The sequence below is a fragment of the Nocardia sp. NPDC058658 genome (assembly GCF_042716665.1).
In the GTDB taxonomy this organism is placed as follows: Bacteria; Actinomycetota; Actinomycetes; order Mycobacteriales; family Mycobacteriaceae; genus Nocardia.
This window is the reverse complement of the sequence record NZ_JBHXRR010000010.1, coordinates 168729-220000: the sequence shown is the minus strand read 5'-3', so window position 1 is coordinate 220000 and position 51272 is coordinate 168729. Positions and strand designations below refer to the sequence as shown.

Annotated in this window: 51 protein-coding genes, 1 rRNA gene and 2 pseudogenes (2 of these 54 cut by a window edge); 22 read left to right on the top strand and 32 right to left on the bottom strand. The window is 67.3% G+C overall.

The annotated features are described in order from the left end of the window. The 7 genes from ACFWUP_RS17545 to ACFWUP_RS17515 form a co-directional block, all read right to left on the bottom strand. Window positions 1–199 (bottom strand): 16S ribosomal RNA (locus tag ACFWUP_RS17545) (it extends 1320 nt beyond the left edge of the window). Between the two features lie 485 nt (window positions 200–684). Beyond that, window positions 685–1971 (bottom strand): tyrosine--tRNA ligase, encoded by a 1287-nt coding sequence (gene tyrS / locus ACFWUP_RS17540; protein WP_379235405.1) that lies wholly within the window; start codon window positions 1969–1971, stop codon window positions 685–687. A gap of 28 nt (window positions 1972–1999) precedes the next feature. Next, on the bottom strand, window positions 2000–2848 hold the full coding sequence (locus tag ACFWUP_RS17535; RefSeq protein ID WP_379235403.1) for an alpha/beta hydrolase: 849 nt from the start codon (window positions 2846–2848) through the stop codon (window positions 2000–2002). Window positions 2849–3039: 191 nt separating this feature from the next. After that, window positions 3040–3465: a DoxX family protein gene (locus tag ACFWUP_RS17530; RefSeq protein WP_379235401.1), complete on the bottom strand. Its 426-nt coding sequence runs from the start codon at window positions 3463–3465 to the stop codon at window positions 3040–3042. Window positions 3466–3576: 111 nt separating this feature from the next. Next, complete coding sequence (locus ACFWUP_RS17525; protein WP_379235399.1) at window positions 3577–4191, bottom strand: DNA-3-methyladenine glycosylase; 615 nt, start codon at window positions 4189–4191, stop codon at window positions 3577–3579. A 108-nt stretch (window positions 4192–4299) separates the two neighbouring features. Then, window positions 4300–5190, bottom strand: a complete 891-nt coding sequence (locus ACFWUP_RS17520) for an RNA polymerase sigma-70 factor (protein ID WP_379235397.1) — start codon at window positions 5188–5190, stop codon at window positions 4300–4302. A 77-nt stretch (window positions 5191–5267) separates the two neighbouring features. Next, window positions 5268–6446: an NAD(P)/FAD-dependent oxidoreductase gene (locus ACFWUP_RS17515; RefSeq protein WP_379235395.1), complete on the bottom strand. Its 1179-nt coding sequence runs from the start codon at window positions 6444–6446 to the stop codon at window positions 5268–5270. 187 nt (window positions 6447–6633) lie between these two features. Here ACFWUP_RS17515 and ACFWUP_RS17510 point away from each other — a divergent pair, with 187 nt between their 5' ends. From ACFWUP_RS17510 to ACFWUP_RS17495, 4 genes are all read left to right on the top strand, one after another. Then, the gene (locus ACFWUP_RS17510) at window positions 6634–8148 is read left to right on the top strand and encodes a multicopper oxidase family protein (protein ID WP_379235393.1); all 1515 of its coding nucleotides are present in this window, start codon (window positions 6634–6636) and stop codon (window positions 8146–8148) included. 72 nt (window positions 8149–8220) lie between these two features. Further along, window positions 8221–8952, top strand: coding sequence for an ABC transporter ATP-binding protein (locus ACFWUP_RS17505; protein WP_379235391.1), 732 nt, complete (start codon window positions 8221–8223; stop codon window positions 8950–8952). Beyond that, complete coding sequence (locus tag ACFWUP_RS17500) at window positions 8949–9710, top strand: ABC transporter permease (protein WP_379235389.1); 762 nt, start codon at window positions 8949–8951, stop codon at window positions 9708–9710. Before ACFWUP_RS17505 ends, ACFWUP_RS17500 begins: the two co-directional genes overlap by 4 nt. Before the next feature lie 27 nt (window positions 9711–9737). Next, entirely contained in the window at window positions 9738–10373 is a 636-nt protein-coding gene (locus tag ACFWUP_RS17495) for a TetR family transcriptional regulator (protein ID WP_379235387.1), read from the top strand. Window positions 10374–10404: 31 nt separating this feature from the next. On the opposite strand, the gene ACFWUP_RS17490 is transcribed toward ACFWUP_RS17495, so the two are convergent. From ACFWUP_RS17490 to ACFWUP_RS17480, 3 genes are read right to left on the bottom strand one after another with little or no spacing between them, the layout of a single operon-like run. After that, window positions 10405–10629, bottom strand: coding sequence for a Trm112 family protein (locus ACFWUP_RS17490; RefSeq protein ID WP_056824282.1), 225 nt, complete (start codon window positions 10627–10629; stop codon window positions 10405–10407). Window positions 10630–10638: 9 nt separating this feature from the next. Beyond that, window positions 10639–11076, bottom strand: a complete 438-nt coding sequence (locus tag ACFWUP_RS17485) for a GtrA family protein (protein ID WP_379235385.1) — start codon at window positions 11074–11076, stop codon at window positions 10639–10641. After that, entirely contained in the window at window positions 11073–13379 is a 2307-nt protein-coding gene (locus ACFWUP_RS17480) for a hypothetical protein (protein ID WP_379235383.1), read from the bottom strand. Before ACFWUP_RS17480 ends, ACFWUP_RS17485 begins: the two co-directional genes overlap by 4 nt. 220 nt (window positions 13380–13599) lie before the next feature. On the opposite strand from ACFWUP_RS17480, the gene ACFWUP_RS17475 reads away from it, so the two are divergent. Continuing rightward, window positions 13600–14640 carry a glycosyltransferase gene (locus tag ACFWUP_RS17475; RefSeq protein WP_379235431.1) on the top strand — a complete coding sequence of 347 codons (1041 nt, stop codon included), beginning with the start codon at window positions 13600–13602 and terminating at the stop codon, window positions 14638–14640. After that, the gene (gene rffA / locus ACFWUP_RS17470) at window positions 14637–15773 is read left to right on the top strand and encodes a dTDP-4-amino-4,6-dideoxygalactose transaminase (protein ID WP_379235381.1); all 1137 of its coding nucleotides are present in this window, start codon (window positions 14637–14639) and stop codon (window positions 15771–15773) included. The genes ACFWUP_RS17475 and rffA overlap by 4 nt, the downstream gene beginning before the upstream one ends. A gap of 157 nt (window positions 15774–15930) precedes the next feature. On the opposite strand, the gene ACFWUP_RS17465 is transcribed toward rffA, so the two are convergent. Continuing rightward, complete coding sequence (locus ACFWUP_RS17465; protein WP_379235379.1) at window positions 15931–18888, bottom strand: AMP-binding protein; 2958 nt, start codon at window positions 18886–18888, stop codon at window positions 15931–15933. Window positions 18889–19100: 212 nt separating this feature from the next. Here ACFWUP_RS17465 and idi point away from each other — a divergent pair, with 212 nt between their 5' ends. After that, window positions 19101–19649 (top strand): isopentenyl-diphosphate Delta-isomerase, encoded by a 549-nt coding sequence (idi, locus tag ACFWUP_RS17460; protein ID WP_379235377.1) that lies wholly within the window; start codon window positions 19101–19103, stop codon window positions 19647–19649. A 184-nt stretch (window positions 19650–19833) separates the two neighbouring features. After that, window positions 19834–20187, top strand: coding sequence for a hypothetical protein (locus ACFWUP_RS17455; protein ID WP_379235375.1), 354 nt, complete (start codon window positions 19834–19836; stop codon window positions 20185–20187). A gap of 7 nt (window positions 20188–20194) precedes the next feature. Here ACFWUP_RS17455 and ACFWUP_RS17450 read toward each other — a convergent pair whose 3' ends face one another. From ACFWUP_RS17450 to ACFWUP_RS17440, 3 genes are all read right to left on the bottom strand, one after another. Next, window positions 20195–20923: an aspartate/glutamate racemase family protein gene (locus tag ACFWUP_RS17450; RefSeq protein ID WP_379235373.1), complete on the bottom strand. Its 729-nt coding sequence runs from the start codon at window positions 20921–20923 to the stop codon at window positions 20195–20197. Then, on the bottom strand, window positions 20923–22413 hold the full coding sequence (locus tag ACFWUP_RS17445; protein ID WP_379235371.1) for an NCS1 family nucleobase:cation symporter-1: 1491 nt from the start codon (window positions 22411–22413) through the stop codon (window positions 20923–20925). The genes ACFWUP_RS17450 and ACFWUP_RS17445 overlap by 1 nt, the downstream gene beginning before the upstream one ends. Before the next feature lie 84 nt (window positions 22414–22497). Beyond that, on the bottom strand, window positions 22498–23220 hold the full coding sequence (locus tag ACFWUP_RS17440; RefSeq protein WP_379235369.1) for a GntR family transcriptional regulator: 723 nt from the start codon (window positions 23218–23220) through the stop codon (window positions 22498–22500). Window positions 23221–23323: 103 nt separating this feature from the next. On the opposite strand from ACFWUP_RS17440, the gene ACFWUP_RS17435 reads away from it, so the two are divergent. Both ACFWUP_RS17435 and ilvA read left to right on the top strand, forming a co-directional pair. Continuing rightward, the gene (locus ACFWUP_RS17435) at window positions 23324–24493 is read left to right on the top strand and encodes a serine hydrolase domain-containing protein (RefSeq protein WP_379235367.1); all 1170 of its coding nucleotides are present in this window, start codon (window positions 23324–23326) and stop codon (window positions 24491–24493) included. A 161-nt stretch (window positions 24494–24654) separates the two neighbouring features. After that, window positions 24655–25878 carry a threonine ammonia-lyase gene (gene ilvA, locus ACFWUP_RS17430; RefSeq protein ID WP_379235366.1) on the top strand — a complete coding sequence of 408 codons (1224 nt, stop codon included), beginning with the start codon at window positions 24655–24657 and terminating at the stop codon, window positions 25876–25878. Here the strand turns inward: ilvA and ACFWUP_RS17425 are convergent. The 3 genes from ACFWUP_RS17425 to ACFWUP_RS17415 all read right to left on the bottom strand — a co-directional run bounded on the left by ACFWUP_RS17425 (window position 25875) and on the right by ACFWUP_RS17415 (window position 29244). Next, a complete protein-coding gene (locus tag ACFWUP_RS17425) occupies window positions 25875–26381 on the bottom strand; it encodes a hypothetical protein (RefSeq protein ID WP_379235364.1) in 507 nt (168 codons plus the stop codon). The two genes, ilvA and ACFWUP_RS17425, sit on opposite strands and share 4 nt — an antisense overlap. A gap of 103 nt (window positions 26382–26484) precedes the next feature. After that, window positions 26485–27903: an argininosuccinate lyase gene (argH, locus tag ACFWUP_RS17420; protein WP_379235362.1), complete on the bottom strand. Its 1419-nt coding sequence runs from the start codon at window positions 27901–27903 to the stop codon at window positions 26485–26487. Window positions 27904–28047: 144 nt separating this feature from the next. Then, on the bottom strand, window positions 28048–29244 hold the full coding sequence (locus ACFWUP_RS17415; protein WP_379235360.1) for an argininosuccinate synthase: 1197 nt from the start codon (window positions 29242–29244) through the stop codon (window positions 28048–28050). Window positions 29245–29473: 229 nt separating this feature from the next. Between ACFWUP_RS17415 and ACFWUP_RS17410 the strand changes: the two genes are divergently transcribed. From ACFWUP_RS17410 to ACFWUP_RS17390, 5 genes and pseudogenes are all read left to right on the top strand, one after another. Then, window positions 29474–29614 carry a hypothetical protein gene (locus ACFWUP_RS17410; protein WP_379235358.1) on the top strand — a complete coding sequence of 47 codons (141 nt, stop codon included), beginning with the start codon at window positions 29474–29476 and terminating at the stop codon, window positions 29612–29614. A gap of 28 nt (window positions 29615–29642) precedes the next feature. Next, the gene (locus ACFWUP_RS17405; RefSeq protein ID WP_379235356.1) at window positions 29643–29774 is read left to right on the top strand and encodes a hypothetical protein; all 132 of its coding nucleotides are present in this window, start codon (window positions 29643–29645) and stop codon (window positions 29772–29774) included. A gap of 62 nt (window positions 29775–29836) precedes the next feature. After that, window positions 29837–29989, top strand: coding sequence for a hypothetical protein (locus ACFWUP_RS17400; protein ID WP_379235354.1), 153 nt, complete (start codon window positions 29837–29839; stop codon window positions 29987–29989). A gap of 63 nt (window positions 29990–30052) precedes the next feature. Continuing rightward, window positions 30053–30856 carry an aldose 1-epimerase gene (locus ACFWUP_RS17395; protein WP_379235352.1) on the top strand — a complete coding sequence of 268 codons (804 nt, stop codon included), beginning with the start codon at window positions 30053–30055 and terminating at the stop codon, window positions 30854–30856. 33 nt (window positions 30857–30889) lie between these two features. Next, window positions 30890–31753, top strand: a pseudogene (locus ACFWUP_RS17390) (DUF4184 family protein). 39 nt (window positions 31754–31792) lie between these two features. Here ACFWUP_RS17390 and ACFWUP_RS17385 read toward each other — a convergent pair. The 9 genes and pseudogenes from ACFWUP_RS17385 to ACFWUP_RS17345 form a co-directional block, all read right to left on the bottom strand. Then, on the bottom strand, window positions 31793–32296 hold the full coding sequence (locus tag ACFWUP_RS17385; RefSeq protein WP_379235350.1) for an arginine repressor: 504 nt from the start codon (window positions 32294–32296) through the stop codon (window positions 31793–31795). Window positions 32297–32330: 34 nt separating this feature from the next. Next, entirely contained in the window at window positions 32331–33263 is a 933-nt protein-coding gene (gene argF, locus ACFWUP_RS17380) for an ornithine carbamoyltransferase (RefSeq protein ID WP_379235348.1), read from the bottom strand. Continuing rightward, a complete protein-coding gene (locus ACFWUP_RS17375; RefSeq protein ID WP_379235346.1) occupies window positions 33260–34462 on the bottom strand; it encodes an acetylornithine transaminase in 1203 nt (400 codons plus the stop codon). Before ACFWUP_RS17375 ends, argF begins: the two co-directional genes overlap by 4 nt. After that, window positions 34459–35367, bottom strand: a complete 909-nt coding sequence (gene argB / locus ACFWUP_RS17370) for an acetylglutamate kinase (RefSeq protein WP_379235345.1) — start codon at window positions 35365–35367, stop codon at window positions 34459–34461. The genes ACFWUP_RS17375 and argB overlap by 4 nt, the downstream gene beginning before the upstream one ends. Beyond that, window positions 35364–36590 carry a bifunctional glutamate N-acetyltransferase/amino-acid acetyltransferase ArgJ gene (gene argJ / locus ACFWUP_RS17365; protein ID WP_379235343.1) on the bottom strand — a complete coding sequence of 409 codons (1227 nt, stop codon included), beginning with the start codon at window positions 36588–36590 and terminating at the stop codon, window positions 35364–35366. The genes argB and argJ overlap by 4 nt, the downstream gene beginning before the upstream one ends. Continuing rightward, window positions 36587–37645, bottom strand: a complete 1059-nt coding sequence (gene argC / locus ACFWUP_RS17360) for an N-acetyl-gamma-glutamyl-phosphate reductase (RefSeq protein WP_379235341.1) — start codon at window positions 37643–37645, stop codon at window positions 36587–36589. The genes argJ and argC overlap by 4 nt, the downstream gene beginning before the upstream one ends. Before the next feature lie 27 nt (window positions 37646–37672). After that, a pseudogene (locus ACFWUP_RS17355) lies at window positions 37673–38894 on the bottom strand (cation:proton antiporter). Between the two features lie 54 nt (window positions 38895–38948). After that, window positions 38949–39485 carry a hypothetical protein gene (locus ACFWUP_RS17350; RefSeq protein WP_379235339.1) on the bottom strand — a complete coding sequence of 179 codons (537 nt, stop codon included), beginning with the start codon at window positions 39483–39485 and terminating at the stop codon, window positions 38949–38951. Beyond that, on the bottom strand, window positions 39482–40051 hold the full coding sequence (locus tag ACFWUP_RS17345) for a TetR/AcrR family transcriptional regulator (RefSeq protein ID WP_379235337.1): 570 nt from the start codon (window positions 40049–40051) through the stop codon (window positions 39482–39484). Before ACFWUP_RS17345 ends, ACFWUP_RS17350 begins: the two co-directional genes overlap by 4 nt. 162 nt (window positions 40052–40213) lie before the next feature. Between ACFWUP_RS17345 and ACFWUP_RS17340 the strand changes: the two genes are divergently transcribed. Beyond that, on the top strand, window positions 40214–40870 hold the full coding sequence (locus tag ACFWUP_RS17340) for a hypothetical protein (RefSeq protein ID WP_379235335.1): 657 nt from the start codon (window positions 40214–40216) through the stop codon (window positions 40868–40870). A 45-nt stretch (window positions 40871–40915) separates the two neighbouring features. Here ACFWUP_RS17340 and ACFWUP_RS17335 read toward each other — a convergent pair whose 3' ends face one another. Further along, window positions 40916–41407 carry a pyridoxamine 5'-phosphate oxidase family protein gene (locus ACFWUP_RS17335; protein WP_379235334.1) on the bottom strand — a complete coding sequence of 164 codons (492 nt, stop codon included), beginning with the start codon at window positions 41405–41407 and terminating at the stop codon, window positions 40916–40918. Window positions 41408–41470: 63 nt separating this feature from the next. Here ACFWUP_RS17335 and ACFWUP_RS17330 point away from each other — a divergent pair, with 63 nt between their 5' ends. Beyond that, a complete protein-coding gene (locus ACFWUP_RS17330; RefSeq protein ID WP_379235332.1) occupies window positions 41471–42451 on the top strand; it encodes a helix-turn-helix transcriptional regulator in 981 nt (326 codons plus the stop codon). Between the two features lie 19 nt (window positions 42452–42470). Here ACFWUP_RS17330 and ACFWUP_RS17325 read toward each other — a convergent pair whose 3' ends face one another. Then, window positions 42471–42866 carry a MerR family transcriptional regulator gene (locus ACFWUP_RS17325; RefSeq protein ID WP_379235330.1) on the bottom strand — a complete coding sequence of 132 codons (396 nt, stop codon included), beginning with the start codon at window positions 42864–42866 and terminating at the stop codon, window positions 42471–42473. A gap of 47 nt (window positions 42867–42913) precedes the next feature. Between ACFWUP_RS17325 and ACFWUP_RS17320 the strand changes: the two genes are divergently transcribed. Further along, window positions 42914–43900, top strand: coding sequence for an MBL fold metallo-hydrolase (locus tag ACFWUP_RS17320; RefSeq protein ID WP_379235328.1), 987 nt, complete (start codon window positions 42914–42916; stop codon window positions 43898–43900). A gap of 152 nt (window positions 43901–44052) precedes the next feature. Here the strand turns inward: ACFWUP_RS17320 and ACFWUP_RS17315 are convergent, their stop codons facing one another. Then, entirely contained in the window at window positions 44053–45150 is a 1098-nt protein-coding gene (locus ACFWUP_RS17315; RefSeq protein ID WP_379235326.1) for an FAD-dependent monooxygenase, read from the bottom strand. A 100-nt stretch (window positions 45151–45250) separates the two neighbouring features. Between ACFWUP_RS17315 and ACFWUP_RS17310 the strand changes: the two genes are divergently transcribed. The 4 genes from ACFWUP_RS17310 (at window position 45251) to ACFWUP_RS17295 (ending at window position 49130) form a co-directional block, all read left to right on the top strand. Continuing rightward, the gene (locus ACFWUP_RS17310; RefSeq protein WP_379235324.1) at window positions 45251–45799 is read left to right on the top strand and encodes a TetR/AcrR family transcriptional regulator; all 549 of its coding nucleotides are present in this window, start codon (window positions 45251–45253) and stop codon (window positions 45797–45799) included. Between the two features lie 135 nt (window positions 45800–45934). Further along, on the top strand, window positions 45935–47341 hold the full coding sequence (locus tag ACFWUP_RS17305) for a serine hydrolase domain-containing protein (protein ID WP_379235322.1): 1407 nt from the start codon (window positions 45935–45937) through the stop codon (window positions 47339–47341). After that, window positions 47338–48471, top strand: coding sequence for a sensor histidine kinase (locus ACFWUP_RS17300; protein WP_379235320.1), 1134 nt, complete (start codon window positions 47338–47340; stop codon window positions 48469–48471). The genes ACFWUP_RS17305 and ACFWUP_RS17300 overlap by 4 nt, the downstream gene beginning before the upstream one ends. Further along, the gene (locus ACFWUP_RS17295) at window positions 48468–49130 is read left to right on the top strand and encodes a response regulator (RefSeq protein ID WP_379235318.1); all 663 of its coding nucleotides are present in this window, start codon (window positions 48468–48470) and stop codon (window positions 49128–49130) included. Before ACFWUP_RS17300 ends, ACFWUP_RS17295 begins: the two co-directional genes overlap by 4 nt. A 10-nt stretch (window positions 49131–49140) precedes the next feature. On the opposite strand, the gene ACFWUP_RS17290 is transcribed toward ACFWUP_RS17295, so the two are convergent. The 3 genes in view from ACFWUP_RS17290 to ACFWUP_RS17280 are tightly spaced (at most 10 nt apart) and all read right to left on the bottom strand, a layout consistent with a single transcriptional unit that may run on beyond the window. Beyond that, entirely contained in the window at window positions 49141–50571 is a 1431-nt protein-coding gene (locus ACFWUP_RS17290) for a GntP family permease (RefSeq protein ID WP_379235316.1), read from the bottom strand. Between the two features lie 10 nt (window positions 50572–50581). After that, entirely contained in the window at window positions 50582–51223 is a 642-nt protein-coding gene (locus tag ACFWUP_RS17285; protein ID WP_379235314.1) for a bifunctional 4-hydroxy-2-oxoglutarate aldolase/2-dehydro-3-deoxy-phosphogluconate aldolase, read from the bottom strand. Then, window positions 51220–51272 carry the end of an amidohydrolase family protein gene (locus ACFWUP_RS17280; RefSeq protein ID WP_379235312.1) on the bottom strand. Its footprint extends 1561 nt past the window's final position, so only the last 53 of its 1614 coding nucleotides appear in the window; its start codon lies off the right edge, out of view; the stop codon is at window positions 51220–51222. Before ACFWUP_RS17280 ends, ACFWUP_RS17285 begins: the two co-directional genes overlap by 4 nt.

Here is a 51272-nt window from a genome sequence, read left to right as displayed (position 1 = left end):
CACCACAAACCATGCGATTCGTGGTCATATCCGGTATTAGACCCAGTTTCCCAGGCTTATCCCGAAGTGCAAGGCAGATCACCCACGTGTTACTCACCCGTTCGCCGCTCGTGTACCCCGAAGGGCCTTACCGCTCGACTTGCATGTGTTAAGCACGCCGCTAGCGTTCGTCCTGAGCCAGAATCAAACTCTCCGTTGAAGACTCTCGAAAACACCCGAAGGTGCAATCAAAATTATCTAACTAGAGTCCGAAAACCTAGCAAATGCGAACACCAGCAAAAAGATTCGCTGTTGTTCAATGCCCAACCTCCCATGACCGGGGGGTACATGAAAGATTGGAACCAATAACTAATTATTGGCACTGACATTCATCGACACACTATTGAGTTCTCAAAGAACACACGCACAAGCAAACTTACCGGTGTCCGGATCGTCTGCAGGGCAACTGTTCCAGTCTAACCTCACTCCCAGGCGATGTCAATCGTTACCCTGGTCACTCGATCTTGGCCTGTCAGGCGCCCTCCGGTTTGTGTCCGTGTCGCTCTGACTTCCAATAAGTTACGCGCCGGATAACGCCGCGTCAAATCGCCTGAACAACACGGTATCTCCGCAGGTCACGGCGGTGCGCTCAGCCGCTGTGCCGGCCTGAATCACACGGATGTGACTCAGGCCTCCACAACGATCTCAGGCTATCCGATGCACGCCGGCCATGTTCTTCTTTCCGCGCCGCAGCACCAGCCACTCCCCGTGTAGGTAGTCGCCATCGGACGGCGTCCAGTCGACATCGCTCACCCGCTGGTTGTTCACCGAAGCACCGCCTTCGTTGACCACCCGACGGGCCGCGCCCTTGCTTTCACACAGGCCCGACGCCACGAGCAGGTCGACGATCGTGTTCGGCTCACCCGGCACCACCTCGGCGACCTTGCCGTCGACCGCGGTCTCACGCAGCGCGGCACCGAGCGTGGACAGCGGGAGTTCGCCCAGCTCGCCGCGACCGAACAGGGCACCGCTGGCCAGTTCCACCGCGCGGGTCTCGGCTTCGCCGTGCACCAGCGTGGTCATCTCCGCGGCCAGGCGCTTCTGCGCCTCGCGGGCGAACGGACGTTCGGCCGTGGCCTGCTCTAGCTCGTCGAGTTCTTCGCGGCTCAGGAAGGTGAACCAGCGCAGGTAGCGCACGACATCGGCGTCGGCGGTGTTCACGAAGTACTGGTACCAGGCGTAGGGGCTGGTCAGTTCGGGGTCGAGCCAGAGGCTGCCGCCGCCGGTGGACTTGCCGAACTTCTTGCCGTCGGCCGAGGTCACCAGCGGCACGGTGAGCGCGTGCACGTGCGCGCCGTCGACGCGCCGGTTCAGTTCGACGCCGGCGATGATGTTGCCCCACTGGTCGGAGCCGCCGACCTGCAGTGTGCAGCCGTGTTCGCGCCGCAGCTGCAGGTAGTCGTTGGCCTGCAGCAGCATGTAGCTGAACTCGGTGTAGGAGATGCCGTCGCCTTCGAGCCGCCGTTTGACGGTGTCGCGGGCGAGCATGACGTTCACCGAGAAGTGCTTGCCGATGTCGCGCAGGAAGTCGACGGTCGACAGCGGGCCGGTCCAGTCCATGTTGTTCACGATCACGGCACCGGTGGGCGAATCGTCGAGGTCGACGAAACGCTCGAGCTGGCCGCGGATGCGCTGTGCCCATTCGGCGACGGTGTCGGTCGAGTTCATGGTGCGCTCGCCCACGTCACGCGGGTCGCCGATCATGCCGGTGGCGCCGCCGGCGAGCACGATCGGGCGATGCCCGGCCAGCTGGAAGCGCTTGAGCGCGAGCAGCGGGACGAGATGGCCTGCGTGCAGGCTGGCGGCGGTCGGGTCGAAGCCGGCATAGAGCGTCAGAGGTGCGGCGGCCGCGGCCGCGCGCAGCTCGTCCAGGTCGGTGGACTGCGCGATCAGGCCGCGCCAGGTCAGTTCGTCGAAGATGTCGCCGGTCACGCTGACCCATCTTTCCGCATGCGGTTGTTCAGTCGCGTGCGCGGGTGATCCAGGCGAGCAGATCGGCTTCGACCTCGTCGCGGTTGGTTTCGTTGAGGACTTCGTGGCGGGCGTCCGGGTAGATCTGGTAGGTGATGTCGGTCAGGCCCGCGTCGCGGTAGCGCTGCACGAGCAGGTCGGACAGGCTCAGCTTGCTGTTGAGCGGGTCTTTGTCGCCGACCATCACATAGATCGGCAGGTCGCTGCGCACAGTGCTCGGGTCGGCCAGCCGCGTCTGGGAGTTGACCGCGAGCAGGCCCATGTTGGCCTCGTCGATGGCGAAACCGCACCAGGGGTCGGCGTTGTAGGTGTCGACCTGGGCTTCGTCGCGGCTGATCCAGTCGGCGTCGGTGCGGGTGGGCTGGAATTCAGCGTTGAAGAAGCCGATCAGGTCACCGCCGGCGGCCGCGATTTCGCCGAACAGGCCGTCGACCGCGGTCGTGCCGCTCAGGACGACTTCGTCGACGAGGTCGGAGTGGTCGAGGAGATACTGCTGCACGGCGAAGGAGCCGAGGCTGTGGCCGATCAGGGTGACGGGCAGGCCGGGGTGGCGTTCGCGCAGGATTTCGGTGAGCGCGACCTCATCGGCGACCAGCAGGTTCCAGCCGTCGGGGCCCAGATCTCCGGGCACGGGGCCCATGCTGAGGCCGTGGCCGCGATGGTCGTCGGCGTAGACCGCGAAGCCGAGCGCGGCCAACTGTTCGGCGAGATGTGCGTAGCGTTCGGAATGTTCGCCCATGCCGTGCGCGATCTGCACGACGCCACGCGGCTCGACGTCGGTGGGGAGCCAGCTCCGCACATGGATCGAGGTGCCGTCGCTGCTGGGAAAAGTGAACACGGGCGCTCCTGGTCGTTCTGTTGCGTGGTCCTCGATCCTCGCATCTCACAGGCATCCGCCCGATCGATTTCGCCTTGGCTTCGCAGACGAGATCGTGGCCGTGGTTTCGGCGCCGCAGCCGAACGGCTCGGCACGCCGATGATCGCCGGAACCCCCGGGCTCCGGCGATCGTCAGCGTGTCGAGTGGTGGCTCATCGCACCAGCGCGGTGATGGTGTCGCGGCGCTCGTAGGCGATCCAGGCGAAGATCGCGGCCAGGACCAGCGGGAAGATCGCCATCGCAGGCTTGTCGGCGATGAAGGCCTGGGTCGCGGCGGCGAGCACGGTGAGCACGGACAGACCCGCGGCAGCGAGGCCGCTGACTCGACGCACCATCAGGCCGATACCGCCTGCCACCTCGACGACTCCGATGAAGATGAGCAGGCCCATGGGGATGGTCAGGTTCGCGGGGGCGTTCTCCATCAGGATGTGCGGGATGACGAGCTTCGGGCCGCCCGAGGCGATGATGAAGAACAGGCCGAGCACGATCTGCAGGGTCCACAGGACGCGGTTGCGGATCTTGCCGGGGGTGTGGGTGGCAGCGGTGGAGAAGTTGGCGGAGGGTGCGGCGGTGGTCATGTCGTGTCCTTAGAGTCGGTCGCGCTCGGTGGGGTAGCGCGTTCAACGGTTAAGACGGACCGTGACCCGAGAACTCATCGCCGACCGCGAAGTAAATTTTCGGGGCCGCTGTCAGGCCAGCGGCTCGGGCGCGCGTGGACTTCGCCGATAGACCGAGACGGCGGGCGATGCGGGTAACCAGAATCGCCACGGCACCTGCGCGGCAACACTAACGCCCACCCGTGGACCTGAAGCTGTATCGGCTTCGGGCACAGCAGGTTTCAGTTCAAGGTGCAGTGCTGAGAAGGGGTCGAACAGCTCGGTCCCGTAGTCGGACATGCTGACGCCGAGCGCGCTGCCGACATTGCCGGGCCCGCGCGCCAGGTCGGTGTCCTTGCGGGCGGCGGGCCTGCGTTCCCGTGCGATGTCGATGCCGTCGACCACCTCCCCCGCACGAACCAGCACCGCCCCGGCCTCACCGTCGAAACCGCCGGTTACGTTGACGCACAAGTGGATTCCGTAGGAGCGGTAGACATACAGGCGCCCCGCCGGACCGAACATCACCGCGTTGCGGGCGGTGGGCCCAGGCCAGGAATGCGCGGCCGGGTCGGGCCACGGACCGTCGGGGTCACTGCCGTAGGCCTCGACTTCCACGATGCGCAGCGCCACCGGACCCGACCGGAGAATCGCGCCGAGCAGCCTGCGCGCGGCGGTGGGCGGATCGACGGCCAGTTCCTGTGCGGACACGCTCGCCATTGTCGCCTACTCGCGAAGGCGCTTCCGGGACCGACCTCGGCGCGGCCCGATGCTGTCACCGATCCGGACAGTCGCGTCGAGGTTCGGCGGCGTTGCTGTTCAGCCGAGCAGTTCGGTGCCCTGGTAGAGACCTGCGAGTTTGCCGGGGTTGACCTGGAATCGCAGGTTCTGGATGTGTCCGTCGACCAGGTCGAAAGTGAAGGCGGCGCCGGGGTTTCCGGCGAAAGAGGCCAGCGCGCCGAGCTCGCCGTTGATGTCGGCCGCGCTGAATTCGAAGCCCGCGGACGACGGTTTGGCGAGGACGCCGAGGATCCAGCGAGCCACGTGGTCGGGGCCGTGCAGGGGGCGGCGCGCGGCGGTGACCACGCCGCCACCGTCGGACCAGCACGTGACATCGGGGGCGAGCAGGTCCATCAGTGCATTGAGGTCGCCGCCCGCGCAGGCGGCCATGAACTGTGCGGTGACCTGGGCGCGGGCGGCTTTGTCGGTGTCGAATCGTGGACGGCGTGACTGCACGTGACTCTTCGCGCGGTGGGCGATCTGGCGCACGCTCCCCTCGGGACGGTCGAGGGCTTCGGCGATTTCGGCGTGCGAGTAGCCGAAGACTTCGCGCAGCAGGAACACCGCGCGCTCGACGGGGGTGAGAGTTTCCAGCACGACGAGCATGGCGGTGGAGACGGTGTCGGCCAATTCGGTGTCCTCGGCGATATCGGGCGAGGTCAGCACCGGCTCGGGAAGCCAAGGGCCGACATAGTTTTCGCGGGTCGCGCGGGCGGAGGTGAGGCGGTTGAGCGAGATGTTGGTGACCGTGCGGACCAGGTAGGCCCTGGGGTGGACGATCGCGGCGTGGTCGGTGTCGTTCCACTTGAGCCAGGTGTCCTGCAGGACGTCTTCTGCGTCGGTGACCGTGCCGAGCATGCGGTAGGCGGTCGCGAACAGCAGGCGGCGGTGCTCGAGGAAAGGATCCTGGTCCGGCATGAGTTCAACCATGGCGCATTCTCCGTCGGTCCGGCGAGTCGAGGTGCGCCGGTAGCGGTGGTTCCGCGATCTCGGCGCGTGGTCGGCCCTCATGCTGCGCGGCGAGTTACTTTTCCGCCCTTGGACAATTGGACGTTCATGGTCATCTTCTTGCTCGCCTTGAACGTCGGTACCGGGCTGCCGCTGACCATCTCCTTGTAAGTCCGCGCGGCCCAGCCGGTGAGGTAGAGGCGGCGCGGACTGTCGTCGGCCTTGGTGAACTGGATGACCGCGTCGCGACGGCCGAGGCTGACCGGCTGGTGGAAGTAGCCGAACCGGAACGGCTTCACCGTCTTGCCGCGCAGTTCGGCGGCGATCGCGTCGGCGGTGTAGGCCGCGGTGGGCAGGCCGCTCTGGCAGGTGCCGTGCACCTGTCCCCACGCCTGACGGACCGCGGCCGCGTCACCGATGGCGTGAATCATGGGGTGCGACATCGACTTCAGTGTCGGGTCGACGACGATGAGGCCACGCGCATCGGTCTCGATGCCCGCCTCTGCGGCCAGCGGCGACACCCGAACGCCGGTCGTCCAGAGGGTGAGGTCGGCGCCGATCACCGTGCCGTCGGCGAGCGCGACCGCGTCGGGCAGCACCTCGGCGACACGAACGCCGATCTCGCGGACGATGCCGAGCCGGTCCAGCGCCTTGTTCAGGTGCGCGCGAGCCTTGTCGCCCATCATCGCGCCCGGCTCGCCCGAGCTGATCAACGTCACGCGCAGGCCGGGGTGGCTTTCGGCGATCTCGGTCGCCGCCTCGATGCCGGTGAGGCCGCCACCGCAGACAGCGACCGCGGCACCCTGAGTCGCGAGAGTGGTCAGCTTGCCCGCGAATTCGTGGGCGAGGCGCGGGTCGTCGAGGGTGAGAGCGTGTTCGGCGACGCCGGGAACCAGGGCGGTCTCGGCGGTGCTGCCGAGTGCGTAGATGAGCTCGTCGTAGGCGAGATCGCCGCGGCCGTCGACGTGGACGCGCTGCGCCGCCGCGTCGATCGAGGTAACCCAGCCCTGGACGAACTCGATGCCGGTGCCGTCGAGGATCTCGGGAATGTCGTGGTGTGCGAGTTCCTGACCTGCGGCGATCTGGTGCATGCGCAGCCGCTCGGTGAAGCGCGCGGAAGGGTTGACCAGGGTGATCGCCACATCCAGCTTCCTGGTGCGGCGGGCCAGGCGGATCGCGGCCAGCATGCCGGTGTAGCCGGCGCCGAGGACGACGATGCGGTGCTTGGTGGTGGCCATTGTGGTGCTCCTTGTCGGTGGGATGTTCATGGGACAAAGCAGCCCGCCGAAACGTGACAACCCGCGATAGTGATCCACATCACATATCCCGTCCTGCGAAAAACCCCTGATCACCTCAGTGAGAATCAGGGTCGAACCCGGGGCGCACCCCGATGTGGTGTGACGTTCGCGCCCCTAGCGTCGAAGCATGGCTTCTCCCCCACGTCGGCTGCGCCGCATCCTGCTCGGCGCGTGCGCCCTCGTCGTCACCCTGATCACCGCGATCGGCGCCGGGGTGACCTGGACGTGGGCAGGTGCCGACGTATCCACCGTCGGCACAACGCAATTCACACAGCCATTGCATATTCCGCCGCTGGCCGAGTCCACCGTCGACACCGCCGGCACGCGAACCTTCGCTCTCGATATGCAGACCGGGACAACAGCATTCGAGCCCGGCCGAGACACCGAGACCTGGGGCTTCAATGGCAGCTATCTCGGTCCCACTTTGCGTGCGGCGCGCGGCGAACGCGTGCGAGTGCAGGTGCGCAATCAGCTACCCGAAGCCTCGACGGTGCACTGGCACGGCATGCATCTACCCGCCGCCATGGACGGCGGACCACACCAGATGGTCGAGCCCGGCGCCTCCTGGACGCCGGAATGGACTGTGGCCCAACCAGCTTCGACCCTCTGGTACCACCCACACCCACACGGCGCGACCGAGGAACACGTGCGCCGCGGCCTGGCGGGCATGTTCCTGATCGACGACGCACCGAGCGCGCAACTGCCACTGCCGAACACCTACGGCGTTGATGACATCCCGGTGATCGTGCAGGACATGCGCCTGCGCGGTTCCCGACTCGACGGCGCGCACGCGATTTTCCGCGATATCGGCTTCCTCGGCGATCGCACCATGGTCAACGGCACCCTGTCGCCCTACCAGGAGGTCGGCGACGAACTGGTGCGGCTGCGCCTGCTCAACGCCTCGACCGCGCGGATCTACACCTTCGCCTTCGACGATGTCCGCCCGTTCGCGATGATCGGTTCCGACGGCGGCCTGCTCGAACGCCCCGCCACCCTGAACCGCATCCAACTCTCGCCCGGTGAGCGCGCGGAGATCGTGGTGCGGATGCGACCCGGCGAGCGCACCGTGCTGCGCAGCGAGAAGCTCGAGGCGGGATTGGACTTCTGGTCGAGCCGGTTCTCGGGTGGTGACGACAGGTTCGATGTCCTCGAACTGCGCGCCGCGCCGACTTTACGACCGTCCGCCGCACTGCCGGAAACCCTTGTGCCGCCGTCGATTCCCGATGGTGCGGACTCGGTTCTACAACGTCGCTTCGACCTGACCCTTGCCGGTATCAACGGCGAGCGCATGGACATGGGCCGCATCGACACGACCGTCACCCGAGGCACCACCGAGACCTGGGTCGTCCACAACATCGACGGCATGCCGCACAACTTTCACGTCCACGATGTCCAGTTCCGGGTGCTCGACTACGACGGCGCACCACCTCCACCCGAGCAGGCCGGCGCCAAGGACACCATCTTCCTGCCGCCGAACACGGCCGCGACCCTGGTGCTGCGCTTCGACGGGCCCGCCGACCCGAACACTCCGTACATGTATCACTGCCATCTGCTGTGGCACGAGGACGTCGGGATGATGGGTCAGTTCGCCGTCGTCGAACCAGGCCAGCAAGCCACGCCCCTACCGGGACACGCTCATTGACCTTGCCGACTCGACATCATCGCGCTAAATTCATCACGTAGTGAATTCAACACTCGATGAATTGAGGCGACCATGTCGCACACAGCACCTACGCTCGCCGTCCAGGTCGAGGATCTGGTCGTCAAGCGGGGAAAGCGCCCCGTTCTCCATGGCTTGACCCTGGATATCCCACGCGGCTCGATCACCGGGCTACTCGGCCCGTCGGGCTGCGGAAAGACCACCCTGCTGCGCAGCATCGTGGGCACCCAACTGGTGGAGTCGGGCATCGTCACCGTGCTCGGGGAGCCGGCCGGTAGCGCAGGGCTGCGCCGCCGGGTCGGTTACGTCACCCAGGCGCCGAGCATCTACTCCGACATCAGCGTCCGCGACAATGTGGCCTATTACGCCGCGCTCTACGGACGCGAGCGCGCCGATACCGAATCCGCGCTCACCGCAGTCGGTTTGGCCGATCACGCGGATCAGCTCGGCGATCAACTCTCGGGCGGGCAGAAGACCAGGGCGTCACTGGCTTGCGCACTCGTCGGCAAGCCCGAACTGCTGGTTCTCGACGAACCGACGGTCGGCCTCGATCCGGTTCTGCGGGTGGAATTGTGGAAGCAGTTCCACGAATTGGCCGCGGCGGGAACGACTTTGCTGGTGTCGAGTCACGTCATGGACGAAGCCGAGCACTGCGACAAGCTGCTGCTGATGCGCGAGGGCGCACTACTCGCCCAGCTCAGCCCCGACGAACTGCGCGAGCGCACCGACGAACAGAACCTCGAGGCCGCTTTCCTGACCTTGATCACGATGGGAGAGCACGCATGACCACCTTGCGCCCCTATACCGCCACCACCGCACGGATTCTTCGGCAACTCCGCAACGACCACCGCACCGTGGCGATGATCCTGGTGGTTCCGGCCCTGCTGATGACCCTGCTGTACTTCATCTACCAGGACGCACCGCGCGCCCCGCACTCCCCACTCACCATGTTCGACCGCGTCGGCATCACGATGCTCGGCATCCTGCCGTTCATCGTGATGTTCCTGATCACCGCGATCGCGATGCAGCGCGAACGCACCTCGGGCACCCTCGAGCGGCTGCTCACCACCCCGCTGAACAAGGTCGATCTGCTCGCCGGTTACGGCAGCGCGTTCTCTCTGGCCGCTGGTGCCCAGGCCGCTGTCGCCTGCGTGGTCGCGTTCTGGCTGCTCGGGCTCGATGCCGCGGGCAGTCCCGGTTGGGTGCTGCTGATCGCGATGGTCGACGCGGTGTGCGGGGTCGGGCTCGGTCTGCTGGCGAGCGCGTTCGCGCGCACCGAGTTCCAGGCCGTGCAGTTCATGCCGGTGATCGTGGCGCCGCAGATCTTCCTGTGCGGGCTGCTGGTTCCGCGTGACCGGCTACCCGGCTGGCTCGAGGCGATCAGCAATGTGATGCCGTTGAGCTACGCCGTGGACGCGCTGCAGCAGGTGTCGGTTCACGCGGAGCCGACGGGCGCGATGTGGCGCGATATCGCGGTCGTCGCCGGGTTCGCGGTGGTGGCGCTCGGCCTCGCCGCGGCTACTCTGCGTCGACGCACTCCGTAACCCACAAGGCCCACGAGAGGATCACCCATGAGTGACGGCGAATCCGGTTCGAGCACAGCGAAATCCGGACGCACCGGGCGCAGGCCCGGCAACGCCGACACCAAGGTGGCGATTCTCGACGCAGCCCGGGTCCGGTTCGCCGGCGCCGGATTCGACAAGACTTCGATCCGCGCGATCGCGGCCGATGCCGATGTCGACCCGGCGCTGGTGCACCACTATTTCGGCAACAAGCAGCAACTGTTCGCGGCTGCGGTGGACTTCCCGGTCGACCCGGACGCAACGCTCGGGGCGGTCGACGCCGCACCACTCGACGAGCTGGGGCGCACCATCGTGCGCGCGGTCGTGACGGTGTGGGACTCCCCCGCCGGGCCCGGCATCGTGGCGATGGTGCGCAGCATTTTCGCCGGTGGCGACCAGAATCTCGCGCGCTCGTTCCTGCTCCAGGTGGTGCTGGAACGGGTCCGGGTGCGCATCGCCACCCCGGACGACGACGGACGGGCCAGGGTCTCGCTGGCCGCTTCGCAGATGGTGGGGGTGCTGACCGCCCGCAAGATCATCGCGCTGGAACCGTTGGCGTCGATGCCGATCGATGCGGTGGTCGATGCCGTGGGGCCGGTGATCCAGCGCTATCTGACCGGCGAGATCGACACGGACAGTTGGTGATTCACCGCGCACAGACGCCCGCGGGTTCCGGTCAGGATTCGGCGACGAAGAATTCGTGTTCGGCGGCGGTGACGTCGCGGGCCTCGTCGATCAGCAGCACCGGGATGCCGTTGTCGATCGGGTAGGCGCGGCGCAGCCGGGGGTTGTAGAGCACGCTCACATCGGCTTCGGTGCGCACCAGCTGCAGCGGGCCCTTGTCCTGGGGGCAGGCCAGCAGGCCGAGCAGGGTTGCGTCGATGGTGGATTCGTGCGCCATGTCCCTAACCTACCGCGCCCGGCGGAACGAGATGTAGCGGTGTCCGAAGAAGCTGAGTACCGCGACCAGACCCATCACGATCACCGAGGCGGGGGCGGCCGGGAAGCCGAGGCCGGTGACCGCGAGTTCGACGAGGATCACGTTGAGCACGAGCCCGCCCGCGTTCACCCCGCAGAAGGCCAGAAAATCGCGCACGAGATGGCCGTGCACGCGAAACACCAGAGTGCGATGCAGGACGAACGCCACGATCGTGCTGACCGCGTACGCCGCGACGACAGCAAGACCGGGCCTGCCGTCGCCGAGCACGTGCAGCCAGAACACGACAAGTGCCATGCCGAGCAGGGTGTTGAACCCGCCGACGATCGCGAACGCCAGCTCCTGACGTTTCACGATCCGCAGCAGCGGGCCCGGTGTCTCGAGCACCCCACCCGCCGCCTCGGTCGTCATCGCGCCTTCGCCAGGGCATCGTCGGAGTCGAGCGACTCGACCGCCGGGGCACCCTGCTCCTCGTCGGGCTTTCGTCCGCGCACATACAGCCACTGGAACACCGCGAGGCCGAGCAGTCCGAGGCCGATCGCGGCGCCGCCGATCTTCCAGCCCGGCGGCCGCCAGGTCAGCTCGAGATCGCCGTTCTTCGTTCCGGCCGGAATGTCGACGGCGACGAAACTCTTCGCGACGACCTTGAACGGAATGTCCTTGCCGTCGAGGCTCACCCGGTACCCCGGCCAACCGAGCCGCGCGAACACCACGCTGCCGCCGGTCTCGGAGCTCACGGTGACCCGGCTCGTCGTATCGCTTTCCGACGTCGAGACCGCGGTGGCGTTCTGGACCGCGGAGACCCGGCCGTTGCGGGTGGAGATCAGCCCGTCCTCGCGTTCGAGGACCGAGATGTAGTTCTCGTGGCCTGGGTAGTCGACCCACTTCCAACCCGCCGGTGCGGGCTCGGTGCGAGCGGCCGGGTAGAGCGCGCGCTGCAGGACGACCCGGTCGATGTTCATCAGGTCGACGACCGTTTTACCGGTCGACGGCTCGACCGCGAACGTGCGGCGGTAGGCGTCGGGGCACACGCTGGTGTCCCAGCGCATGCAGAGCATGTCGCCGAACCAGAAGTGGCCGTTCGGGGTGTAGCCGCTGACGTAGGTGCGCTCGATGTCCTTGGCGTAGTTGCCGAACACCAGCGAGCCGTAGGCGCCGTCGAGGGTGCGCTCGCCTGGCTGGATCAGGGCGCGATCGCCGAGCTGCAGCGTGGTTCCCGCGAATCCCGGGAACGCAGCGCGCGCCGCGGCCCGGTCGCTGGGCAGGTTCCAGCTCATCGGCGTCGGTTGCGCCCGCTCCACCTGGACGTAGGCGATCGGGGCCACCGCGATGATCGCCAGCGCGACCGCCGCCGAGACGCCCTTGTTCACCGCGAGCCACACCAGCGCGGCCCCGAGCGCGGCGATGGCCACCGCGGCGATCACGTGCGCGATCCAGTTGTGCGGGTCGGCGGAGAACGACCGCACCCACAGCAGCCCGATCAGCACGGCCGCCGCGATCCCCCGCGCACGCCAATCCTTGAAGGTCGCGAACCTCCCGAGCAGCACACACACCAACACCAGCAGGCCGAGCGCCACCATCGGCAGCACGCGAGCGGGCCAGCGCAGCGGGCCGATCGTGCCGGGACCGGCGGTCCACATCAGCACCGCGATCGCGAACAGACCGATCCCGGAGAGCTCGCGCCAGGCCGCGCGCGCCTTGCCCCAGTCGATGAACGCCAGAGCCGGAATCAGGAACCAGGCGATGTAGACAACCGGCATCGGCTGCACATATCCCCACCACGAGGTGAAGGCGGGCAGCGTCGAGGGCAGGCTCGCGTTCAGCGACTCCGACCACGGCACGGTGAGGAACTGGTCGTTGTTGATCTGGGCGGTGCCACGCCAGGTCACCTTCGCCGAGAGCATGCTCGGCAGATAGGTCGCCGCCCCCGCGAGCGCCGCCAGACCGGCCACCATCAGCAGCTTCAGCGACGGCCGCCAGGTGCGCTGGTAGATCAGCTCACCGACCGCGACCGTGGCGATCATCAGCCCCGCCTCGACGGCCGGGAAAACGTACTGCACCGAAATCGCCAGGTAGAGATACACGAACACCGAAATCGGGCCGCAGTACCCGATTCGCCCGCTCGGGCGCCCTGCGTGGTCACGCTCCGCTACCGCCTCCGGGCGCTGACCGAGCAGGCGGGGACCACGCGCATACCGCACTCCCGACGCCCACGCGTGCACCATCCACGCGGTGCCGGTGAACGCCGTCATCCAGCTGGCCTCGTCGAAGAACAGCAGCCACCCGGTGAACGGAATCGACACACCGGCCAGCGCCGCCCACTGCACGCGCGAGCCGTAGGCCAGGCAGATCCGGTAGACGCCGAGGCCGAGGATGATCGCGAAGATCAGCTTCACCACGGTCGCGTACAGCACCAGGTTGTCCACCGAGGGCGCGATCAGATCGATCAGCAGCTGCGGCGGATTCAGCAGGCCCGCTTCCTCGATCGAGTAGTTACCGGCCATCCAGTGCTCGGGCACCATCACCGGCAGATCGCCGTTACGCAACCGGTTGCCGAGCATCACCCACAGCGGGACATACTGGGATTCGGTGTCGTCGGTATAGAAGTGCCGGACGTTGGCGAGCAGAACCGCGCCATAGCCCGCGATCACTCCGAGGGAGGTGATCAAGCCCCAGATATAGACGGAACGTCGGGACGGGGTTCTACTTTCCACCACGAGGACCAGACCCTACAGGCACACGCTCCGACTGGCACCGTCGCACAGTGGGATCGCTTCCACCGACGGGTCACGCCCCGGTGTTAAAGTGCGCACACTGTTGGGTCAATACTTCCGATTCACCGAAAGTCCGCCGATGCCGATTCCGTCCGCACCTCTGTCCAGGCCTGGCACCGTCGTGCGTGCGGGCGCGCCCGAGCGCAACGGGTCGAGTCCGGTGCACTCGGTGTCAGTGGTCGTTCCGGTGTATCGGGGTGAGGACACGATCGCCGCGCTGGTCGCGGAGCTCGAAGGGTTGACCGGCCCGAGCACGACAGCGGCGGGTGCGCGGTTCGCCGTCGAGGAGATCATCCTCGTGCACGACAACGGCCCCGACCGTTCCGATGTCGTCCTGCAGGAATTGGAAGGCTCCTACCCTCAGGTGCGCGCGGTCTGGTTGAGCCGCAATTTCGGGCAGGACGCGGCGACGATCGCCGGGATGGCGGCAGCGCAGGGCGACTGGATCGTCACGATGGACGAGGACGGTCAGCACGACCCCGCGTTCATCGCCGACTTCCTCGACGCGGCGCTGGCTTCGCGCGCTGACCTGGTCTATTCGAAGCCGTCCAACACCCGTCCGCACGGTTTCCTGCGCAATCTCACCTCGCGCGGTGCCAAGATCGTGCTCGCGACGGTGTTCGCGTTCCCGGATTCGACGCGATTCGAGAGCTTCCGGTTGATCCGCGGTGACATCGGCCGTCAGCTCGCCGAGGTCGCGGCCAACGGGGTGTACCTGGACGTGGCGCTCACCTGGGTGGTCGGCAATGCGGTGTCGGTGCCGGTGGTGCTGCGCGCGGAAGGCCGTGACGAATCCGGTTACAACTATCGGCGCCTGTTCTCGCTGTTCTGGAAGATGGTGCTGTGCAGCGGCACACGCGGTCTGCGCCTGGTGAGCATGCTCGGTGTCACCCTCGCGCTGGCCGGGGTGATCATGGCCGCGGTCGTCATCGTGCAGGCTCTCACCCAGGACAATCACGACCCCGAGGGTTGGGCGTCGATCATCGTCGTGATGCTGCTGTGCTCGGGCGCGATGCTGTTCTCGCTCGGTTTGATCGCCGAGTATCTCGGTGTCGCGCTGCACATCCTGGTCGGCAAGCCGCTGTACCTCACCGTGCAGACCCCGACGCCGCGCCCGGATACGATGCACGCGCCGGCCGTCAACCATCGAGTCGACGCCGCGGTCCCGGCAGCCGCGACGGAGAAGGGTCAGCACGAGTGAGCGACCGCATCATCTTCAGCAGGCCGTTCCGCGCTGCCGCTGAGCGCCCCAACCTGATGGCCGTGCTCGATTCCGATCACAGTCACGGCGACGGTCAGTTCACCAGGTCGGCGACCGCGAAGATCAAAGCCATCACCGGCGCCGAGCACGCGCTGCTCACCACGTCGTGCACGCACGCACTCGAATTGGGCGCACTGCTGCTGGAACTGGGCCCCGACGACGAGGTGATCGTCCCCAGCTTCGCCTTCACCTCCGCCGCTACCTCGATGGCGCTGCGCGGTTCGACCTGCGTGTTCGTCGATATCGACGAGTCCACCGGCAATATCGACCCCACCGCCGCGGCCGCCGCGATCACCGACCGCACCAAGGCCATCGTGGTCATGCACTACGGCGGTGTGGCCGCCGACATGGAACCGCTGCTCGCGCTCGCCGCCCAGCACGGTCTGGCGATCATCGAGGACAACGCGCACGGCCTCGGCGGCACCTGGCGTGGCCGCCGGCTCGGCACGATCGGCACGCTCGGCACGCAGAGTTTCCACGACACCAAGAACGTGCACTGCGGTGAAGGTGGCGCGCTGCTGCTCTCGGACGAGATCCTGATGGGTCGCGCCGAGATCATGCGGGAGAAGGGCACCGACCGCGCGCGTTTCCTGCGCGGCCAGGTCGACAAGTACTCCTGGCAGGACATCGGCTCGAGCTACCTGCCCAGCGAACTCAACGCCGCCGTCCTCGACGCCCAGCTCGCCGAGTTCGACACCATCCAGGCCAACCGCCACCGCGTATGGGACACCTACGCGGCCGCGCTCCCCGACTGGGCGGCGCGCAACGACGTTCGCCCCATGACGGTGCCCGACTACGCAGGCCACACCGCGCACCTGTTCTACCTGCGCATGCCCACCGAGGACAGCCGCGACGGCATCATCGCCCACCTCGCCGAACGCGGCATCGTCGCGCCGTTCCACTACATTCCGCTGGATTCGAGCCCGGCCGGCCTCAAGTACGGCCGCACCCCGGTCCCGTGCACGCGGTCGGCGAACTTCTCGGCGACGATCGTGCGTCTGCCGCTGTGGCCGTTGCTCAGCGAGGGTCAGCTCACCCGCGTGGTCGACGCGGTCACCGCGTACCAGGTGTAATCGCCGTCAGCTTCGACTGACGGGCCGTATTCGAAAGTTGTTGCGGCAACGGCGGTTCGGCCTTCGAACAAGTTGTCGGCACAAACAAGGCCGCCCGAATTCGCCGGGCGGCCTTGTCTTTGTGCGATGCGCTGCGGCCGAACCGGCCTGCCCCGAGTCAGCTGCCGCCGAACAACGTCGCCGCTGCCGCGTCGGTGAGCACCTCGTATGCCTCGGTTTCCCGGTTGTAGATCCAGGTACCCGGTCCGGCCTTGGGCAGGCCCGCGGCCTGGACCGCGGGCGCCGACGGACGGAAGCTGGAACTGCGCGGGATCTCGTCGACGACATAGACCAGGTCGGGGCGCTGACTACGCTCCAGCCCGCGCATCGCCTCGGTGACATCGCCCGGTTCGATCCGGAATCCGTGCCGCACACTCAGCGCGGCCGCCGCGATGATGCCCGCCGGAGTCTTCAGCCCGAAGGCCACCTCCATGTCGACCGGGGTGATGTCGTTGAGCATGTCCACGATCGGCTGGGTGAACACCGGCCCGCGCGCGGTGCGGATCACCGTGTCGCGGCGGTCGACCAGCCAGTAGTCACCGTCGCTGTCGCGCCGGAACAGGTTCTCCGTCGGCCACCAGGCGTCACCGGCCCGGAACACCCCGCGCAGCCCACCGTCGGAGATGTCGCCGCCGTCGACGGCTTTGCCGAGCAGCAGGCCGGGTTCGTTGTCGGCGCAGCGGCGAGCGAAGCCGTCGTCACCGACGAGGATCTGCTCGCTGATCGGGTCGTAGGCGACCAGTTCGACCTTCGCGGTGCCGGGAACGGGCCTGCCCTTCGAGCCGATCTTGGCGCCGGTCACGTTCGCCAGCACCACGTCACCGTCGATCGAGGCGTAGAACTCGAGCACCCTGGCCGGGGCGAACTGTTCGACGGTGCGCCGCCACAGACCCGCGGGCATACCGGAACCGATGAACAGCCGGATCGGGTGGTTGTGCCCGACCGGGAAGACCTTGGCGTCGAGCAGGTCGCGCAGCATGGTCCAGGTGTAGGTGACGACGGTGACGCCGTACCGGTGCACCTCCTCGGCGAACCGGCCCGGATCCATGTCCCTCGGCCTGGCCAGCGCGATCCGGCTGCCACCGGCGATGGCCCCACCGAGGCTAACCAGCAGCCCGGACGAATGATGCAGTGGCGCAAGGCAGTACACCGTGTCGCGCCGGTCGAGGTCGGCCGCGCTCGCGGTGCCGAACGCCGACAGCGCCCAGCGATGGTTGGTGATGTACTTCGCCTCCAGGCGCTCACCCGAGCCGAGCACGAGCACGAACGCCAGTTCGCGCGCCAGACCGGGGTTCGGCCGGTACCAGGCGGGCACCCGGACGTCGGCCGGATCGATCTGCTCGAGGTCGATCACCCGGTCGCTGACAGGCACCGCGAGCTGGCGCGAGCCACCACCGCCGAGTACGAGCACCCTGGCCGCGGTCGCGGCAGCGGTGCGCAGGTTCTCCGGGTCGGTGATCAGCGTCTGCACACCGGTCAGCTCGATCGCCCGGTCGAGTTCGGCACCGGGCGCGAGCAGCACCGCGACGGCACCGATCCGTGACAGCGCGGCGACCGAGGCCAGTGCGCTCGGACGCGTTTCCATCATCACGCCGACCCGCATCGCGGGCCGGATTCCGACGGAGATCAGGCCGCGCACCACATTGTCGACACGCACCTCGACGGCGGCGTTGGTGTGCACCCGGTCGTCGAACAGCACCAGGTCCTTCTGCGGCGCGCGGTCGGCGTGCTCGCTGAGCAGTTTGCCGAGGGAGATTCGGGTGTGCGGCTGGATCATTCCGAGCCGTGCGAGCCGGGGCAGCGCACGCGCGGCCTCGCCCGCCATTTCGATAGATCCACGAATCGTGTTGCCCGCGATGCCTTCCAGTACCTTACCGACACCGGCACCCGCCTCGGCCAGGCCCGCGGCGGTGTGCACCATCCGGGTGGCGGTGGTGCGCGGCGCACTGCTGGCGACGTGCTCCTGCATGGGCACGATCTGCTCGGGCAGGGTGGCGCTGCCGTCCATCCACGCGATCCAGTCGCGCACCATCGGCCAGGTGTGGTTGGTGGCCGTCGATCCGGCGACGAGCCCGAAATGGCCTGCAATCAAACTGGCTTCGTACACCTCGGCATTGGGCGCGGCCCGCACGATGCCCCGCACCGCGGCGGGCTGACCGATGTCGTCGACCTCGCCGACGAACGCCAGGATCGGGCACTTCAGCTCGGCCAGCGAAACCGGATGATCACGAATCACGAAGCCGCCGAGCATCATCCGGTTATGGGCGACGAACTGCTTGAGCAGATCGGCCACCGCCGGACCCGAATACCCCACCCAGCCATCGCTGTTGAGGAAGCGACGCTGACGTTCCTTGGGCAGCAGCGCTTCCCGGTCGTGCAACTGCAGCAGGAAGTCGATGCGCGACTTGGCGGTCTTCACCGGGTCGAGCATCTGGAAGCCGATGCGCACCATCGACTCGGTGATCGGCAGCCGGTGCATCACATGGTCGGCCAGGAAGTCGGCGACCTCGGAGACCACGCCGTAGGGCAGCCCGAACGGCATACCGTTGACGATGTCGACAGGGCTACCGAAGGTGACGATGGAGGCCACGCCTTTGCCGTAGCGGTAGGCGGTGCTCTGGTAGGCGAACATGCCGCCCTGCGAATACCCCATCAGGTGCAACTGCGCGCCGGTGGCCTCGCAGACGGTGTCGATGGCGGAGTTCACCGCGAGCACGTGGTCGGCCAGATCACGTTCCCAGCCACCCTCTTCCGTGGCCGGTGAGCCGAAATCGATGACCCAGCAGTCGATTCCGCTGGCGTGCAGGATGCCGACCGCACCGCCCGCCGCGTTGACGTCCCAGATGTCGGCGTTCACCATCAACGGCGGCACCAACAGCGCCACCGGGCGACCGGGCGTCGTATCGTCGGGGAAGTAGTGCCGAAGCCGATACATGCGTCTGCGTTCGACGACCTCGAAGGGTGAGGACTCGACATCGTGTGACAACCCGCCGAAGCGGATCACCTCCAGCCCGTTCTGCGCGGTAGCCAGCAACCGCTGCACCGAACCGACCACACCTTTTGGACTGATATCCACCGTTCCCACCTGGCCCTACCTGCTCATAGTGACACACCTCACACACCCCGATGTGCTCATATGAGCTTGCCACATCGGAGCACCATTATGTGTCGGCTGTGACAGGCCGCATGTTCCGGCGATTCACCTCACACCTCCCCGCTCAGCGGCCGATCACCTCGATGTGGGCGCTCTCTCGAACGGTTCACGAACCGCGCCGATAAGGTGGCACGGTGACCGAGAAGCTGGCCGACCGCGAAACCATGCTCGTCGAGTTGGTCGACGACTCCGGCACGGCGATCGGAGCGTCCTCGGTAGCCGATGCCCATCGGCCACCGGGCACCCTCCACCGCGCCTTCTCCGTGCTGCTGTTCGACCGGCGCGGCCACGTGCTGCTCCAGCAGCGCGCCGCCGTGAAAACCCGGTTCCCGCTGCAGTGGGCCAACACCTGCTGTGGGCACCCGACACCCGGCCAGTCCGTCACCGAGGCCGCGGGCATCCGGTTGCGCGAGGAATTCGGGATGACAGCCGACCTCGCCGAGGTCGACGCGTTCACCTACCGCGCGGGCGACGAGACCACCGGCCGCGTCGAATACGAATACGACCACGTACTGATCGGCGAGGTGGGCGACCTGCCCCCGAAGCCGGACCCGGCCGAGATCGCCTGCTGGGCGTGGATCTCCCCCACCGCCCTGCGCGCCGACATGACCGAGCACCCCACCAAATACACGCCGTGGCTGGCCGAGGTACTCGAGATCGCCACCGGCGCCCACCGCCCCTGACCTCCTTGCCCGCTCTTCCCTTCGCCATCCCTCCACGCACCCATCGCATAGATGCGCATATCTATATTTGCCGATGTATCGGACTTCCTTGGGGAACTCACAGGCTCACCACAGTCGGTGAACAGGCCGCCCGGCGAAGCTGGACAGCGAACGGTTCGAACGACGGTGAGTGAGGGTGATAGCGATGGTCGAGGTCGAGATCAACGACGACACGGTGACGGTCAATGTGCTCGGCGGGCATCGCCTGCTCGCCCTGCGCCAGCAGGTTGTGATCGACCGCGCCGCGATCACCGAGATCGCGACGGCCGAGGTCGACCTGCGTCCCCCGTGGGTCCGCGCCCCCGGCACCTTCATCCCCGGCGTGATCGCCGCAGGCGTCTACCGAGGCAAGGGCCGGAAAGAGTTCTGGGACACCACGTTCGGTGGCAGTGCGGTCCGGATCGACCTCGACGGTCCCGATTTCACCCGCCTGGTCGTCGACGTCGACGATCTCCACGCGGTGCTGAACGCGCTCAACACCGAAACCGCGAGCGTCTGAACCACATTCACGATCCGAACGATTCCAGCAGTCCCGTATAGGTCTTCGGCGGCGGCGTCGCGAACTCTCCCCCACCAGACTTTCGCAACCCCATCGTCACCAGCGACTGCACGGTCAACGTCGCCGCCGCGACCCCGTCGATCACCGGCACCCCGATCTCGTCGCGAATGTGCGCGCACAGGTCGGCCATCCCCGCACAACCGAGCACCACGGCATCGGAGGCGTCCTGCGCGACGGCCGTCCGGCACGCCTCGGTGACGATCTTGCGCGCGTCCGGATCGGTGTCGAGCGCGAGCACCGGAATCTCACACGCGTGGATCCCCCGGCAGAACCGTCGCATCCCATAGTGTTCCGCCAGATCCGCCGCCCGGCCGATCGTGCGCCCGAGGGTCGTGACGACACTGAATCCCCGCCCCAGATGACTCGCGGTGTGCATGGCCGCCTCGGCGATGCCGATCACCGGGCCCCGCGCGAGTTCGCGGGCCGCGTCCAATCCGGGATCACCGAAGCAGGCGATGACATACCCGTCCACGCCGTCGGCCTCCCCCTGCCGGATCGCGGCGAGCAGCCCGGGCACGCTCATCGCCTCGTCGTAGTGGCTCTCGATCGAGGCGGGCCCGTGCTCGGAGGTGACCACGTCGAGGAGTGTGCCCCGGCCCGCGACGGCCAGCGCACACTGCTCGATCAACTCGGTCATCGCCCGCGTGGTGTTCGGGTTGACGACCCGGATGTGCATCAGGCACCGACCTCCATGGCAGCCGTGCGCTCGGCGCCGGTCAGCAGATAGTAGAGAACGAAACCGACGCCGCAGCCGATGAACCAGCTGTACTGGGCGGCAGTGTGCATGCCGGGCAGGTTGTTGGCCAGCACCGGGAACACCGCGATCACGGCGGCGACGGCGGTCGCGATGATCGCGGCCGGGTGGTAGCCCTTGGTGTAGTAGTAGGTCCCCCGCTCCGACATCGTGAACAGGTCGTCGACGATCACCTTCTGCTTACGCACCAGGTAGTAATCGCAGATCAGCACGCCGAACAGCGGTCCGATGAAGGCGCCGAGCACCTCGAGGGTGTAGTGGATGACGTCGGGATTGTTGTACAGGTTCCACGGCGTGATCAGCACCGAACCGACCGCCGCGATCATCCCGCCCGCGCGCCAGCTGATCCGCTGCGGGTCCACGTTCGAGAAGTCGAAGGCCGGCGAGATGAAGTTGGCGACGATATTGATGCCGATCGTGGCGATGGTGAAGGTGAGCGCGCCGAGCACGATCGCGAAGGTGGAGTCGATCCTGGCGACGGTGGCGACCGGATCGGTGATGAGCTCGCCGTAGACGGGCAACGTCAGCGACGCGGTGACCACGACCAGCACCGAGAAGACCAGGAAGTTCACCGGGAGCCCGAGGAAATTGCCCTTCTTCACCGCGGCGAAACTCTTGCCGTACCGGGAGAAGTCGCCGAAGTTGAGCATCGGCCCGGAGAAGTACGACACGACCAATGCGATCGCGCCGAGCATGACCGGCACCGAGGCCCAGCCGGTGTATTTCACCTCGCCCAGGTTCAGGTCGATGGCGCCCCAGCCCGCCTTCGCGATGAGGTAGCCGCAGAGCAGGAACATCACGACATACACTGCGGGACCGCAGAAGTCGATGAACTTGCGGATCGATTCCATGCCGCGCCAGAACACGCAGGCCTGCAGCACCCACAGCAGCAGGAAGCTACCCCAGCCGAGCAGCGACAGCCCGGCGAAACCGTAGTCGGCGGTCACCGCGTAGGGCGCGAGCCCGGGAAACAGCTTGATCAGCACGATATCGAGTGCCGCCGAAGCAAGGAACGTCTGGATTCCGTACCACGCGACCGCGATCAAGCCGCGGATGATCGCGGGCACATTGGCGCCGAGCACTCCGAAGGCGCTGCGACACATCACCGGATAGGGCACCCCGGTCACCTGGCTCGGTTTGGCGACCAGGTTGCAGAAGAAATAGACGATGCCGATGCCGACGAGCAGCGCGACGAGCACCTGCCAACTGGCCAGGCCGAGTGCGAAAAGGCTTCCGGCGGTGACATATCCACCGACGCTGTGGACATCCGACATCCAGAAGGCGAAGATGTTGTAGGACGTCCAGGTCTGGTTTTTCAGGGGGGCCAGGTCGTCGTTGGTCAGGCGCGGATCATAGGACGGCGTCGGTTCACCGACGGGCGTGCCCGTGTGCGGTGTGAGGGTATCGGTCATTGTGCATCCCATCGACAGGGGTGAATCAGCTGCACTGACCGTAGATTCGAGCCGTTGCCCGACCGTTTCCCGAGGATTTCCCAGCTATTGCGCCACAGATATATCCTCGGGCGCGAGCAGGCCGGTGTCGGTCGGCAGCGTGGCGATCACGGCTTCGAGCCGGCGATGATGTTCTTCGGCGGCGGCAAGCAGACGCTCGACATCGCGGGCGAGGAAGGCCTCGAGCATCAGGACGTGGTCGGTGTGCAGGCATTCGCGATCGCGGCGCTCGATGTGCACCATCGACTGCACCGGTTCGGTGACATTCCACGCCGCTTCGAGCATGTGCAGGAGCCGGAACATGCGTGAGGGTCGTGTCATCGCAACGTGGAAATGGCGCGACTGGCGCTGGTAGGTCTCGGGATCGTCGTCGAGGATGGCACGTTCGAGCAGGTCGTTCACGCGCAGAAGTTCTTCGCGCGCTGCCGTATCCGCGTTGGCGACCGCAGCAGCGAGTGAGGCCGACTCCAAAGTGTCTCGCACGATGTACATTTCGCGCAGTTCGGCGGCGGTCAACTGCGCGACGGCATAACCGCGTTGCTGCCGGTGGGTGACCAGGCCCTCCCCGATCAACGTCTTGAGCGCCTCACGCACGGGGATGTGGCTCACCCCGAACAGTTCGGCCACTTCACGCAGCGGGATCAGGGTGCCCGGCGGCACGGCACCGTCGAGGATCACCCGGCGCAGTTCGCCGAGAATCACTTGCGGTCGGCCTGGCTCATCGACCACAAGCCTTGCGAGCAGCGCCGATCGTCGTCTCGGGGGCATACACACAGGCTATGGACGGTGTATTGCGCGCGGACTGCTCGATGTGACAGTTAGGAAACGATCAGCGTACCGACCGGTCTTCAGTGCGTGGCATGCTCGATGGATGGGAGTTTCGACAGCGCAGTCGGTGGATCGCCGCTTCGTCCGCTTGGTCACCGTCTTCGATCACCTGTTCCGCAAGCCCTCGCACGGTGGCGGCGCGCTGTGTGTGTATCTACACGGCGAGCCGGTGGTCGATGTGTGGGCGGGGTACGCGAGTCCGGGTGTGCCGTGGACTGCGGAGTCGGTAGCTTTGGGCTTCTCCACCGGAAAAGGCGTGGCCTCCACGGTGATTCATCAATTGGCCGATCGTGGACAACTCGACTACGACAGTCCCGTCGCCGAGTACTGGCCGGAGTTCGCGGCGGCGGGCAAAGCCGATATCACCGTGCGCGATGTGCTCACCCACCGCGCGGGCCTGCACCGTTTGCGCGGTCTGCTGCCGGGCCCGATCGAGAGTTTCCTCGACGACAAGGCCGTCACCGAAGCCTTGGCCGCGGCGACACCCGATCCACGACACAAGATCACCAGCGGCTATCACGGAATCAGCTACGGGCACTTGGCCGCCGAGATCGTGGCGCGGGTCACGGGCCGCGAATTCGTCGATGTCGTGCGCGCCGAACTCGCCGAACCCCTTGGCGCCGAAGAACTCTGGTTTCGGGTGCCACACGACCAACGCCATCGCATCGCCACCACTTTCCCGCGCCTGCGGGCCGCGGGCATGGACTGGGACACCGGCTCCGACCTGCTGACCCGCACCCGCTTCGCCGCCGCCGCCGAGACAACGCCGCGCGGTTTCGCCGACCTGATCGTCGACGAGCGCGTGCACGATTCGGTCATGCCCGGCGTGAACGGCGTGTTCTCCGCCCGCGCGCTGGCCCGGGTCTACGCCGCCCTGGCCAACGGCGGCGAACTCGACGGCACCCGTATCCTGTCCCCCGACGCGATCCCCCGCTTCGCCGCCCGCCAGGTTTTCACCCCCGACTACGTGCTGGCCTTCAGAATCCCCTGGGCGCTCGGCTTCCACGGTGTCCCGATGAAACCGTCCAAGGCCGACCCGATCTCCGCCTTCGGCCACTTCGGCCTCGGCGGTTCCGGCGCCTTCGCCGATCCCGAAACGGGCCTGTCGCTCGCCTTCGTCACCAACCGCCTCGGCGGCAAACTCACACCTCTCGGCGACGCCCGCCTCACCCGCCTGAGCACCATCGCCCACAACATCGCGAAGCACCCCTGACTGGGCAGTTGATCACCAGGCTTTCATGGCGGCATTCGTCGAGGTGGATTCTGCACAGAAGCCTGGTGATCACACGTCCAGAAGGCGGTCGGTCGCCGAATAACGCATGTTCGCGCCTCCGACGGGTGGATCCACCCGTTCCTGGGGCGGAGCCTGGCACTATGTGGCGGGTGGAGACCGTGGGACTGGAGCAGATCGAGGCCGCAGCGGCACTGTTGGCACCGGTGATCAGGCGGACGCCGACCGTGGGGTCGCGGGTGCTGTCGGAGCGGGCCGGGACGCAGGTGCTGCTCAAATGCGAGAACTTGCAGCGGACCGGGTCGTTCAAGCCGCGCGGGGCCTATAACCGGATCGCGAATCTGCCCGCGGCGGATCGGGCGCGGGGTGTGGTGGCGGCCAGCGCGGGCAATCACGCGCAGGGAGTGGCGTGGGCGGCGAGTGAGCTCGGGATCGCCTCGACAGTGTTCATGCCGGTCGGCGCGTCACTGCCGAAACTGGTCGCCACGCGCGCCTATGGCGCCGAGGTGCATCAGGTGGGCGACACGATCGACGAATCCCTGGTCGCCGCAGTGGAATTCGCCGAGCGCACCGGGGCGACCCTGATCCACCCCTTCGACCATCCCGATATCGTCGCCGGTCAGGCGACAGTCGCGCTGGAGATTCTCGAACAGGTTCCGGACGTGGGCACGGTGATCGTGCCGACCGGCGGTGGTGGTCTACTCGCGGGCGTGGCGGTGGCCTTGCACGCGCTGGCACCGTCTGTTCGGGTGATCGGCGTGCAGGCGGCCGAGGCGGCGGCGTGGCCGGATTCTTTGGCTGCGGGCGCGCCTGTTCGGGTGGCCAGGATGTCGACGATGGCCGACGGCATCGCGGTCGGGCTGCCAGGGGCGGTGCCGTTCGCCCATGTGGCGGAGCTGGTGTCGGAGATCGTCACCGTCGACGAGGACGCGCTGTCGAAGGCGTTGCTACTCTGCCTCGAGCGCGCGAAACTCGTTGTCGAACCGGCGGGTGCGGCAGGCGTCGCCGCGCTGCTCACCGCCGCGCTCCCTGATCTGCCCGGCCCGGTGGTGATCATCCTGTCCGGCGGCAATATCGACCCGCTGCTGCTCACCCGCGTGATCGGCCACGGCCTCGCCGCCGCGGGCCGCTACCTGGCCATGCGCGTCACCATCGACGACCGCCCCGGTGCCCTGTCGGCGCTGCTGGCCGTGGTCGGGCGGGCGGGCGCGAGCGTGGTCGACGTCGTGCATTCGCGAACGGGTCCGTGGCTCGATGTCGACGAAGTCGAGGTGTCGCTCACCGTCGAGACCCGGGGTGCCGCGCACCGCGACGAGGTCCTGGCCGCGCTGCGCGACGCCGGTTTCCGCGTCCACGCCGAGCTCTAGGACCGCACCGGTTCCCGGACGGAAACCGCACGCGGGCGCGTCGCGAGAATAGTCATGACCAGGGCGAGCAGCGCGTACCCGGCGATGATCGCGATGCGGATGCCGTTGGTGTCCATGTACCGCTCGTAGGCCGGGTGCAGCGCGCCGCCCGCGACCCGCACCGCACCAGAGGCCCTGACTTCCTCCGCCCAGGCGCCCCACAACCAGATGCGGGTGACGAAGATCGACAGTTGCAGTCCGAGTGTGGTGAGAATCAGCCAGATCGGCACGCCACGGGGACGCAACCACAGCAGCATCGCCGACAGCACCACGCCGAGCACCCCGACCGGAATCACGGTGACGTCGGATAGCAGTTCATAACCGTCGTCGAACGCCGTCATCTGAGCGGGGTCGAGGTACTGCAGCGCGCGGTGATGCATGTGCGTCATCCACGCCAATCCCGCCCCGAAGGCGGTGGTCGTGGTCAGCAGTGCGAGTACGGGCAGTGCGAGGCGTTGGCTCATCATGTCCTCCGAAGCGGAAACCCTTCGGGGACAAGGCTGCTCGCACCACCCGTGTAATCGCATCAACCCGAGGTAGTGGTGCCACTCCCCCTCGGGTGCTACCTCAGCTCAACCAGGCGCGGGCGTCGTCGGCGGTCTTGCGGACCTCGTCCAGCTGTTCGGCCACGCGTACGCCCGCGGTGCCGCCACGCGCGTTGCGGGAGGCGATCGAACCCGCAACGGTGAGGACTTCACGCACACCCGCGGTCAGTGCCGGGTCGACCGCGGCGAATTCCTCGTCGGTCAGTTCGTCGAGGCCGACGCCACGTGCCTCGGCAACCCGCACGCACGCACCGGCCGCTTCGTGGGCGACCCGGAACGGAACACCTTGGCGCACCATCCATTCCGCGATGTCGGTGGCGAGAGTGAAACCGGCAGGGGCCAATTCGGCCATCCGGTCGGTGTGGAAGGTGAGGGTGCCGACCAGGCCCGCGATGGCGGGCAGCAGGAGTTCGAGCTGGGCGACGGAGTCGAAGACCGGCTCTTTGTCTTCCTGCAGATCCCGGTTGTACGCCAGCGGTTGGGCTTTCAGCGTGGCGAGCAGGCCGGTCAGGTTGCCGATCAGGCGGCCTGCCTTGCCGCGGGTCAGCTCGGAGACGTCCGGGTTCTTCTTCTGCGGCATGATCGACGAGCCGGTGGACCAGGCGTCGGCGAGGGTGACGTAGCCGAATTCCGGTGTGCTCCAGATGATGACCTCTTCGGCCATCCGGCTCAGATCGACGCCGATCATGGCCAGCACGAACGCGGCCTCGGCGGCGAAGTCCCGCGAGGAGGTGGCGTCGATCGAATTGGCCGCGGCGGCATCGAAATTCAGCTCCGCGGCGATCTGCTCGGGGTCAAGGCCCAGCGAGGAGCCGGCCAGCGCGCCCGAGCCGTACGGCGAGATGGCGGCGCGCTTGTCGAAGTCGCGCAGGCGTTCCAGATCGCGCAGCAGTGGATGCGCGTGGGCGAGCAGGTGATGCGAGAGGAGCACCGGCTGCGCCGCCTGCAGGTGGGTCTTGCCCGGCATCACCGCATCCGGGTGCGCGGCGGCCTGGGCCACGAGCGCGTCGACCACGTCGAGCACCCCGGCGGCAACCCGACGCACACCGTCGCGCAGCCACATCCGGAACAGGGTCGCCACCTGGTCGTTGCGCGACCGACCGGCCCGCAACCGGCCACCGAGCTCGGTGCCGACCCGCTCGATCAGCCCACGCTCGAGCGCACCGTGCACATCCTCGTCGGAATCGGCCGGCCCGTAGGCACCCGACGCGACGTCGGCGGCAAGCGCGTCCAGACCGGCCAGCATCGCGGGCAGATCGTCATCGGCGAGCAGCCCGGCCTTGTGCAGCACACGAGCATGCGCCTTCGAGGCGCGAATGTCGTAAGGAGCCAGCACCCAGTCGAAATGCGTCGACTTGCTCAGCGCCGCCATCGCCTCGGCAGGCCCGGACGCGAATCGCCCACCCCAGAGCGCACCTTCGTTGGTTCCGACGTGGGTCATCGCGGGTGTCTCCTCCGGGTCGTGTCGGGGTTGGGTCCGGGCATCCGGCGACGGCGCGGTGCCCGTTAGAAATGTGCCCGTAAAAATACCGGCCGATCCGTGGGGACCGGCCGGTATCGAGCCTACGGTGTGAGCTCGCTACTCCTAGCCGAGGTCGCGGCGGGCGGCGACCTTCGAGGACAGGCCGTGGATCTGGACGAAACCCTTGGCCAGCGACTGGTCGAACGTGTCGCCCTCGTCGTAGGTGGCCAGGTTGAAGTCGTAGAGCGACTGCTCCGAGCGACGGCCGTTGACCACCGCGGATCCACCGTGCAGCACCATCCGGATGTCGCCGGTGACGGTCTGCTGGGTGTCGGTGATGAACGCGTCGAGCGCGCGCTTGAGCGGGGAGTACCACAGGCCGTCGTAGGCCAGCTCGCCCCAGCGCTGCTCGACCTGCCGCTTGTAGCGGGCCAGTTCACGCTCGATCGTGACGGCCTCGAGGGCCTGGTGCGCGGTGATCAGCGCGATGGCACCCGGTGCCTCGTAGATCTCGCGGCTCTTGATGCCGACGAGACGGTCTTCGACCATGTCGAGACGGCCGACACCCTGGCGACCGGCGCGGGTGTTCATCTCCTCGATGGCCTGCAGCACCGAGACGGGCTTGCCGTCGATGGCGACCGGCACACCCTTCTCGAAGCTGATGATGACCTCGTCGGGCGCTTCGAAGTTCACCGTCGGGTCGGCGGTGTAGTCGTAGACGTCCTTGGTGGGCGCGTTCCACAGGTCCTCGAGGAACCCGGTCTCGACCGCGCGGCCCCACACGTTCTGGTCGATGGAGAACGGCGACTTCTTGGTGACGTTGATCGGGAGCTTGTTCTCCTCCGCGAACGCGATGGCCTTCTCACGGGTCCAGGCGTAGTCGCGAACCGGGGCGATGACCTCGAGGTCGGGCGCGAGGGCACCGATGCCGACCTCGAAGCGGACCTGGTCGTTGCCCTTGCCGGTGCAGCCGTGCGAGACGGTGGTGGCGTTGTGGAACTTCGCGGCCTCGACGAGGTGCTTGACGATCAGCGGGCGGCTGATGGCCGAGACGAGCGGGTACTGGCCCTGGTACATGGCGTTGGCCTGGATGGTGGGCAGGCAGTACTCGTCGGCGAACTCGTCGCGCGCGTCGACCACGATGGCCTCCACGGCGCCGCAGTTCAGCGCTCGCTGGCGGATCGCTTCCATGTCCTCGCCGCCCTGGCCGAGGTCGATGGCGACGGCCACCACCTCGGAACCGGTCTCCTTCGCGATCCAGCTGATGGCGACGGAGGTGTCAAGCCCACCGGAGTAGGCGAGTACGACGCGATCGGACATGTCTGTTGTGCTCCTCGAAGTGGGGTCTTCCTTCGGCTCACGCCGTTGCTACAAATGATTATGCACGATGATGCAATCTCATTCATAACCGGGGGTTGCGAGCCCGGGCCGAAATCACCGATACGGCCGATTACCTGCGAAGACACTATCGCGCACCTTGGCGAGTACGCTCGGCTGTGAGACGCTGGTCACAGCGGATAGCCACCGGGTCGGGACCGAAGGAGCCATCATGCAGTCGCTACGTGATTTCGCCAACCAGAACTACGACCTGATCGCCACGGTGGTCGTCGGACTGGGAGACCTCGGCCTGACCGTCGCCAAGGCGGTCATCGAGCTCAGCACGCCATTACTTCAGGGCTTCTTCGCCTGACCCGCCGCACCGACACCAGGAGCACATCATGGACGACGCCCTCCAGTACCTGTCCGACAACTACGACGCCATCGCCAACCTCGGGCTCTACGCCGTCGGCACCGTACTCGAGCTCACCAACCCGCTGACGATGCTGATCCTGAACTTCCTCGCCTCCTGATCGTTCGCGTGTGGCACGCTGGGAGAGCACTATTCGGCTCGCCAGACGTGAGGACGAACAAGATGCTCCATTACATCGCGCAGGAATTCTCGACGCTGGGCAACGGTGTTCTCGATGTCGGCAGGGCCGTCGTCGCGCTGGTCCAGGACATCATCGACGTCGCCACGCCGAACAACGGTGGCGGTGCGGGCGGCGGCCAGTACCCGTTCAACTGAGCCGCCGCTTTTTTCGGCGTGGACTGCCGCCCGTGATCGATTTGCGCCGCTAGTGTGCGAACGATGACCGACACTGTGCGGCTCGACGCAGGTTCCGCGGCGCTCACCATCGCCCCCGACGACGGCGGCGCGATCCACAGTCTCACCGTCGACGGCACCGAACTGCTCCGGCAGGATCCGGGCACCGGCTGTTTCGTCATGGCACCGTGGGCCGGTCGGCTCGGTCTCGGCGAGTTGACGGTCGGCGATCACACGTATCAGATGCCGATCAACAATCCGCCGCACAGCATTCACGGCACCGCCCGCGACGGCGCGTGGGAAGTTGTCGCGGCCTCACCTACCGAGGCGACTATCCGGCACCGCCTCACCGATCCGTGGCCGTTCGCGGGCACCGTCACCCAGACGTTCACCCTCACCGATTCCGGCCTCACCCTGGCCATGCGCATCACCACCGACCACGACCCCTTCCCCGCCCAGGGTGGCTGGCATCCGTGGTTCCTGCGCGAAGTCCCCCCGGCGACCGGACCGGTGCGACTCGACTTCGATCCGGCCTGGCAGTACGAACGCGGCGACGACTACCTGCCCACCGGCCGCAAAATCGTCCCCACCCCACCACCATGGGACGACTGCTTCGGCATGCCGAACGGTGTCCTCGCCCGCCTCACCTGGCCCGGCTTCCTGGAATTCACCCTCACCAGCCCCGTCCACGACGTAGTCGTCTGGACGCTGCCGAAGGAATCCCTCTCGGTCGAAGCCCAGTCCGGCCCACCCAACGGCCTACAGACCGCCCCCCGAATGGTCACCCCCGATTCACCCCTCGACGTGCGCGTCGACTGGACATGGCAGCGGTTGTCGGGGACCCCGTAGTCCGAGTAATCAGTCAGCGCAGCCGATTACGGTGTGCCGATCACTTTCGCCCATCCACTCGCGGTGCTGCCCTTCGCTCGGTACCTCCCGCTCACAGCTCTCGTCGCGGGGTCTGTCGCCCCTGATGTCGCCTACTACCTGCCGATTCCCTTGTCCGGCAACATAACCCACTCCGTCATCGGAGTCCTGTGGTGGGATCTACTGATCGGTCTCGTGCTGATTCTCGTCTTCCGACTCTCGGCGGGGCCGGCTTCGGTCTTCCTGTCCCACACACGGTCGACTCATCCCAGATCTGCTGGGCACCGAGCGGTTTCGACCATCGCCGCCGTCATGATCGGCTCGGCCACGCACGTGGTGTGGGATTCCTTCACGTAGACAAACGGTTTCGCCGTTCAACACTGGGAACTGTTGCGGACCTCGGTCATCGAACCCCACAAGACCTACAACGTCCTCGGCTACCTCTCCTCGCTCGCCGGAACAGCAGTCATCGTCTACCTCCTGGTGCGCCGCACCGCCGTCCCTCGCGCGTGGCGGCACCGGGCGATCGTCGCCGCCCTACTCGCGGCAGTCGTTGTCGGTGCCCTCCTCGCCGCCGACGACCCGATCACTGAGGCAAGCACCTACGACCTGATCCGGCACACGATCGTCGGCGCGGCCCAGGCAGCGGCCGGTGCGTGGGCGATATATGCCGCGATCTGGCACCTCCGTGCGGCGCGAACACGCTCACTCGGCCTAACTACGCGGCCGAGGTCGAGCGCGGCCTCCATCGCGCGCACATTTGGCAGTGACGATGCGTGCGTTCTGGTTGGTGTGCTCACCGAGTTCGGCAAGAGCGAGTTGTCTGGCTCCGACCGTGAGGTTCTCGATCTGCGACGAGGCCGAACTCTCGGTCCGTAGCAGTCAGGTAAAAGGCACGACAGAGGAACAGTGTGGCGCTCAGGCCAGGTCTTCGATTTTCGCTGCGAGTTGGGCGCCGGTGAGGGGTTCGCGGGCTATGACGGCGATGGTGTCGTCGCCGGCGATGGTGCCGACGATGAAGGGGAGGGCGGCGCGGTCGAGGGCGCTGGCCAGGAAGTGGGCGGCGCCGGGTGGGGTGCGTAGGACGGCGAGGTTGCCGCTGGCGTCGGTGGAGACGAGCAGGTCGCCGAGGAGTTTGGACAGGCGGGTGGTGCCGCCGGTGACGCCGCGGACGGGGTTGCCGTCCTCGGGGACGATGTAGACGCCCGCGCCGCCGTCGGCCGCGCGCAGTTTCACCGCGCCGAGTTCGTCGAGGTCACGCGAGAGGGTGGCCTGGGTGGTCTCGATACCCTCGGCCGACAGCAGGGCGGCGAGTTCGGTCTGACTACGGACCGAATGCGAAGCCAGCAGTTCGATGATGCGCGACTGGCGTCCGGCGCGGGTGCGGGCGATGGCGGGCGAGCCCTTTTCGGGCGCGCTCATCGCTTCGCCTCCGCGTCGGCCCCGGTTCGCGGAGTCACGCGGCGGCTTTCGCGAGCAGCCACACCAGCAGCGCCTTCTGCGCGTGCAGGCGGTTCTCGGCTTCGTCCCAGACCACGCTGTGATCACCGTCGAGGACCTCGTCGGTGATCTCCTCGCCGCGGTGGGCCGGAAGGCAGTGCAGCACAATCGCTTCCGGCGCGGCGTGGACGAGGAGCTCGGTGTTGAGCTGGAACGGGCGGAACGGGCCGACGCGGTCGAGGCCGTCGTTCTCCTGGCCCATGGAGGTCCAGGTATCGGTGACGAGCACGTCCGCACCGGTCGCGCCGACGACGGGGTCACCCGTGACCGACACGGTCGCACCGGTTTCCGCGGCACGCTTGGCGGCGGCGTCGAGAATCCAGGGCAGCGGTTCGAAGCCCGCGGGCGCGGCGACGGTCACGTTCATGCCTGCCGTCACCCCGCCGAGCAGCAGCGAGTGCGCCATGTTGTTGGCACCGTCACCGAAGTAGGTGAGGTTCAGCCCGGCCAGGGAGCCTTTGCGTTCATTGATCGTCTGCAGATCGGCGAGTACCTGGCAGGGGTGGAACTCGTTGGACAGCGCGTTCACCACGGGAACTGTTGCGGTGACGGCCATCTCGTCGAGGCGCGACTGTTCGAAGGTCCGCCACACGATGGCGTCGACGTAGCGCGAGAGCACGCTGCCGGTGTCGCCGAGGGTTTCCTCACGGCCGAGCTGGGTGTCGCGTCCGTCGACGACCACCGCGTGCCCGCCGAGCTGGGCGATGCCGAGTTCGAAGGAGAAGCGGGTGCGGGTGGAGTTCTTCTCGAAGATCACCCCGACCCCGCGCGGGCCGTCGAGGGGCCGGTGCAGGAAGGGGTTCTTCTTCAGATCGGCGGCGATGGCGAGGATTTCGGCCTGTTCGGCCTGGGTCACATCGTCGTCGCGCAAGAAATGACGCAGGGTCACTTGGTCGCTCCCTTAGCATCGGCGGCGGCCTTGTCGAGGATCTCGGGCAGGTCGGCGACGAAATTGTCGGCCTGGGTTTCGGTGAGCACCAGGGGTGGTGCCAACCGGATCACGTTGGGCTTGGCGGGGTTCAGCAGATAGCCGGCCTCGCGTGCACGTTCGTCCACGTAGGCGGAGATGTCGTTTTTCAGCACGATGCCGATGAGTAGGCCCGCGCCACGCACGTGGTCGATCTCGGGATGCTCGAGCAGGGCGATGCCGTCACTGAGCTTCTTACCGACCCACTCCACGTGGGTCAGCAGGTTGTCGGTGTCGATCGTGCGCAGCACCGCCAAAGCCGCTGCGGCACACACGGGATTGCCGCCGAAGGTGGTGCCGTGCAGGCCCGGGGTGAGCAGTTCGGCGGCCCGGCCCTGGGCCAGCACGGCACCGATCGGCAACCCACCGCCGAGGCCCTTGGCCAGGGTGATCGCGTCGGGCACGATCCCCGCCGCCTGGTGCGCGAAAAATGTTCCGGTGCGGCCGATTCCGGTCTGTACCTCGTCGAGGATCAGCAATGCCCCTGCGCGCGAGGTGATCTCACGCGCCTTGGCGAGGTAGTCGAACGGCGGGACGACCACACCGCTCTCCCCCATCATCGGTTCGAGAAACACTGCGGCGGTGTCGGAATCGACGACCGCTTCGAGTGCGGCGGCGTCACCATAGGGCACGTGCACGACACCGGCGGGCATCGGCTCGAACGGTGTCCGCTTGGCAGGCTGACCGGTGAGGGCGAGCGCGCCCATCGTGCGGCCGTGGAAAGCCTCTTGCGCGGCAACGATTTTGGAGCGTCCGGTGAGCCGCGCGATCTTGAACGCGGCCTCGTTGGCTTCGGTGCCGGAGTTGCAGAAGAACGCCTTGCCCTCGCCGTCGCCGAAGTGGGCCAGGAGCTTCTCGGCCAGCTCGATCACCGGTTCGCTGGCATACAGGTTGGACACATGGCCCAGAGTGCCGAGCTGGTTGGTGACCGCCTCGAGGATGGCGGGATGGGCGTGGCCGAGGCTGTTGACCGCGATGCCACCGAGGAAGTCGAGGTAGCGCTTGCCGTCGGCGTCGTAGAGCACCGCCCCCGCGCCGCGCACGAGCGCGACCTTCGGGGTGCCGTAGTTGTCCATCATCGCGGCCGACCACCGCTGCTGCAGCTTGTCTGTCTCACTCATGATTGCGTTCCATCCGGTGCCCCGGCGGGGGTCACCATGGTTCCGATTCCTTCTCCGGTGAACAGCTCCAGTAGTACCGAATGCGGGACGCGCCCGTCGATCACGTGGGCACTGGGAACCCCGCCGAGCACGGCGCGCAGGCACGCTTCCATCTTCGGCACCATGCCCGCATCCAGGCGCGGCAGCAACTTCGCCAACGCGTCGGCATCGATCCGGCTGGTCAGCGAGGAGCGGTCCGGCCAGTCGGTGTAGAGACCCTCGACGTCGGTGAGGACGACGAGCTTCTCCGCGCCGATGCCCTCGGCCAGTGCGGCGGCGGCGGTGTCGGCGTTGATGTTGTGGACCACGCCGTCGGCGTCGGGGGCGATGGTCGAGACCACCGGGATGCGGCCCGCGTCGATCAGGTCGAGCACGGCGCCGGGGTTGACCTCGGTGACATCGCCGACCAGGCCGATGTCGGTGGCGACACCCTCGACGGCGACGGTGCGCCGGGTGGCGGTGAACAGGTGCGCGTCCTCGCCGGAGATGCCGACCGCGTACGGGCCGTGCGCGTTGATCAGCCCGACGAGCTCACGGCCCACCTGACCGAACAGCACCATCCGCACCACATCCATCACCTCGGGGGTGGTGACGCGGAAGCCGCCGCGGAATTCGCCTTCCATACCAAGCCTTTTCAGCATGGCGTTGATCTGCGGGCCACCGCCGTGCACGACCACGGGGTGCACGCCGACGGTGCGCAGGAACGCCATGTCGGCGGCGAAGGCCGACTTGAGTTCGTCGTCGATCATGGCGTTGCCGCCGTACTTCACGACGACGATCTTGTCGCGGAACTTCTGCAGCCACGGCAGCGCGTCGGCGAGCACGTGCGCTTTGTCCAGCGCCGAAAGACTGTGCACGACACTCATGAGCTGTACGCCGAGTTCTCTTCGACGTAGGCGTGCGAGAGGTCGGTGGTGCGCACCATCGCGGTGCCCTCACCGACATTGAGCTCGATCAGCACGTCGATGTCCTCACCGGACAGGTCCACATCGCGGGCGCCGGGCGCGCCGACGCTGTCGACACACACCGGATTGCCGTTGAACGACACCGCAATTCGATTCGGATCGAGGGTCACCGGCGCGATGCCGACGGCGGCGAGCACCCGACCCCAGTTGGGATCGGAACCGAACAGCGCGGTTTTGACCAGACTGTCGCGGGCGACAGCGCGGGCAACGGTGAGCGCCTCGTCCTCGGAGGCCGCACCGGCGACCGTGACCTGCACCCGCTTGGTGACACCCTCGGCATCGGCCATCAACTGCGCGGCCAGATCGTCACACACGGTGAACACCGCGGCGTCGAGATCCTCCTGCGAGGGCGCGACGCCGCTGGCACCGTTGGCCAGGAGCAGCACGGTGTCGTTGGTGGAGCAGGAACCGTCGACATCGAGCCGGTCGAAGGTGTACTTCGTGGCCTTGCGCAGCGCGGAATCCAGCTGTTCAGGTGTCGCCATGGCGTCGGTGGTGAGCACGACGAGCATCGTGGCCAGCGACGGCGCGAGCATGCCCGCACCCTTGGCCATGCCGCCGACATTCCACTTGTCCTCGCTGTGGAACGCCGACTCCTTGGGCACCGTGTCGGTGGTCATGATGGCGTGCGCGGCCTCGGTTCCGCCGGAGATGCCGCCGCCCATCTCGTGCACGATCTCGGTGATCGCGGGAATGAGCTTGTCCATCGGCAGGCGATCACCGATGAGACCGGTGGAGCAGACCGCGATCTCGCCCGCGCCGGTCTCGGTGCCCCAATTGCTCAGTGCCGCAGCGAGTTCCTCGGCGGTCTTGTGGGTGTCCTGGAAGCCGCCGTGGCCGGTGCAGGCGTTCGCGCCGCCGGAGTTGAGGATCACCGCGCGCAGGTGACCGGTCTTCAGTACCTGCTGCGACCACAGCACCGGCGCGGCCTTCACCTGGTTGCTGGTGAACACACCGGCGGCCGAATACTCGGGGCCCTCGTTGAGCACCAGCGCGAGGTCGGGCTTGCCGCTGGCCTTGATACCGGCCGCGATGCCCGCCGCGCGGAAACCCAGCGGCGCGGTGACGCCCTGGGTGTGGATCAGTTTGCCGTGGTCCGGGGTCTGCGGATCAGGGGTCGTCACGGTGCCACTCCTACGGTGGAAAGTCCTGCGGTCTCGTCGAATCCGACGGCCAGATTCATCGATTGCACCGCGGCGCCCGCGGTGCCCTTGGTCAAGTTGTCGATCGCGCCGATCACCACGAGCAGACCGGCGTCCTCGTCGACGGTGACCTGCAGGGTGATGGCGTTCGAGCCGATCACCGAACCGGTCTGCGGCAGTACACCTTCAGGCAACAGGTGCACGAAAGGTTCGTCGGCATAAGCCTTTTCATAGACGGCGCGAGCCTGCACAGCGTCGACTTTCACCGGGGCGGTGCAGGTGGCGAGGATGCCACGCGGCATCGGCGCGAGCACCGGGGTGAACGACACCGAGACATCGACGCCGCCCGCGGCTTTCAGGTTCTGCGCGATCTCGGGGGTGTGCCGGTGCGCGCCCGCGATGCTGTAGGCCCGCACGCTGCCCATCACCTCGGAGCCGAGCAGGCCGACATCGAGCTTGCGCCCCGCGCCTGAAGTACCGCTCACCGCAACAACATTCACTGCGGGTTCGATGATCCCGGCGGCGATCGCCGGTGCCAGCGCCACGCTCGACACGGTCGGATAGCAGCCGGGCACCGCGATCCGCCGGGCGCCGGTCAGCTTCGCCCGCCCACCGGGCAGTTCGGGCAGACCGTAGGGCCAGCTACCCGCGTGCGGGCTGCCGTAATACTTCTCCCACGCGGCGGCGTCGGTGAGCCGGTAGTCGGCGCCGCAATCGATGATGACCGTCTCGTCCGGCAGGGCCGCCGCGATCGCACCGGACTGGCCGTGCGGCAGGCCGAGGAACACGATGTCGTGGCCCGCCAGGATCTCGGGAGTGGTCTCCTCGAGGATCCGGTCGGCCAGGGGCAGCAGATGCGGCTGCAGCGCGCCGAGGGCGGTGCCCGCGTTGGAACCGGCGGTCAGCGCCCCGATCTCGAGGCGCCCCGCTCGATATTCGGGATGGGCCAGCAGTAGACGCAACACTTCGCCACCGGCGTATCCACTCGCACCGGCAACCGCCACCCGCAACACGGGTCCTCCCGACGTATCGACCATGTGATGATTATGCACGACTATGCAAGCTCATTCATGCGCGGGTGTGATCGCCTTCGCGTCGCGCGCCCCGATCAGACGCGCTACCAGCGGGAACACCAGTACCGTCGTCGCGCCCGCCGCCACCAGAATCGAGGCGACGTCGGCGCTCAACAGCCCGGTTTGGGTGGCGACCTGGGTCACCGCGACGATAATCGGTAGCCCCGTCGCCGCGTAGAGGGCCAACTCCACGCATTCACGACCGGTCGGCAGATTGTCGCCACGCGGCACGAAACGCTCGCTGAGCCAGACAGGAAGCCCACGCGCGACAGCAATGGTGACCACGAACCACAACCACAGCGCCGGATTGCGGCCCACCGCCGCGACGTCGATCCCCATCCCCGACACCACGAAGAACACCGGGATCAACAGCCCGTACCCGATGGCTTCCAGCGCCGAGTCCACATCCGGGTGCCCCGCCGCGATGAGCCGCCGCAGGATCATGCCCGCCGCGAACGCACCGAGCACCACGTCCAGATCGAAGACCTCGGCGACCACCATCAACACCAACAGCAGCAACACCACCCCGCGCACCGGCAGCTGCGAGGTGCCACCGCCCAGCTTGGCCAGCCCCGCACCCAGATCGGGGATGCGGTCGAACATCCGCAGCGGCACGAAGCCGACCACCGCGGCGGCCACCACGAACATCACGACGATCACCAGCGCGCTGTCCGGATCCCGCCTGGTGAGCAGCACCGACATCGCCACGATCGGGCCGAGCTCGCCCACCGCGCCGTGCGTCATCACCGCCCGGCCCAGCCGCGTGTCGACGATCCCCTGCTGCTTCAGGATCGGCAGCAGCGTGCCGAGCGCGGTGGAGGTCAACGCGATAGCGACCGCGATGCGAGTGCCGTTCGAGGTGTCCGTCGCCGCCATGACGATCGCGAACGCGAACAGCAGACACGATCCACACCAGCCACGCCGTGCGCCCCGTCCGACCACCGAGCAAGCGCGGATCGAGCTCGTAGCCCGCCAGCAGGAACAGCATCCCCAGCCCCAACTCGCTCACCAGGTCGACACCGCCCGCACTGCTCGCCCACCCGAGCACGTGTGGCCCGACCACGGCCCCGGCCACCAGCAGGATCACCACATCGGGCAGATACCCGCGAACCAGCCGCGACAGCAGCGGAGCGAGGACCGCGATGAGCGCGATCCAGAACAGCGAGACGATCGGCGTTGCCTCGCCGACATCAGCGGACGCGAGCAGATCCATGCAGGTCATCGTGGCACAGCGACCTGACCGAACCCGGAAACCGAGCTCGATCTGTCACCCGGGCGTCATGGGCACGGCCGGTTCCGGCAGCAGGTGGGCGAGGAGCAGTTTGATCAGCAGGACGGGTCCGAACCAGAGCAGGAACGAGGGCACCGCGAGCATGGAGGTGGTGATCGCGACGCCGAAGACGGTGGCGGCGAAGGCGATCGGAGTGCGCAGGACATCCGGCGCCGAGGTCACCACCACCGCAGCCGCGAGCACGAACCCGTAGATCGCGGCCGCCGTCCACCAACCGAACCCGGGCACCACCAGGGCGAGCAGGAACGGCTGGACGTGGATCGCCACGAACGCGAGGTGATGACGGGCGTCGCGGCCGGGCCGATGGAACCAGCGTTTGGCCGACGCCGTCGCGTTCACCACCGCGCCACCGAACAGGTCGAAGCCGACCAGGGTGACCACGACGATGACCAGCACGGATGAGTTTTTCGCGAGTAGACCGGCCGTCACCGCGCCGACTGCTGCCGCCGAATAGCACAGAGCGGCTTCACTTCTCGTCGCGTTCGGGGCGATCAGGCGGTCGGTGATCGTCATTGGCGGATTCCTTCCACGCACACCTGCACAAGCGGTTCGGTCAGGTCGACCAGCCGGACCTGCTCGTCGGCGAGCCACTGCACCAGGCACCCTTCGATCGCGCCCACGATCACCGCCGCATGCCCTTCCCCGATCCCCGCCCGCAGTTGTCCGTCGGCACCCGCCTCACGCAACAGCTGCGCGATCGCCGCCCGGTATTCCGCATACACGGCGGCCATATCTATCGGAGTGCGGGCAGCCCACACATCCAGCAGCACGCGCGCGTAATCAGGATGAGCCGCCAGCATCGCGACAGTGGCCCGGATCAGCTCGGCCAGCCGATCGAGCGCTGACCCGGCGGCAGGCATCGCAAGCTGTTCCTGCGCGCGTGCGCGGTACTGATCGAACGCCGCGGTCAACAACTCCTCCCGACTGCTGACCGCAAGGTAGACACTGCCTTTCGCGACACCCGCCTCAGCCGCGACATCCTCGATCCTGGACGCGGCGAAACCTTTTCGCGCGAACACCCGCACGGCCGCGTCCAGAATGTCGGCGCGCCGAGCATTTACATCGACCCTCTTCGGCATGGCTTATTATGACTGACCAGTCATTCAAACTCAACCAGCTGCCTTGGGAATCCAGTGGCCCTGGTTGTTTCTCATCGAGCTGCCACAGGAATCGACAGGCTTACGGTCGTCGTCTCGTCACATCGGGCTGCCGTAGGAACCCGGCGGGTTTACGGTCGTGCGGTGATCACCGATCCCGCTCTCGTCCGCGAACTGTTGACCACCGCGCCGATGCCACCCGTGCCCGCGGCTTCCGAGCCCTCCGTCGCCTGGCTTCGCGCCTCCGTGCCGCGGTTCTGCGACGGCGACGACCACGCGCGCAGGCGTGCCGCCGTGTGCACAGAGTTGGATCGAATCGACGTCGCAGATCTGTCCGGGAACGCCGACGGACCACTCGCCCACGTGCGAATCCTGCTGGGCGCGATGGAACTTCCGCCAGAACTCGCCGAGGCCGTCGCCGAAGTCGCCGCGGCGTATCAGCCGCACGCCCCCGTCACGCCGACCGCCGACGCCGCTGTGCGCGAACTCGTCGCCGCGTGCGGCGGGCAGGCGGACGAGGCGACCGCGGCCCGGATCTGCGTTCTCGTGCAGGCGTGCGCGGCAACCGGCGAACTGATCGCGGCCGCCCGCGCCTCGAACCGGACGCCCGAGGTGATCATGGCGACGACACCACCGCTGCGATCGACCCGACGGGTGGTCGACGGCGTGGTCACCGAACTCGACCTTCGTCATCCCGGCCTCGGCTTCGGCGCCGGACCGCACCGCTGCCCCGGGAGCGACCATGCGCTCGCACTCGCGACCGCAGTTCTGGCCTCCGCCGACGACCCCGCACCGCGCTAGACCATCGCCGAACCGTCGGGATGGACCACTGGACAGTTGAGTGACTCAGTGTTTGCGGACGACCGTTTCGCCCGAACCGGGTTTCCAGACGGTGATGTCGAGGTGGTCGTCGTTCACCTCGACGGTGGAGGCGCCGGTGAGGTCAGCGACGTAGAAGTGGTCGAATTTCTCGCCGCGGATGTCGAAACCGCTGTCGTCGAACAGCTTCTGGGCGAAGCGGGCGTGAACGGCTTCGTCTTTCACGTCGGTGACGGCGCCGAAGAGTTTCGCGTCGCCATCGGAGACCTTGGTGTCGACGGTGGCAGTGTGCAGGCAGAAGCGAGGGTCGCGGGCGAGGTCGTCGAATTTCCTGGTGTTCGGCATGCCGGCCAGCACGAGCATGCCGTCGAAGATCATCGGTTCGATCGGGCTGATGCGCGGCGAACCGTCGGCGCGCACGGTGCCCAGCAGGCACAGGTTGCCGGTGGCCTGGTGGCGACGCAGGAACAGCGCCGCGATGCTCGGTGCTTCCTCGGTGAACTGGCTCCACGTGGTCATATCTCGTACGGTACGACCCATACTTGACATCTGCTGTCAGGGTTCGCGGCTAGTGTCGGGGATATGAGAGCGAGCAGGCTGGTGCAGCTGCTGCTTCTGTTGCAGGCGAACGGCGGTGCGACCGCAGGCGAGCTGGCACGGGAGCTGGAGGTGTCGGTGCGCACGGTGTATCGGGACGTGGAGGCGCTGTCGGAGGCGGGCGTTCCGGTGTACAGCGAGCCGGGGCGTGGCGGCGGCGTGCGGTTGATCGACGGCTACCGCACCCGCCTCACCGGCCTCACCTCCGACGAAGCCGACGCCGTCCTGCTGGCCGGCCTCCCCGGCGCCGCGGCCGACCTGGGTCTCGGCACCGTCCTGGCCACCGCCCAGCTGAAGATGCTCGCCGCGCTCCCGCCCGAATTGCGTGGCCGCGCAACCCGAATCGCCGAACGCGTCCACATCGACATGCCCGGCTGGTTCCAGCGTCCCGACGAAACCCCCACCCTCGCAACGGTTGCCGACGCCCTCTGGCACGACCGCCGCCTCTCGATCACCTATCGCCGCCACGACCGCACGGTCGAACGCACCCTCGACCCACTCGGTCTGGTCATGAAGGCAGGCACCTGGTATCTGGTCGCCCGCGACGACACCGACATCCGCTCCTACCGAGCAAGCCGCATAGCCACCGCCACACCGACCGGCGATTCCTTCACCCGCCCAACACCTTTCGACCTGGCCGACCACTGGCAATCCGCAGCCGAGGAATTCGCCCGATCAATGCTGCGAGTCAGCGCCGACTGCCGGATCTCCATCGCCCACCTGCGCCTGCTGCGTCTCATGAACGACCCCGCCGCTGTTCGCGAAGCCCTCGCCTCCCTCGGCCCTCCCGACAAAGACGATTGGGCCGACATCACCATCCCCGCCGAGTCCTACGAAGTCCTCGCCCACGCCCTGCTCCCCTTGGGCCAGCACATCGAAGTCCTCAACCCTCCCGAGCTCCGCGCGACCATGACGACCACTGCCGCCGCGATGCTCGCGCGCTACCGGCGATCGACGAGCACGTAGACGGCACCGGCATCGCGTCTCACCGCTGCGAGGCCCGGCTGAACTCGACGCAGTCCGGGCATTCGTCCACGATCGGGTGGGTGCAGCGCAGTACATGGGCGAGAAAGTCGATGGTTCGGGTGAGGTCGTCGACGCGAGCTCGTAGCTCGGCCTGCTTGTCCGCGAACAGTGCCACGCGGCGGGTGTGCGACCTGGTGGCGAAGAGATCTTTCATCTCGGCCAGGGACAGCCCCGATCGTTGAAGGAGCTGGACGAGACGGCCCCGGACGATCAGTTCACCGTCGTAGATCCGTTGTCCGCCGGGCGCGCGCGGTGGCACGAGGACACCGACGTCCTCCCAGTGCCGCAGGACGTGCGTGGCGACGCCGAGTTCGGCGGCGGCGTCACCGATGCGTGACCCAGCAGTTTTCGGCATCTTCTCCCCTTTACTTCAGGTCGACCTGAAGTTTTAGCGTAGTTCGCATGGAACACAACGACAATCGAACACAGCTGATCGACGCCGTTGCGACACCGGATGTGTGGCGGTGTTGCCGGTCGGTGGGGTCGGCGGTGACGGGCGCGCTCCGTCCGCGACGACCCGACCACAGGTTCCTGGCCTCGCTCCCCGACCACGGACTACCAGGCGGCACCACGACGGTCGAGCTGACGGTGCTGGCACAGAATGCCAAGAGCGTGCCGACGGCGGCCGTCGTCGAAGGCATATTCGCTCCGCGCCGGATCGAATCCGCGATGACGGCTTTTGTCGTCCGGCATCCGACGGCGACCTTTCTCGTCGACCCCGGCATCTGCGTCGACGTTCAGGATCAGGTGGTGGCCGAACTTCCCCAGATTCTGCGCCTCGCCGTGACGCCCCCAAAGGACATCATCGATATCCGGGAATCCCTGCACCGCAGCGGCATTGATGCGGCGACCATCGATTTCGCCCTGCCGACGCACCTGCACTGGGACCATGTCGCCGGTCTCCTCGATCTTCCCGGGTTGGCGCTGCGGCTGCACCGGCCCGAGCACGACTGGGCCATGACCGGCCCGGTGGCGCCGATCGGCGGGGTGCGACGAGCCGTTCGGGAGCGACCTCTCGACTGCTACGACCTCGACGGTCCGCCGGTCCTCGCCTTCGCCCGTAGCCACGACCTGTTCGGCGACGGCGCGGTGCTGCTCGTCGACCTGTCCGGCCACACCCCGGGCAGCATCGGTGTGCTCCTACGCACCGAGCGCGGCCCGGTCCTGCTCGCGGGTGACGCGATCTGGCACAACCTGCAGGTCGAGAAACTGCGGCAGAAGTCGGGGTATCCGGGCGTGCTGGCCGACAACGACCGCACCGAGACCTGGCGAACTGTCCACCGCCTGCACGCGATTCGCGGTGCTGTCCGCATCATCCCCACCCACGATCATCACGCGGCGCGAGCGTGGACCAACGACCCACACGCGGCGCGAGCGAGTCAGGCCTGACCCAGCTCACTTCAGTGCACACCACCGCGACAGGCAACGTCGGCTGGACTTCGAGACCATCCCGAATCGCCGGCTGGACTTCGCGACCGCCCCGGATCGCCGGCTGGACTTCGCGACCGACCCGACTCGGCAGCTGGGCACCGGACCTCGTCTCAGCTTGTCCAGTCGAGGACCTCTGCCATGGAACGGAGCTGGACCGAGGTGGGAGTCAGGCGCAATGCCGTGTTGCGGATCGCGACCAAGGGGCGGGCAGACAGTTGGGCGACGGCACCGATCCGGGCCGAGCGGTGGGTGATCATCTGGGTGCGGGGGCGGCGTTCGCGGTCGTAGCGGGCGAGGCCGTCGGGTTCGCCTGCCAGTCGGCCGAGGACCACCGCGTCTTCGAGAGCTTGGCAGCCACCCTGGCCGAGGTTGGGTGTCATCGCGTGGGCGGCGTCGCCGAGGAGGGCGATGCGGCCGGCGGTAAAGGTAGGCAGGGCGGGGAGGTCGTAGATGTCGTTGTGTAGCACCATTTTCGGATCGGCGGCGGAGAGGAGGGTGGGGATCGGGTGGTGCCAGTTCGCGAACCTGTCGCGGACTTCGGTGAGGCCGCCGGTCGTGTTCTCGGGGGCGTTGTAGACGGCGAAGCAGTAGATGCGGCCGTCGGCGAGCGGGGCGATGCCAAAACGTGTGCCGCGGCCCCAGGTTTCGCCGAACTCGGTGAGCTGCTCCTCGGTGTCGACCACTGTGCGCCAGGCGGTGTAGCCGGCGTAGCGCGGGGCGACTTCGCCGCAGACCGCGCGTCGGACGACACTGCGAATCCCATCTGCTCCGACGATCAGATCGGCGGATGAGGTTCCCGCGGAGTGCCCCACCGTTCCGTCGGCGGTAGCCTCGCGAACCGAGATACCGGTGTGCACAACACTTTCGGGCAGCGCCGTGCGCAGGATGTCGAGCAGGCGGGCGCGGTGGATCACGACCGGCGCGCCGAACCGTTCGCGCAGCGTTGCCACGTCGGTGCGCGAGAGCCAGCGCCCACGGTCGTCGCGAATTCCAGCCGACACCTCCGCCATACCCTGTGCGCGAACAGTGTCACCGACGCCGAGAGCGTCCAGTGCACGTAAAGCGTTGGACCACAAGGATATTCCGGAACCGACTTCGGCGACCTCCGGCGCCCGCTCCAGCACCTGGACGTCCCAACCCCGGCCGGCCAGCGCGAGCGCAGCAGCCAATCCCCCGATCCCACCACCGACCACTATCGCTGTAGGCATCACACACTCCCTCGTTGCAGGTATCCATGCGACCGTACTACGGCTGTAGTGACAGGCACTATGAATGTAGTGCGAGTCACTACGGGCGTAGTATCGGTGCGTGGCTACCAAACGCGACCAGGTCCTCGATGCCGCCATCGAGGTGCTGGGCACCGGCGGCTCGCGTGCGCTGACCCACCGCGCGGTGGACCAGGCCGCCGACGTGCCGCCGGGTTCGACATCCAACTACTTCCGCACCCGAGAAGCGCTGCTGTGTGGCATCGCGGAACGCCTCGAGCAGCGCGATCACGCCGACTGGGAGACGCTGAACCGCGCACTCGGCCCTGCCACGGTCGAGGCCCTCATCGACGGTCTCGCCCTGTTCGTCACGCACGCGACGACCACCGACCTCGTCCGCACCCAGGCCCGTCTCGCCCTGTTCGGCGAGTCGCAGACGATGCCCGCTCTGCACGAATCGGTCCAGCGCGGGCATCAGCGGCTGCGTGCCTGGGCTGTCGAGATGGCAGCCTCGGTCGGTGTGACGGCCGCCGATACCGGCATCCTCGTCGACTATCTCGACGGTGCCGTCGTGCACCGGCTGACCGGCGCGGAGGCTGGCAAGGACCCACGTACGGCACTGGCGAGGCTGACGCATGCGCTGCTCGACTGAACGATTCGCGTGTGCACCGGACCGGCGTCTTCGTGTCACCGAGAACCCGTCGGACGCCAGACTTGCGACTTTCGTCTAGTCTTTCGTCGCCGTTCGTCGGATCCGAGCCGCTCCAGCCGTTCCTACGGTTGATTCATGCATCGCGTATTGATCACGGCCGCTATCGTTTTCGGCCTCGTCGCACCATCAAGTGCGAACGCCGCACCGGAGCCAGCCCTGACTCCCGCTGCCATCGACGCCTACCTGGACGAGGCGATGGAATCGACCGGCCTGCCGGGTGTCTCACTCGTTGTCACCCATGGGGACACCGTCGTCCACGCCACCGGCGCGGGCCGGGATTCGCGCGGGGAGCCGATGGCGGCGGATTCACCGATGCGGGTCGCGTCGTTGAGTAAATCCATGACCGCGACCGCCGTGATGACGCTGGTCGAGGACGGTCGTCTGGCATTGGACAGGCCGGTGGTCGAGCAGTTGCCCGAGTTCCGGATGGACGATGCTCGTGCGAATCGAATCACCGTGCGGCACTTGCTGAATCAAACCTCGGGACTGTCGGACCGGACGGTCGACATCGGAGCCACCGACAAGGCGCGGACACTGACCGATAACGTTGCCACCTTGCGCTCCGGCACGCTGGCAGCCGAACCTGGAACGCGGTGGGCCTACTGCAATGTCAACTACGACATCGCGGCACGCCTGGTGGAGGTGGCCAGTGGCCGCAGCTTCGGCGACTATCTGCGAGAGCGGGTGTTCGGCCCACTCGGTATGACCGCCAGCGGCACCGATGCCGACCTGCCCGCACCACCGAACGGCTTCACCTCGGTGTTCGGGCAGTGGGTAGCGCGGCCGGAGCTCGTCGGATTCCCCGGGGGCGGAGCAGGTTCGGTCATCACGACGGCCGCGGACATGGGCCGGTGGTTGATCGCCAACACCGGCAACGGGCCACACCTCGTCTCCGCGCAAGGCCTGACGACAATGCAGACCCCGGTCCTGCACCGCTACGGAATGGGTTGGGGCACAGAGGAAGACGGTGACCTGCTCGTCCATTCCGGAAACCTGTTCACCTACAACGCCGCCCAAGCGATCGACCCGAAGACCGGATACGGCTTCGCGGTCATGACCAACAGCACCGGACTCGCCGACGACACCTACCCGATCATGCTCGGTCTCGCCGCGATGAGCCGTGGCGAAACACCGGAAGTTCCAGGTGCCACCAGGCAATGGTCCGAGGTCGCGCTCGCGGCGATCGTGGTGGCGGCACTGGGTCTCGGCGGGCTCGGCGTGTTCAGGGCGCGGCGATGGGCGAGCGCAAGGCGCGGGACCTGGTGGACAGGTGCACGACTGCTCCCAGCACTGGTGCCCGTGCTGCTGTTCGCCGGATTCCCTGCCGTCATCTCGATCATCATGGGCGGGCGGGCCGTCACCTGGACGCAGCTCACCTACTACGCGCCGCTCCTGATCACCGTCGGCGTCGCCGCGGCGGCCGGCCTGGCCACCACAGCGACACGGGTCTATCGGCTGCGATCGGTAAGGTCGGGCGAATGAGGAACGGGGCCGCGCTGGTGGTGCTCGCGGGAGCAGTCCAGATCAACGGGCTGTTCCTCGACGAGCTTCCGCTGTGGCGGCAGGTGCTGTATCTCGTGCTCGCCGTACTGTCCTACCTCCATGGCCGAAACTTGCCGTTCCCGCGCGAATGGACCGTGCTCGCCGCGCTGGCGGCGCCGGGGATGGTGTTCACACTGGCGGATTTCTCGGTCGGCAGTGGTGTACTCGGGTCGTTCGTTCTCGCGTGCGCGCTGCCGTGGTCGGCGGGGCGGTTCCGGCGTCAGCAGGCCGAACTGTTGGTCGCGAGCGCCGAGCGCGTCACCCGTCTCGAACAGGAAAAGCGCCTGGTCGCCGAGCGCGCCGAGCTACGCGAACGCACCCGGATCGCCGCGGACATCCACGACAGCCTCGGCCACGATCTGGCGCTGATCGCGCTGCGCGCCGGTGCGCTCGAGCTGGCCGACGATCTGTCCGAGCCGAACCAGCAGGCGGCCGCCGAGCTGCGGGCCGCCGCGACGACCGCCACCGATCGGCTCCGCAGCACGATCGGGGTACTGCGTCAGGCAGCCCCGATCGACCCGCACATAGAAGATGCCACCACGGTCGTCGACAGTGCTCGCAGCGCCGGAATGACCGTCACCACACACGGTTTCGATGGTCCGCCGATGCCGCCACTCGTCGAGCGGACAGTGTCTTACGTCGTGCGCGAATCGCTGACGAACGCAGCGCGGCACGCCCCCGGCGCCGAAGTGGTGATCCGCATGGAACGCACACCGACGCTGGTCGACGTGACAATCGACAACCCACGGACCGATATACCGAGCCGCGCGGACCACTTGTCGGACATCGCAGCCGAAAGTCCATCGCGTGCCGACTGTCGGTCAGTGTCCCCGTCCAGCCCACCGACAGGCACGGACCTCCTACCTGCCGCGAACTCCGCCCCGCACTCAGGCACACCCAGCCTTCCGCTGGCTGCGGCGATGGAATCCGCTCCGGGATCCGGTGTCGGCCTCGCGGGCCTTCGTGACCGGGTTCATCTGCTGGACGGCACATTTCACGCGAACGCCGAGCAACGCCGCTTCATCGTCCGCGCGCAGATCCCGCTCGACCCGATCAGGGGAGCTCCATGACGATCCGGGTCCTGCTCGCCGACGACGAACCGCTGATCCGCGCCGGTGTGAAGGCGATCCTGGCCACCGATCCGGAGATCGAGGTGATCGCCGAGGCGGGCGACGGGCGCGAAGCCGTCGCATCGGCCCGGCACCACCGGCCCGACATCGCGCTGCTCGATATCCGGATGCCCCGACTCGACGGTCTCGGTGCCGCCGCCGAACTCCGCGCGTTCCTGCCGTCGGTGGCGGTGGTCCTGCTCACCACTTTCGACGAGGACGACTACGTCGACGCCGCCATGGCCCACGGCGTCGACGGGTTCCTGCTCAAGGCCGCCGACCCTCGCGAACTCCTGCTCGGTGTCCGGGCCGTGGCGGACGGCGCTGCCTACCTCTCCCCGCGAATTGCGCGGAAGGTCATCGCCCGCTCCGGCAATCCGGCACCCATCGCGGCACGTCGTCGCGTCGAGGCGCTGACCGACCGCGAGCGAGACGTGCTCGCCCTGCTCGGACGCGGACTGTCCAACGCCGACATCGGTCGCACCCTGTTCCTCGCCGAGGCAACCGTGAAATTCCACGTCAGCGCGATCTTGCGACGCCTCGAGGTGGACAACCGGGTGCAGGCGGCGATCTGCGCATACGAAGCCGGGCTGACCCGTGGGGACAGCCCGGCTGGGTAAAACGACTACCTCAGACGATCGAGAACAGCAACGCCGCGACCGCGAAACTCACCACGGACAGGATGGTTTCGAGCACTGTCCAGGTCTGCAGCGTCTGTTTCACCGTCATGTTGAAGTACTTCGCGATGATCCAGAACCCGCCGTCGTTGACGTGGCTGAGGATGATCGAGCCCGCCGCGATCGACATGGCGATCAACGCGATGGCCATCTGCGAGTAGTGCTGCTCGGCGACCAGCGGGGCGACGATGCCGCCGGTGGTGACGATGGCGACCGTGGCCGAACCCTGGGCGATGCGCAAGCCGCAGCTGATCAGGTAGGCGAGCACGATGATCGGCAGACCGGCCGCCGACATGGTGTCGGCCAGTGCGGTGCCGATGCCGGTGGCCGAGATGACCTTGCCGAAGAAGGCGCCCGCACCGACCACCAGCAGCACCATGCCGACCGGCTTGAGCGATTCGGCGGTGATGGTGCTCAGTTCCTGCACGGTCGAGCCGCGCCGGATCCCGAGCAAGTAGAACGCCACGAGCACGGTGATGAGCAGCGCGACCGCGGGGGTGCCGAAGAAGGTGAGCACTTGCAGCAGCGTCGAATCCTTGTCCAGCAGTTGGTAACCGAACGTCGCGCCGAGGATCAGCACCAGCGGGATCGCGATGATGCCACCGATCAGAGCCACCGAGGGCGGCGACTTGGTGATGACGGCGGTCGCACCGGAGCCGTCGGGATCGTCAGCGGGTTCCGGCTCCAGGGGGACGAATTCCTCGGGCACCGAAACCATGACGCGCTTGCCGATGTAGCTGCCCCAGACGATACCCGCGGCGATGAAACCCGGTATGCCGCAGACGAATCCCATCAGGATCAACCAGCCGAGGCTCACGCCCAGCAACCCGCCGAGCGCGACCGGGCCGGGGTGCGGTGGGAGGAAGGCATGCGTCATCGACAGGCCGGCGAGCATCGGCATGGCGTAGAGGACCAGTGATCGCCCGCCGCGCTTGGCCGCGACATAGACCAGCGGCGCGAGGACGAAGATGCCGATGTCGAAGAACACGGGGATGCCGAAGATGAGCCCGAGCAGGCCCATCGCGATGGGAGCGCCCTTCTCGCCGAACACGCCGAGCAGTTTGTCGGTGAGAACGTCGGCGCCACCGGATCTTTCGAGGATCGCGCCGAGCACGGTGCCGAGACCGATGATCACCGCGATATGACCGAGGATGCCACCGAAGCCGGTTTCCAGTAGTGACTCACCGGCTTTCAGCGGGGTGCCGACGATTTCAGAGACCGGCAGCCCGGCGGCCAGCGCCAGCAGCAGTCCGGTCAACAGCAGCGCGACGAACGGCTCCAGTTTGACCTTGATGATGGCGATGAGTAGTACAGCGATCGCGAGACCGCACAGCACCAGCAACCCGGGGGTGGTGGTGCGCAACCAGTCGACGGTGGCGCCCATGGAAAACCTCTCAATCAAGCGAATGGACGAAGTGTGCGGCCTTGGAGCCGATGTGCGACCAGCGCGCGGTCTCGACGTCGAGCGGGGCGACCACTTCGGTGCCCGCGGTGACGGCGATCGCGCCCGCACGCAGGAAATCGCGGGCGTTGTGGGAATTCACGCCGCCGGAGGGGATCAGGAGCATGTGCGGGAACGGCCCGAGCAGGTCTTTGAAGTACTGCGGGCCGAGCGCGCGCGCCGGGAAGATCTTCACCGCCGCCGCCCCCATCTCCGCCGCCGCGAGAACCTCCGAGGGCGTGAACGCGCCCATGATGACCGGAATCGTGTGCGCGGCAGCCACTTCGGCGACCTCGGGGCGCAGCGCGGGGGTGACCAGGAATCTGGCGCCGACCTCGATGGCGGCTTCGGCCTGCTCGCGGGTTGTGACGGTGCCGACCCCGATCACGGCGTCGGTGACCGTACTGGCCTTGCCGATCGCGTCGAGCACACCGAGAGTGGTGAAGGTCAGTTCCACCGCCCGCAGCCCCGCGCCCGCGAGCGCCGTGGCGAGCGCGGCCGGGTCGGGGATGGCGGGCGCGCGGACCACGGTGAGTGCGCGGTCGGCGCGGATCACCTCCATGGCCTCCGACGACGAACTGAGCAACGGGTTCATCGGGTTTCCTCCTTCGTGGTGTCCAGGCGCAGGGCGCGACCGGCGCGTA

Excerpts from the sequence above, each read along its gene's own strand:
- ACFWUP_RS17530 (WP_379235401.1), bottom strand. The coding sequence starts at position 3,465 with ATGACCACCGCCGCACCCTCCGCCAACTTCTCCACCGCTGCCACCCAC.
- ACFWUP_RS17520 (WP_379235397.1), bottom strand. The coding sequence starts at position 5,190 with ATGGTTGAACTCATGCCGGACCAGGATCCTTTCCTCGAGCACCGCCGC.
- ACFWUP_RS17515 (WP_379235395.1), bottom strand. The coding sequence starts at position 6,446 with ATGGCCACCACCAAGCACCGCATCGTCGTCCTCGGCGCCGGCTACACC.
- ACFWUP_RS17510 (WP_379235393.1), top strand. The coding sequence starts at position 6,634 with ATGGCTTCTCCCCCACGTCGGCTGCGCCGCATCCTGCTCGGCGCGTGC.
- ACFWUP_RS17505 (WP_379235391.1), top strand. The coding sequence starts at position 8,221 with ATGTCGCACACAGCACCTACGCTCGCCGTCCAGGTCGAGGATCTGGTC.
- ACFWUP_RS17500 (WP_379235389.1), top strand. The coding sequence starts at position 8,949 with ATGACCACCTTGCGCCCCTATACCGCCACCACCGCACGGATTCTTCGG.
- ACFWUP_RS17495 (WP_379235387.1), top strand. The coding sequence starts at position 9,738 with ATGAGTGACGGCGAATCCGGTTCGAGCACAGCGAAATCCGGACGCACC.
- ACFWUP_RS17490 (WP_056824282.1), bottom strand. The coding sequence starts at position 10,629 with ATGGCGCACGAATCCACCATCGACGCAACCCTGCTCGGCCTGCTGGCC.
- ACFWUP_RS17485 (WP_379235385.1), bottom strand. The coding sequence starts at position 11,076 with ATGACGACCGAGGCGGCGGGTGGGGTGCTCGAGACACCGGGCCCGCTG.
- ACFWUP_RS17455 (WP_379235375.1), top strand. The coding sequence starts at position 19,834 with ATGGTCGAGGTCGAGATCAACGACGACACGGTGACGGTCAATGTGCTC.
- ACFWUP_RS17450 (WP_379235373.1), bottom strand. The coding sequence starts at position 20,923 with ATGCACATCCGGGTCGTCAACCCGAACACCACGCGGGCGATGACCGAG.
- ACFWUP_RS17445 (WP_379235371.1), bottom strand. The coding sequence starts at position 22,413 with ATGACCGATACCCTCACACCGCACACGGGCACGCCCGTCGGTGAACCG.
- ACFWUP_RS17440 (WP_379235369.1), bottom strand. The coding sequence starts at position 23,220 with ATGCCCCCGAGACGACGATCGGCGCTGCTCGCAAGGCTTGTGGTCGAT.
- ACFWUP_RS17435 (WP_379235367.1), top strand. The coding sequence starts at position 23,324 with ATGGGAGTTTCGACAGCGCAGTCGGTGGATCGCCGCTTCGTCCGCTTG.
- ilvA (WP_379235366.1), top strand. The coding sequence starts at position 24,655 with ATGTGGCGGGTGGAGACCGTGGGACTGGAGCAGATCGAGGCCGCAGCG.
- ACFWUP_RS17425 (WP_379235364.1), bottom strand. The coding sequence starts at position 26,381 with ATGAGCCAACGCCTCGCACTGCCCGTACTCGCACTGCTGACCACGACC.
- argH (WP_379235362.1), bottom strand. The coding sequence starts at position 27,903 with ATGACCCACGTCGGAACCAACGAAGGTGCGCTCTGGGGTGGGCGATTC.
- ACFWUP_RS17415 (WP_379235360.1), bottom strand. The coding sequence starts at position 29,244 with ATGTCCGATCGCGTCGTACTCGCCTACTCCGGTGGGCTTGACACCTCC.
- ACFWUP_RS17410 (WP_379235358.1), top strand. The coding sequence starts at position 29,474 with ATGCAGTCGCTACGTGATTTCGCCAACCAGAACTACGACCTGATCGCC.
- ACFWUP_RS17405 (WP_379235356.1), top strand. The coding sequence starts at position 29,643 with ATGGACGACGCCCTCCAGTACCTGTCCGACAACTACGACGCCATCGCC.
- ACFWUP_RS17400 (WP_379235354.1), top strand. The coding sequence starts at position 29,837 with ATGCTCCATTACATCGCGCAGGAATTCTCGACGCTGGGCAACGGTGTT.
- ACFWUP_RS17395 (WP_379235352.1), top strand. The coding sequence starts at position 30,053 with ATGACCGACACTGTGCGGCTCGACGCAGGTTCCGCGGCGCTCACCATC.
- ACFWUP_RS17385 (WP_379235350.1), bottom strand. The coding sequence starts at position 32,296 with ATGAGCGCGCCCGAAAAGGGCTCGCCCGCCATCGCCCGCACCCGCGCC.
- ACFWUP_RS17375 (WP_379235346.1), bottom strand. The coding sequence starts at position 34,462 with ATGAGTGAGACAGACAAGCTGCAGCAGCGGTGGTCGGCCGCGATGATG.
- argB (WP_379235345.1), bottom strand. The coding sequence starts at position 35,367 with ATGAGTGTCGTGCACAGTCTTTCGGCGCTGGACAAAGCGCACGTGCTC.
- argC (WP_379235341.1), bottom strand. The coding sequence starts at position 37,645 with ATGGTCGATACGTCGGGAGGACCCGTGTTGCGGGTGGCGGTTGCCGGT.
- ACFWUP_RS17350 (WP_379235339.1), bottom strand. The coding sequence starts at position 39,485 with ATGACGATCACCGACCGCCTGATCGCCCCGAACGCGACGAGAAGTGAA.
- ACFWUP_RS17345 (WP_379235337.1), bottom strand. The coding sequence starts at position 40,051 with ATGCCGAAGAGGGTCGATGTAAATGCTCGGCGCGCCGACATTCTGGAC.
- ACFWUP_RS17335 (WP_379235334.1), bottom strand. The coding sequence starts at position 41,407 with ATGACCACGTGGAGCCAGTTCACCGAGGAAGCACCGAGCATCGCGGCG.
- ACFWUP_RS17330 (WP_379235332.1), top strand. The coding sequence starts at position 41,471 with ATGAGAGCGAGCAGGCTGGTGCAGCTGCTGCTTCTGTTGCAGGCGAAC.
- ACFWUP_RS17325 (WP_379235330.1), bottom strand. The coding sequence starts at position 42,866 with ATGCCGAAAACTGCTGGGTCACGCATCGGTGACGCCGCCGCCGAACTC.
- ACFWUP_RS17320 (WP_379235328.1), top strand. The coding sequence starts at position 42,914 with ATGGAACACAACGACAATCGAACACAGCTGATCGACGCCGTTGCGACA.
- ACFWUP_RS17315 (WP_379235326.1), bottom strand. The coding sequence starts at position 45,150 with ATGCCTACAGCGATAGTGGTCGGTGGTGGGATCGGGGGATTGGCTGCT.
- ACFWUP_RS17305 (WP_379235322.1), top strand. The coding sequence starts at position 45,935 with ATGCATCGCGTATTGATCACGGCCGCTATCGTTTTCGGCCTCGTCGCA.
- ACFWUP_RS17300 (WP_379235320.1), top strand. The coding sequence starts at position 47,338 with ATGAGGAACGGGGCCGCGCTGGTGGTGCTCGCGGGAGCAGTCCAGATC.
- ACFWUP_RS17295 (WP_379235318.1), top strand. The coding sequence starts at position 48,468 with ATGACGATCCGGGTCCTGCTCGCCGACGACGAACCGCTGATCCGCGCC.
- ACFWUP_RS17290 (WP_379235316.1), bottom strand. The coding sequence starts at position 50,571 with ATGGGCGCCACCGTCGACTGGTTGCGCACCACCACCCCCGGGTTGCTG.
- ACFWUP_RS17285 (WP_379235314.1), bottom strand. The coding sequence starts at position 51,223 with ATGAACCCGTTGCTCAGTTCGTCGTCGGAGGCCATGGAGGTGATCCGC.